This window comes from Amycolatopsis sp. PS_44_ISF1 (assembly GCF_032335455.1).
In the GTDB taxonomy this organism is placed as follows: domain Bacteria; phylum Actinomycetota; class Actinomycetes; order Mycobacteriales; family Pseudonocardiaceae; genus Amycolatopsis.
Map to the genome: position 1 here is coordinate 572,100 of NZ_JANUXO010000001.1, position 57,671 is coordinate 629,770.

The window sequence follows — 57,671 nt, forward strand, 5'->3', positions numbered from 1 at the left end:
CCTCCTCGCCCAGCGCGACCGACGCCATCCCGCCGCGGCCGGACAGGTCCGCCGCGATCGCCTGGCTGCGCAGGGCGACCACCTTCGCCGCGTCGTCGAGGGACAGCGCCCCGCAGATGCAGGCCGCGGCGATCTCGCCCTGGGAGTGCCCGAGCACGGCGTCCGGCCGGACACCCACCGAAGCCCAGACCGCGGCGAGGCCGAGCATCACGGCGAAGCTCGCCGGCTGCACGACGTCGACCCGGTCCAGGAGGTCGACGTCCCCGCGCAGCACGTCGATCAGCGACCAGTCCACCCACCGGTCCAGCGCGGCGGCGCACTCGGCGATCCGCGCCGCGAACACCGGCGAGGAGTCGAGCAGCTCCCGGCCCATCCCGGCCCACTGCGTCCCCTGCCCGGGGAACACCCACACGACCTTGCCCGGGGTCACCGTCTCGGCGCCACCGGAGTGCAGCCCGGGCGCGTGCTCACTGCGGGCCAGGGCTCGCAACGCGGTCCGCGCCTCGGTGGCCGACCCGGCCACCACGACCGCGCGCTCACCCAGCACCGCGCGCCCGGTCACCAGGGTTCCGGCCACGTCGGCCAGCGCGGTTGCCGGGTTGTCGTCGAGGAAGTCCGCCAGCCGCCCGGCCTGGGCCGCCAGCGAAGCGGCGCTCGCCGACGAAACCACCAGCGGCACGGCCTGCGCCACGTCCGATGTGGACTCGACCGTGGACTCGACCGCGGACTCGGCACCTGAGTCCACAGTGGATGGTGTTTCCTCCAGGATCAGGTGCGCGTTGGTGCCGCTGGCCCCGAAGGAGGAGATCCCGGCTCGACGCGGACGGCCGTTCGCGGGCCACTCGCGGGCCCGGGTCAGCAGCTCGACCTGGCCCGCCGTCCAGTCCACCTGGGGCGTGGGCGAGTCGACGTGCCGGGTCGCCGGCAGCACGCCGTGCCGCAGCGCCTGCACCATCTTGATCACCCCGGCCACGCCGGACGCCGCCTGCGTGTGCCCGACGACGGACTTGACCGAGCCGAGCCACAGCGGCTCGTCGCGGTCCTGGCCGTAGGTGGCCAGCAGGGCCTGCACCTCGATCGGGTCGCCCAGCACCGTTCCGGTGCCGTGGCCCTCGACGGCGTCCACGTCGGACGGCGTCAGCCCGGCGCCGGCCAGCGCCTTGCGGATGACCCGCTGCTGGGCCGGGCCGTTGGGCGCGGTGAGGCCGTTCGACGCGCCGTCCTGGTTCAGCGCGCTGCCGCGGATCACCGCGAGCACCTGGTGCCCCTTCTCCTGCGCCACCGAGAGCCGCTCCAGCAGCAGCACGCCGACGCCCTCGGCCCAGCTCGAGCCGTCGGCCGCGGTGGCGTAGGACTTGCAGCGCCCGTCGAAAGCCAGGGCCCGCTGCCGCGCGAAGCCGACGAACCCGCCCGGCGTGGACATGACCGTCGAGCCGCCCGCGAGCGCCGCCGAGCACTCGCCCCGGCGCAGGGCCTGCGCGGCGAGGTGGATGGCCACCAGCGACGAGGAGCACATCGTGTCGACGGTGACTGCGGGACCTTCGAGCCCGAGCGTGTAGGCGACCCGGCCGGACGCCACGCCGCCCGCGGTGCCCAGGGCGCGCTCCAGGCTCATGAACCCTTCGAAGCCGCTGAGGTCCGGCGCGTAGTCCTGGTGCACGACCCCGGCGAACACGCCGGTGTCGGTGCCCCGCATCGAGTGCGGGTCGAGGCCCGCCCGCTCCAGGGCTTCCCACGAGACCTCCAGCAACTGCCGCTGCTGCGGGTCCATGGCCAGGGCCTCCCGCGGCGAGATGCCGAAGAACCCGGCGTCGAACTGCGCCGCGTCGTGCAGGAAGGCGCCCTCCCGCACGTAGGTCGTGCCGGGGTTGTCGGGGTCCGGGTGGTACAGACCTTCGAGGTCCCAGCCGCGGTCGGTCGGGAATCCGGTGTAGACGTCGGTGCCGTCGGTCACCACGCGCCAGAAGTCCTCCGGGTTGCGGATCCCGCCGGCGTAGCGGCACGCCATCGAAACGATGGCGATCGGCTCCGCGGCGACCGCCGCGAGCGCGCTGTTCTCCTGCTCGAGCCGGACGTTCTCCTTCAGTGAAGCGCGCAGTGCCTCAACGATCTGCTCGTTCGGCGCCGACATATCCGTCCTCCACGATTCGTTGACCATCGGCGGTCAGCTCGTCTTGCCCAGAGCCCGTTGCACGAGGCCCGAGATGTCCAGTGCGTCGATCAGTTCGGCGTCGGCTCGCACCGGCGCCGGCCCGGCGACCTCTTCGCCGCCGGTGCCGCCGGTGCCGCCGGATGCGGCTTCGGCCAACGCCACCAGCGCGTCCAGCACGCCCGCTTCCTTGAACCGCGCGAACGGCACGGACGCGAGGACCCGCCGGAGGTCGTCCTCCCGGCTGTCCGCGCCGTCGGCGGGGTCCCGGAGGAGTTCGACGCGCAGGTAGCCGACGAGCGCTTCCGGGGTGGGGTAGTCGAAGATCAGCGTCGCCGGCAGCTTCAAACCGGTCACGGTGTGCAGGCTGTTGCGGAGGTTGACCGCGGCCAGGGAGTCGAAGCCGACCTCCTGGAACGCCTGCCGGGGCCCGATGCCCTCCGCGCCGCCGTGCCCGAGGACCGTCGAAGCGTGCCCGCGGACCAGCTTCAGCAGCACGCGGTTCTGCTCGGCGTCCGGCACCGCCCGCAGCGAGTCCGCCAGCGACGCGGCCGTGTCGCCGTCCGCGCTGTCGTCCCCCGCCGCCTGCAGGATCGCCTTCGCCTCGGGCAGGTCGGCGAACAGCGGGCTGGGCCGGACCGACGTGAACGCCGGGACGAAGGCCGCCCAGTCCAGGTCGGCCACGGCCACGAACTTCTCGGCGCCCTCGACCGCCTGCACCATCGCCGTCACCGCGAGCGGCGGGGCCATCGGCAGCACCCCGCGGCGGCGGAGCTGGTTGAGCGCGGCCTCGTCCATGCCGACGCCGATCTCGTCCAGCGCGCCCCAGGCGATCGACGTCGCCTTCAGGCCCCGGGCCCGGCGCCACTCGACCAGGGCGTCGAGCACGGCGTTCGCCGCCGCGGACGGCCCCTGGCCGCCACCGCCCCAGACGCCCGCGATCGAGGAGAAGACCACGAACGCGTCGAGCGGGGTGTCCTCGAACAGCTGGTCCAGCCACACCGCGGTGGACACCTTGGTCCCGAACACCGCCGCGAGGTCCGCTTCGCCGGTGTCGTCCACCAGACTGGTCTGCGTGATGTCGGCGGCGTGCACCACGACCGTGAGCGGCTGCTCCGGGGCCGAAGCGGCCACCAGCGCCGTGATCGCGTCCCGGTCGGCGTCCACACAGGACTCCACGGTGGTGGCCAGCCCGAGCTCGGTCAGCTCGGCCCGAAGGTCGGCGACGCAGTCTTCGGGCGCGTGCCCGGTGGTGGTGACGACGAGCCGTTCGGCGCCGGCCAGGGCGAGCCAGACCGACGCGTACCGGCCGAGCCCTTCGGCACCGCCGGTCACCAGGACCGAGCCGCGCGGCTCCCAGCGGTTCCCGCCGGACTCCGGCACCGGCTTGCGCAGCAGCCGCCGTCCGTAGACGCCGGACCGCCGGATCGCGAGCTGGTCCTCGCCCGCGGTGCCGTTCAGCACGCCGAGCAGGTACTGGGTCGCGCGCGGGTCGGCCACGGCGGGCAGGTCGACCAGACCGCCCCACCGGTCGAGACGCTCCAGCGCGACGGCCCGGCCGAGGCCCCACACCGCCGCCTGGGCCGGTGCGGTGACGGTGTCCTGGATGCCGATGTTCACCGCGCCGGCGGTCAGGCACCACAGCGGCCGGGTGACCCCGCGGTCGCCCAGGGCCTGGACCAGCGCGAGCGTCGACGCCGTGAGCGTGGCCGCGTCCGCGGTCCCCCGGTCCAGGGCCAGCAGGGACAGCACGCCGGCCGGGTCGGTCCCGGCGAGGACGTCGGTCAGCCGTCCGGCGAGCCGCTCCCGGGTGTCGTCGCCGTCCCCGACCTCCAGCCGGACGACGTCGAGCCCCTGCGCGGCCAGCTCGGCCAGGAGCACGTCGGTGACGCTGTCCTGCGGCCGTGCGCCCGGCACGACGACCAGCCAGCTGCCGCTCGGCACCCCGGTGACCTCGCGTTCGAGCGGCAACCAGGAGACCTGGTACCGCAGCCGCTCGGCGCTCGACCGTTCGAGGCGTCGCTCCCGCCACCGCGCCATCGCGGGCACGACGGCGCTCAGGGCCCCGCGCTGATCGGCCGACGCCAGCTCCAGCCACGCCCCGAGCGAGTCCACATCGGACTGCTCGACCGCGGTCCAGAACTCGGCGTCGAGGCCCTCGGCCGCGACGGCCTCCGGTTCCGCGTCCTGCAGCCAGAAGTGGCGGCGGTCGAAGGCGTAGGTCGGCAGATCCACCCAGCCGGCCGCGGGCAGTACCGCGGACCAGTCCACAGCGACCCCGCGGACGAACAGCTCGGCCGCCGAGGCCAGCAGGCGCCGCAGCCCACCGTCGTCGCGGCGCAGCGAACCGGCCACCACCACTTCGGCGGTCGCCTGATCGGCCGTCTCGGTGATCGGCTGGACCAGCACCGGGTGGGCGCTGACCTCGACGAACACCGGGTGGCCGCGCTGGATCAGCGTGGCGATGGCCGGGCCGAACCCGACCCGGTTGCGCAGGTTGCGGTACCAGTAGCCGCCGTCGACCACCCCGGCCTCGGTGATCCAGTCGCCGGTGAGGGTGGAGAAGAACGGCACCGCCGGGGTCCGCGCGGTCACGTCCGCCAGCACCTCGGCGAGGACGTCTTCGATGGCCTCGACGTGCCGGGTGTGCGAGGCGTAGTCCACCGCCACCCGCCGCACCCGCACGCCGTCGGCGGTGAGGGTGGCCAGCGCGTCGTCGAGGGCTCCGGCGTCCCCGGCGACCACCACCGACGACGGGCTGTTGACGGCCGCGACCTCGACTCGGTCCGCCCACGGCCCCAGGCGTTCGACCGCGTCTTCTTCGCTCAGCGCGACCGACGCCATCCCGCCGCGCCCGGCGAGCCGCGTGGCGATCGCCTGGCTGCGCAGCGTCACGACCTTTGCCGCGTCTTCGAGCGAAAGCGCGCCCGATACGCACGCGGCGGCGATTTCGCCCTGTGAGTGCCCCACCACCGCGGCCGGGACGACCCCGAGGGACGTCCACACCGCGGCGAGGCCGAGCATCACGGCGAAACTGGCCGGTTGCAGCACGTCGACCCGGTCCATCAACGCGGGATCGGCATCGCCGCGCAGCACATCGAGCAGCGACCAGCCGACCCACGGCGCCAGCGCGGCAGCGCACTCGGCGATCCGCTCGGCGAACACCGGCGACGCGTCAAGCAACTCCCGGCCCATCCCGGCCCACTGCGAACCCTGGCCGGGGAACACCCAGACGAGCTGGCCCGGCTTGCCCGCGGTCCCGGTGACGACGCCGGGCGCGGTCTCCTCGCGCGCCAGCGCCCGCAGCCCGGCCAGCGCCTCACCGGGCGAGCCCGCCACCACGACCGCGCGCTCGGTGAGCACCGCCCGTCCGGTGACCAGGGCCCGCGCCACCTCGGCCGGTTCGCCGCCGCCCTCCAGGAACGCGGCCAGCCGCGCCGCCTGCCCGGACCGCGATCCGGTGCTGCGCGCGGAAACCACGAGCGGCACCACCGGCACCGCGGCCTCGGCGGGGAGCACGTCGAGCGCCGCCGTGGCGGGCGCTTCCTCGAGGATCAGGTGCGCGTTGGTCCCGCTGGCCCCGAACGACGAGACCCCCGCCCGGCGCGGGCGGCCGGTGCGCACCCACTCGTGCGGTTCGGTCAGCACCTCGACCGCCCCGGCGGACCAGTCCACCTGGCTCGTGGTCCGGTCGACGTGCAGGGTGGCCGGCAGCACCTCGTGCCGCAGCGCCATGACCATCTTGATCACGCCCGCGACCCCGGCCGCCGCCTGGGTGTGCCCGATGTTCGACTTCAACGACCCCAGCCACAACGGCCGGCCCGGCTCCCGGCCCTGCCCATACGTGGCCAGCAACGCCTGTACCTCGATCGGATCACCCAGCGCCGTCCCGGTGCCATGACCCTCCACAACGTCCACATCGGACGGATCCAGACCGGCACTACCCAAAGCACTCCTGATCACCCGCTGCTGCGAAGGACCATTCGGCGCCGTCAACCCATTCGACGCACCATCCTGATTCACCGCAGAACCCTTCAACAGAGCCAAAACCCGATGACCCCGCTCCCGCGCCACCGACAACCGCTCCAACACCACCACACCCACACCCTCAGCCCACCCCGTACCATCCGCGCCATCCGCATACGCCTTGCACCGCCCGTCCCCGGCCAGGCCCCGCTGCCGCGAAAACTCGACGAAGGTGCCGGGTGTTCCCATCACGGTCACGCCGCCGGCCAGCGCCATCGAGCACTCGCCCTGCCGCAGCGACTGGGCGGCCAGGTGCATCGCCACCAGCGAAGACGAACACGCCGTATCGATCGTCACCGCCGGACCCTCGAACCCGAACACGTACGACACCCGGCCCGACGCCACGCTCGACGCCGTTCCGGTCATCGTGTAGCCCTGGACGTCTTCCGGCACCTCGCGCAGCCGGGTCACGTAGTCGTGGTGGACGATCCCGGTGAAGACACCGACATCGTGGCCGCGGGCCGACAACGGGTCGACCCCCGCCCGCTCCAGGGCCTCCCAGGACGCCTCCAGCAACAGCCGCTGCTGCGGGTCCATCGCCAGCGCCTCCCGCGGCGAGATCCCGAACAGCCCGGCGTCGAACTGCGCCGCGTCGTGCAGGAAGCCGCCGGTGCGCGTGTAGCTCGTGCCCGGGTGGGCCGGGTCCGGGTGGTACAGCCCGTCCAGGTCCCAGCCGCGGTCGACCGGGAAGCCGGACACCGCGTCCCGCTGCTCCAGCACCAGCTTCCACAGCTCGTCGGGGCTGTCCACGCCGCCCGGCAGCCGGACGCTCATGCCGACGATCGCGATCGGCTCGTCGGAGGCCGCCACGGTCACCGCCGCCGGCGCCGCCGGGCGCTCCCCGCGGAACTCGGCCCGCAGGTGGGCCGCGAGCACGTCGGGAGTCGGGTAGTCGAAGACCAGGGTGCTGGGCAGCTCCACGCCGGTGAAGTCCCGCAGGCGGTTGCGGAGCTTGACCGCGCTGAGGGAGTCGAAACCCAGGTCCTTGAACGACTGCCCGCCGTCGAACCCGGCCCGGTCGCGGTGTCCGAGCACCACCGCGGTGCTCTCCTCGACCAGGTCCAGCACCGCCCGGAGCTGTTCGGCTTCGGCCAGCCCGGTGAGCCGGTCCGCGAGCGTCCCGGTCTCCGGCGCCGCCGCCGGTACCCCCGCCGCCACCGCACCGGTCACCGGCGTCTCGTCGGTGCCGACCCAGAAGCGCGTGTGCTGGAACCCGTAGGTGGGCAGCTCGGTCCCGACGGCCACCGCGGGCCGGTCGAGCACGCTCGCCCAGTCCACCGCCACCCCGCGCACGTGCAGTTCGGCCAGCGCGGTCAGGACGTCCGTGGTCTCCACGCCGTTCTTGCGCAGCGTGGCGACGCAGCTCGGTTCGGGGCCGCCGAGCGTGCCGAGCGCCATCGCGGCGAGCGCGCCCCCCGGGCCCAGTTCGAGGAACGTCGTGGCCCCGCCCTCGTGCAGCGCGGTGACCGCGTCGCCGAACCGCACGGCGTGGCGCACCTGGTCGACCCAGTAGCCGGGGTCGTCGAGCCGCGCGGGCCCGCCGGTCCGCGTCGAGACGACCGGCACGGTGCCCGGGCGGTACGTCAGCCGGTCCGCGACCGCGCGGAACTCCTCGAGCATCGGATCCATCAGCGGCGAGTGGAAGGCGTGGCTGACCGCCAGCCGCCGCGTCTTGCGGCCCCGGCCCGCGATCTCGCCCGCGACGGCGAGCACCGCGGCTTCGGCACCGGAGAGCACCACCGAATCGGGCCCGTTGACCGCGGCCACGCAGACGACGTCGCCCGCGGCGGCCAGCAGGGGCGTCACCTCGGCCTCGGTGGCCTGCACGGCCACCATCGCGCCACCCGCGGGCAGGGCCTGCATCAGCCGGCCCCGCGCGGCGACCAGCTCGCCGGCCTGGGCCAGGTCCAGCACCCCGGACACGTGCGCGGCGGTGAGCTCGCCGATCGAGTGGCCGGCGAGCAGGTCCGGCCGCACGCCCCAGGACTCGAAGAGCCGGTACAGCGCCGTTTCCAGAGCGAACAGGCCACCCTGCGTGTACACCGTCCGGTCCAGCAGCGTGCTGTCGGCCGCCCAGACGACTTCGGCCAGCGGCCGCTCACCCAGGTGGGTGTCGACGGCGTCGCACGCGGCCGCGAAGGCGTCGCGGAACACCGGGTAGGTCTCGGCGAGTGCGCGGCCCATGCCGGCCCACTGACTGCCCTGGCCGGTGAACAGCACCGCCAGCTGGCCGGCGACCGGGGTGCCGGCCACGACACCGGGGCTCGCTTCCCCGCGGGTGAAAGCCTCCAGGTCGGCGACGAGCAACCGCCGGTCGGCCGCCGGGACGACGGCCCGGTGGTCGAGCCGGGCGCGGGTGGTGGCCAGGGCGTGGGCGGCGTCGGCCACCCGCACGTCCGGCCGCTGCGCGAGGAACGCGGCGAGCCGTCCGGCCTGGGCCCGCAACCCGGCCGCGGTCCGCGCCGACACGAGCACCGGCACCGCACGGCCTTCGGGTTCCGGCCGCGACGGCGCCGCGGCCGGCGGTTCGGGTCCTTCTTCCAGGACCACGTGCGCGTTGGTGCCGCCGATGCCGAACGACGAGACGCCGGCCCGGCGCGGGTGGTCGCCGCGCACCCACTCACGGGCTTCGGTCAGCAACTCGACCGCGCCGGCCGACCAGTCCACGTGGGACGAGGGGCGGTCCACGTGCAGCGTGCCCGGCAGCACGCCGTGGCGCATGGCCATGACCATCTTGATCACGCCGGCCACGCCCGCCGCCGCCTGCGTGTGCCCGATGTTGGACTTGACCGAACCGAGCCACAGCGGCCGGCCGCGGTCCCGGTCCCGGCCGTAGGTCGCCAGCAGCGCCTCGGCCTCGATCGGGTCGCCCAGCGTCGTGCCGGTGCCGTGCGCCTCCACCGCATCGACGTCCGATGTGGACAGTCCGGCGGCGGCCAGCGCCTTGCGGATCACCCGCTGCTGCGAAGGACCGTTCGGCGCGGTCAGTCCGTTCGACGCGCCGTCGGAGTTGACCGCCGACCCGCGGACGACGGCCACGACCTGGTGGCCGTGACGCTGCGCGTCCGACAGCCGTTCGACCAGGAGCAGCCCGGCGCCTTCGGACCAGCCGGTGCCGTCCGCGCCGTCCGCGAACGCCTTGCACCGGCCGTCGGGCGCGAGCCCGCGCTGGCGCGAGAACTCGACGAAGGTCTCGACCGTGCCCATCACCATCACGCCGCCCGCGAGCGCCATGGTGCATTCGCCGCGGTGCAGCGCCTGCACCGCCATGTGCAGCGCCACCAGGGACGAGGAGCAGGCCGTGTCGACGGTGATGGCCGGGCCCTCGAGGCCGTAGTGGTAGGCGATCCGGCCGGACAGGACACTGCCCGAACCCCCGGTCAGGCGGAAGCCCTCGACCCCGGCGGCCCGGTGCATCCGCATCGCGTAGTCGTGGCTGTTGACCCCGGTGAAGACGCCGACTTCCTGCCCGGCCAGGGTGGCCGGGTCGATCGCGGCCCGTTCGAACAGCTCCCAGGACGTCTCCAGCAGCAGCCGCTGCTGAGGGTCCATGGCGAGGGCTTCGTTCGGTGAGATGCCGAAGAACGCGGCGTCGAACCCGGCGGCGTCGTCGAGGAACGCGCCGTGCCGCACGTAGGTGGTGCCTTCGTGGTCGGGATCGGCGTGGTAGACCCGGTCGGTGTCCCAGCCGCGGTCGGTGGGGAACTCGGTGACCACGTCCACGCCGTCGGCGACGACCCGCCACAGGTCCTCCGGCCCGGCCACCCCGCCGGGGAAGCGGCAGGCCATCGACACGATCGCGATCGGCTCCTCGCTCGCGATCGTGTCGATGGCCGGGGCCGGCCGCCGGCCGGTGTCGTCCCCGAAGAGCCGGGTGCGCAGGTGCCCGGCGAGCGCCGGGGGCTTCGGGTAGTCGAAGATCAGCGCCGGGGAAAGGGTCAGCCCGGTCGCGGTGGAGAGCCGGTTGCGCAGTTCCACCGCGGTCAGCGAATCGAAACCGGCGTCCTTGAACGTCCGTCCGGAGTGGACGGCGTCCGCGTCGCCGTGCCCGAGCACCTCGGCGGCGTGCCGCCGCACCAGCTCGAGCAGGGCTTCGGCCTGCTCGGCTTCGCCCAGCCGGGCCAGTCGCTCGACCGGTGACGCCGTCCCGGCCGCAGCCGCCACCCGGCGTGAAGGCGGGACCAGTTCGCGCAGCAGCGGCGGCGGCACCACGCCTTCGGCCACCGCCGCCCGCAGCACGGCCGGCTCGAACTTGGCCGCCACCAGAGCGCCCTGGGCGCCGAAGGCGGCGTCCAGCAGGGCCATGCCCTCGGCCGCGGACAGCCCGGTCATCCCGTTGCGCCGGTTGCGCCGCAGGTCCGCGGCCCCCAGGTGCTCGGTCAGTCCGCTGACCGTCGACCAGTAGCCCCAGGCCAGCGACACGGCCGGGCGGCCGGCGGCCACCCGCCGGTGCGCCAGCGCGTCCAGGCAGGCGTTGGCCGCGGCGTACCCGGACTGACCGGGGTTGCCCAGCACACCGGCGGCCGAGGAGAACAGCACGAACGCGGCGAGGTCGGCGTCCCGGGTCAGCTCGTCGAGGTGCTCGGCCGCGTCCAGCTTCGGCCGCAGCACGGTGTCGATCCGCTCCGGGGTCTGCTCGGTGAGCACCCCGTCGGCCAGCACGCCGGCGGTGTGCACCACGGCGGTGAGCGGGTGCTCGGCCGGGATCGCCCGCAGGACCGCGGCGAGCTCGTCCCGGTCCGCCGCGTCGCAGGCGACGATGGTGACGGACGCACCCAGCGCGGTCAGCTCGTCGTGCAGCGCGGAGGCTTCCCCGCGGCGGCTGAGCAGCAGCAGGTGCCGGACGCCGTGGGCGGTGACGAGGTGGCGGGCGGTCAGCCCGCCGAGCGTCCCGGTGCCGCCGGTGATCAGCACGGTGCCTTCGGGATCGAGCGGCCGCGCGGCGCCGGGCACCGGCGCCCGGGTCAGCCGGGGCACCTGCGCGACGCCGCGGCGCAGCCGCAGTTGCGGTTCCCCGCTCAGGACCGCGGCGGGCAGCGCGGGCCGGGAGTCCTCGTCGAGGTCCACCAGCACGATCCGGTCCGGGTGCTCGGACTGCGCCGAGCGCACCAGGCCCCACACCGCGGCCGCGTCGAGCCCGGTGCAGTCCCCGGTGACCACGGCCAGCCGGGTGTCGGCCTGGGCCGGGTCGGCCAGCCAGGACCGGAGCACGGCCAGCGTCGCCGCGACGGCCGCCCGCGGGCCGGCCTCGGCGGGTTCGAAGACCAGCACGTCCGCGACCTCGCCGACGGGCGCGAAGGTCACCTTTGAATCCGCTTCGGACAGTGTGATGTCTTGCCAGCGCAGGTGGAACAGGAAGTCGGTCGCCCCCGACGGGGTCGCGGTGATCGGCGTGCCGCGCACCGCTTCCACCGTCAGCACCGGCTGCCCGGCCGGGTCGGCCAGGACCAGCGCGTCACCGGCCGAGGTCACGGTGACCGCCGTCGCCCCGGTGGCCGACAGCGTCACGCCGGTCCAGGTCGACGCGTGCATCCCCTCGGGGAGGACCGTGCGGACGGCGGCGTCGAGCAGCGCCGGGTGCATCCCGTACCGGCTCGCGTCCCGCAGGGCCGCACCCGCCAAGGCGACCTCGGTCCCGGTGCCGTCCGGAACGGTCACCTCGGCCGCGACCGGGGTCAGCGCGCCCACGGCGTGGCGCGTCCACGGGGCGTCCAGTCCGGCGTCGGCCGCACGGGAGTGGATCTCGACCGCGCGCCGGCCCGTCGGGTCGGGGGCGGCGGCGACGAACTGGACGTCCCGGCCACCACTGCGGGGCAGCACGACCGGCGTCTCGACGGTCAGGACGGCGAGGACCGGGGCGGCGACCAGGTCGCCGAGCCGGATGGCCGCTTCGACCAGCGCCGCGTTCGGCATCACGATGGAGTCGGCCACCACGCTGTCGTCGGCCACCACGCGTTCGGCGAGCCAGGGGTGCGCCCGCGGCGACCACCGGGCCACGGCCACGAGCCCGGCCGAACCGGGAGTGCTGACGAGCGTGCCCATCAGCGGGTGGCCGCTCGCGCCCGGGCCCGTCCCCGGTTCGCTGCGTTCGAGCCAGTAGTGCCGGTGGTCGAAGGCGTACGTCGGCAGGTCCACCCGCGCGGGCGGGACCACCGAGGTCCAGTCCACGGACACCCCGCGGACGAACAGTTCCGCCATGGACGCCAGCAGCCGCTGCACACCGCCGTCCCCGCGGCGCAGCGAACCCACCACGACCGCCCCGTCACCCTCGCTCAGCGGCTGCACCAGGACCGGGTGCGCGCTCACCTCGACGAAAACCCCGTACCCCGACTCCCGCAAGCGCTCGACCGCGAAACCGAACCGCACCTGGCTCCGCAGGTTCCGATACCAGTAATCCCCGTCCACCGCCCCGGGCCCCGAGACCCACTCACCCGTCACCGTCGAGAGGAACGGCACCTCCGGCGCCCGCGAAACCACCCCGCCCAGCGCCGCACCCAGCTCGTCCTCGACCCCTTCGACCTGCCGGGTGTGCGACGCGTAATCCACATCCACCCACCGCACCCGAACCCCTTGCCCGGACCACAGCTCCACCACCTCGGCCAGGGCCTCCACCTCCCCCGCGACCACCACCGAACCCGGCCCGTTGACCGCCGCCACCTCGATCCGGCCTTCCCACGGACCCAGCCCAGCCGCCACCTCCGCCTCGCCCAGCCCCACCGAAACCATCCCGCCACGACCCGACAACCCACCGGCGATGACCCGGCTCCGCCGGGCCACCACCATCGCCGCATCCTCCAGCGACAACGCGCCCGACACACAAGCCGCGGCGATCTCCCCCTGGGAATGGCCCACCACCGCGTCCGGCCGCACCCCCGCCGAAGCCCACACCGCGGCCAGACCCACCATCACCGCGAAGCACACCGGCTGCACCACATCCACCCGGTTCAGCGCCGCGCCGTCCCCCCGCAGCACCTCGACCAGCGACCAGTCCACCCACCGCCCCAGCGCCGCCTCGCACTCGGCGATCCGCGCCGCGAACACCGGCGACGAATCCAGCAGCTCCCGCCCCATCCCCACCCACTGCGTCCCCTGCCCCGGGAACACCCACACCACCTTCCCGGCCACCTCCGCCCGGCCCACGACCACACCGGCGGCCCCCGCACCACCAGCCAACGCCGTCAAACCCGCGACGACCTCGTCACCACCACCCACGACCACCGCGCGCTCGGCCAGCACCGCACGTCGGGTCAGGGCCCCGGCCACCTCGGCCAGGTCCGCCGTCCCCACGAAGTCCGCCAGCCGGGCCGCCTGCCCGGCGAGGGAAGCCTTGCTGTGCGCGGAAAGCACCAGCGGCAGCACTGCGGGCACAACGGGCACAGCGGGTGTCACTGTCTCTTCGGCCGCCGGCTCTTCGGGCGCTTCTTCGAGGATCAGGTGGGCGTTGGTCCCGCTGACCCCGAACGAAGACACCCCGGCCCGGCGCGGCCGGCCGTCGCGCGCCCACTCGCGGGCCTCGGTCAGCAGCTCGACCGCGCCCGCCGACCAGTCCACCTCGTGCGTCGGCTCCGTCACGTGCAAGGTCGCGGGCAGCACGCCGTGCCGCAGGGCCTGCACCATCTTGATCACCCCGGCGACCCCGGCCGCGGCCTGCGCGTGGCCGATGTTCGACTTCAGGGAACCCAGCCACAGCGGCGTTTCCCGATCCTGGCCGTAGGCGGCCAGCACCGCCTGCGCCTCGATCGGGTCCCCCAGTACCGTCCCGGTTCCGTGCGCCTCGACGACGTCCACATCGGACGGTCGCAGCCCGGCGCTCGCCAGCGCCCGGCGGATCACCCGCTGCTGAGAGCGGCCGTTGGGCGCGGTCAGCCCGTTCGACGCACCGTCCTGGTTCACCGCAGAACCCCGCAGCACCGCCAGCACCCGATGACCACGCTCCCGCGCCACCGACAACCGCTCCAGCACCACCACCCCGGCACCCTCGGCCCAGCCGGTGCCGTCGGCCGAAGCGGAGAAGGGCTTACAACGCCCGTCTCGGGCCAGCGCGCGCTGGCGCGAGAACTCCACGAAAGAACCCGGCGTCGCCATCACGGTCGCGCCGCCGGCCAGCGCCACCGTGCATTCCCCGGCCCGCAGCGCCTGCGCGGCCAGGTGCATCGCCACCAGCGACGACGAGCACGCCGTGTCCACCGTCACCGCCGGTCCTTCCAGACCCAGCACGTAGGACACCCGGCCCGAGGCGACGCTCGACGCCAGGCCCGTGGTGACGAAGCCTTCGAGCTCCGGCGCCACCGAGCCGCCGGAGCCGTACCCCTGGCCCATCACGCCGGAGAACACGCCGGTGTCGGTACCCTTCAGCGCGGCCGGGTCGACCCCGGCGTTCTCCAGCGCCTCCCAGGACGTCTCCAGCAGCAGCCGCTGCTGCGGGTCCATCGCCACGGCTTCACGCGGCGAGATGCCGAAGAAGTCCGCGTCGAACAGGGCCGCCTCGTGCAGGAACCCGCCCCGGTCGACGTAGGAGGTCCCGGTGTGCTCGGGGTCCGCGTCGAACAGCGCCGCCAGGTCCCAGCCCCGGTCGTCGGGGAAGGCGGACACGGCGTCGGTGCGGTCGGCCACCAGCCGCCACAGGTCCTCGGGCGAGGCCACCCCGCCGGGCAGCCGGCAGGCCATCCCGACGATGGCGATCGGCTCGCCGGGATCGGCGGCCACGGTCTCTTCGGCGACCGGGTCCGCGATCCCGAAGACCCGGTCCCGCAGGAACCCCGAGAGCGCGAGCGGGGTGGGGTGGTCGAAGACGGCGCTGACCGGCAGCCACGACCCGGTGCGGGTGGCCAGCCGGTTGCGCAGCTCGACGATGGCCCGCGAGGTGAAACCCAGGTCACGGAACGCCCGCTCGGCCGGGACCGGCCGGCCCAGGACCTCGGCGGCCTCGGTCCGGACCAGCTCGGTGAGCACCTCGTGCTGCGCGCGATCATCCACTTCGGACAATCGAGCCCGCAGGGCGGTGGCAGCGGCCTCGTCCGGCTCGGCGCGGCTCGCGGGTTCCTCGTACTCGGCCGCGGCGTAGCGCAGCTCACCGGGTTCGTCGGCCAGCAGCCGGCGCTGGACCTTGCCCGACGCGGTCCGCGGGATCCGGGTCACCGCCCGGATCTGTTCGGGCACCTTGTAGGCCGACAGCTGCTCCCGGCACCGCTCGATCAGGGCCGCGGGATCGAACCCGTCCGGGCCGGGGATCACGTACGCGACCGGCACCTCGCCGAGCGACTCGTGCCGCACCCCGCCGACGGCCACGTCGGCGACGCCGTCGACGGTGCGCAGCACCGCCTCGACCTCACCGGGGTGGATGTTCGCCCCGCCGCGGATCACCAGTTCCTTGATCCGGCCGCGGATGGTGAAGTAGCCCGCATCGTCGCGCCGGGCCAGGTCGCCGGTGCGGAACCAGCCGTCCCGCAGCACTTCGGCGGTCGCCTCGGGGCTGTTGTGGTAGCCGAGCATGACGTTGGGCCCGCTGACCCACACCTCGCCGTCCTGCCCGGCCGGGAGGTCGAGCCCGGTGTCGGGATCCACCACCCGCACGTCGACCCCGGGCACCGGCCGCCCGCACGAGCCCTCGACGCGGGCCCCGTCCGGCGGATTCATGGTGATGGCCCCGCAGGTTTCGGTGCTGCCGTAGGCGTCGATCAGCGGAACGCCGAAGGTCTCCTCGAACTCCTGGCGCAGCCCGGCGCCGAGCACCGCGCCGCCGGCGAGACCGATCCGCAGCGACGGCGCGGAGAAGCCGCTCTGCCGGGCGGCCCGCACCAGGTGGTGGTAGGTCGTGGGCACCCCGGCGAGGAAGGTCGAGTCCTCCTCGCGGATCAGCCGCATCACGTCCTCGGCCGAGTTCCCGTCCGTGATCCGCACGGTGGCCCCGACCACCATGGCCGACAGCACGCAGGCGATGTGCGAAAGGCTGTGGAACAGCGGAAGCGGCCAGAGCACCCGGTCGCGGTCGGACAACCCGGGGAACGGCACGTAGCAGGACGCCACCGACCAGAGGCAGTTGCGCTGGGTCGAGAGCACGCCCTTGGGCCGGCCGGTCGTGCCCGAGGTGTAGAACATCCAGGCGGGCTCGTCGAGGCCGAGGGCGTCCGGGGCGGGCGTGGCCGGCTCGGTGGCCGCCAGTTCGTCGTAGGACAGCGCGCCGTCCGGCCCGTCCCCGGTCACCAGCAGGATGACCCCGGGCGCGAGCTCGAGCCGCCGCGCCTGCGCGGCATCGGTGATGACGACGGTGGCCCCGCTGTCGGCCAGCGGGTGGGCCAGCTCGGCGAGCGCCGCCCCGGGGTTGAGCGGCACCCCGACACCACCCGCGCGCAGGACCGCGTAGTAACTCTCCACAGTGGACACGCGGTTGCCCAGGCAGATCGCCACCCGGTCCCCGGGCCGGACGCCCAGTCCGGCCAGGTGCCCGGCCAGCCGGCGCGTCCGCGCCTCCAGCTCACCGTAGCCGACCGCGCGGTGGTCGTCGGCGAAGGCGATCTTGCCGGGGAACCTGGCCGCGTTCTCCAGGAGTGCGACGTGGAGCGGCTTGACGAGATCGGTGCGCACTGTGCCGCGAGTCCTTTCGGCGATTCGGAGGGGGTCACTCACCAGGAGACGGGCAGGCGGTGCACTCCGAAGACGGAACCTTTGAGCCGCAACGGGACTTCGTCGGCCGGGACGGCCAGCCGAAGGTCCGGGAACGCCCGCAGCAGCGCGGAGAAGCCGGTGCGCAGCTCGATGCGGGCCAGGTTCTGGCCCAGGCACTGGTGGATGCCGAAGCCGAACGCCACGTGACCGGCGGTGTCGCGCCCGATGTCCAGCTCGGCCGGTCGGGCGAACTTGCCCGGGTCGCGGTTGGCCGCGGGGAGCGACACCGTCACCGTGTCGCCCTCCTTGATCACTTCGCCCTCCAGCTTGAGGTCCTCGAGCGCGGTCCGGTACGTGTGGTACTGGTTCACGGTGAGGTAGCGGAGGAGCTCTTCGATCGTGGGGTCGAGCTTCGCCGGGTCCGCGCGCAGCGCCGCGAGCTGCTCCGGGTGTTGCAGCAACGCGAAAACGCCGACGGCCAGCGCGCTCTCGGTGGTCTCGTACCCGGCGAACAACATCAGCGTGACGATGTTGCACAGCTCTTCCCCGGTCAGGTCCTCGCGGACGAGGGCGCTGATCAGGTCGTCTTCCGGCTTCTCCCGCCGCCGGTCGATGATCTCGGTGAAGAACGCCTGGGCCTGCCCGTAAGCGGCGCCGGCCTCGGCCGGGTCGGCCTCGGCGTCGTGCAGCAGGGTCACCGCGTACAGGTACCGGTCCCGCTCCTCGTAGGGCAGTCCGACCAGCTCGCCGAGCAGCCGCAGCACGAGCGGCTTGGCGTAGTCGGCCACGACGTCGGCGGGCGCGCCCTTCGACCGCATGGCTTCGATCTGTTCCGTGGCAATGGTTTCGGCGCGCGGGATCAGCCTGCTGGTGCGGCGCACGGTGAACTCACCCGTCAGCAGCCGGCGGTACCGGGTGTGCCCGGGCGGGTCCATGTGGATGAACATCCCGGGGATCAGCGGGCTGGTCGGGATGACCTGTCCCTGGTGCGTCACCGGGAAGTGGCCGACCTCGCAGCTGTGGCTGAACCGCGGGTCGCTGAGGACCTGGCGCACCAGTTCGTAGCTGGACACGATCCAGCCGACGTGCCCGTCCGGGTACACCATCTTCGCCAGGGGACGCGATTCGCGCAGGGCGTCGAACACCGCGGGCGGGTCGAACTTGTCGGTCCGCGCCCACGGCACCTCGAAGGACATTGCGTCGGTCATGGAACCCTTTCCGTCCAGGATCTCTTCCGGGTGCGCGAAGATCCGCTATTCGGCGATCTTCGTGCGGTGCGACCACCGGAACACCACGGTGTCGCACCCGTCGCCGGGCGGCCGCTCGTCGTCGGCCACGAAGTGCTCGTACCCGGCGCCGTGCCGGATCTTGAGGGTCCGGTCCAGCTCGGCCGCCTGGACGCTGCGATCCATCGCGGCCAGCTCGGCCGGCCCGCCGCTCAGCGTGATCTTCACCGGTGCCACACCCATCGCGATCTCCGCTCTCGAAGAGGTCAGCCAGTTCGTCCGGACTCCCGCCGCAGCACGGATCACGCCGAGAATCCTCGCTCCAGCGTAGGTCGGCCACCACCGCACGACATCCCTCAGTCCGGTAGCGGCACTCACGCGGTTCGCGCCGCCGGACAGCACAAAGGACCCTCCCCGCGAACGCGGAGGAAGTGGTTCCTTAAGGGGTGGAGTGCTTGTGCGCCTTCAGTTCCCGGGTGAATCGGGCAGCCGGACCGGCTGCCCGGTCCGCGCCGACTCGTAGGCCGCCCGGACGATCCGCAGCGTCCGCAGGCCCGCACCGCCGTCCGGGCCGGACCCCGTCCCGCTCTCGGCCGCACTCAGGAAATCGTTGAGCAGCAACGCGTGGAGATCACCGCCACCCGGTTCCACCCGGTCGCCGCCGAGCGCCACGTCGAACCCGCCGAGCAGCCGCGGGGCGGGGTCGTAGTCCACGCTCGCCCGGTCGCCGATGAAGGTGGCGAACGGCACGCCGGTGGCCGCCGGTTGCTGGCTGCAGTCGAACGAGGCGACCAGCCCGCCGCGGTACCGCACGGTGAGCACGGCCCCGCTCTCGGCCTCCGTTCGTCCACTGAGGACGGTGTTGGTCTGCGCGTACACCTCTTGCGCGGGTTCCCCGCCGAGCGCCACGTCCACCAGGTCGAGCAGGTGAGGCGCGTTGACGGCCAGCGCGGCCCCGGAGCCGGGCCGGCTGTGGCACGAACCCAGCACGGTCGTCAGCGTGCCGACGATCCCGTCGGCGATCCCCCGTCGCACGGCGGCGAACGCCCCGCTGTGACAGGCCGGGGACGCCAGCGTGAGCCGGACGCCGCCGCTGTCGCAGGCGTCCACCATGGCCTTCAGGTCCGCTTCCCCGACCGCCGGCGGGTACTCGCACAGCACCTGCGCTCGCACCCCGGCCGCCCATTCCACCAGCTCCCGGCGGCGGCCGATCGGACCGGTGACCACCACGGCCCCGGGCCGAAGCCCGGCCAGCGCGGCCCAGTCGTCCACATAAGACACACCGAGCCGGTCGGCGGCCCCCCGGTCCCGCTCCCGGTCGGCCGGCGAACCACCGGGGTCGGCGGCGACCAGTTCGACGTCCGGGCGCGCGCTCAGCAGCCGCGCGTAGGTCTCGGCGCGTTCGTGCGCGAACGACAGGATGGCGACCCTCACGCTGCTCCCCCCACCGGCAGTTCGACGGCCCGCCCGGTCCACGCGGACTCGGCGGCGGCCTGGGTGATCCGGACGGCGGCGAGCGCGTCCTTCGCCCCCAGCCGTGGCTCGGGGCCCCCGGCGAAGGCCGCCGCGAACTCACGCATCTCGACGTCGAACACGGACTCCCCGGCGTAGCCGAAGGGGCCGGGGTCGCCGTCGGCCACCCGCACCTCCTGCGGCCACTCGGAGTCGTGGGACACGGTCCCGCCGGTGCCCGTGACGTGGAACGTCACCCGCACCGGCGGCCGCGGCGTGGCCGTCCACCGGCTGACCACCTGGCTGATCGCGCCGTTGGCGTGGGTGAGCACGGCGGTGCCGATCGCGACGGCGCCCTCCGGGGCCGGGGTGGCGATCTCACCCTGGTAGTGGGCGTGCACCCGCACGACGTCGCCGAAGACCCAGTGGGCCAGGTCGGCGCCGTGCAGTAGCTGGTCGCTCAGGATGCCGCCCGAGCGGGCGGTGGCTTGCCCGGTCCAGGGCCGCGGGTGGTAGGCGGAGAAGGTGAACCGGCCGACCGAGCCGGCCCCGAGCCCGCCGCTCGCCACCAGCTCGTGGAGCCGGGCGTAGGGCGGGGCGAACCGCACGTCGTGGGCCGGGTAGAGCCGCACGCCGGCCCGTGCCGCTGCGGCGACGATCTCCTCGGCCTCGCGCGTGTCGTTCGACAGCGGCTTTTCGCACACCACGCCGACGCCCGCCGCGATCGCGGCCAGGGCGATCTCGTGATGGGTGCCGGTCGGGGTGCAGATGTCGACGGCATCCGCGCCGGCCAGGGCCTCGGCCAGCGAGCCGGCCGCCGTCGCCCCGGACTCACGGGCCAGTTCGGCGGACCGGCCGTCCTCGGCGTAGATCCGGACCGCGGCCCCCGCGCCGAGCCAGGCGTTCAGGTGGAACCGCGCGATCAGCCCCGCGCCGATCAGTGCCACTTCGAGCTGCCGCATGGATTTCAGCGTCGCCTACCGCGGCGGCCGGAGCCATAACCAACGCGAGTAGTCCGTTCCCTACTTCGACGGCGGAGCCGAAGAAGCCGGAGCCGGTCCCGAAGGCGCGGAGCTCGAAGGGGCCGAAGGAGCGGGCGGGGCCTTGTAGGTGTCCAGGTCCGTGATCTTCCACGTGGTGCCCTGCAACTGCGCGTCGACGTGCAGTTGCGCGCTGCCGGCCGTGGTCTGCTTGGTGTCGGAGCGGGTGGAGGACTGGTCGACGAAGACCATCACGCGGGCGCGGTCGCCGTCGAGCATGATCACCGCGCTGCGGGTGACCTTGCAGGTCACCACCATCTTCTGCTGGGGGGCCAGGCGCTTCACCTCGCCCATCAGCGAGTTGTACTTGGCCTTGACGTCGTCGTTGGCCAGCAGGTTGCCCGCGGCGTCCTCGGTCTTCTTGATGTTGTTGAAATCGTAGGAGAACAGCGCTTCGGTGGCCTGGGAGACCTGGTCCTTCACCTGCGCGGTCTTGGCCACGTCCAGCAGCGCGGTGTTGCTCGTGGCGTCCGAAGCGGTGTCGTACTGCAGCTTGAAGAACACCGCCAAGCCGGCCAGCACCAGGCCCACGATCACCAGGCCGATGGTCAGCGTCTGGCCCTTGCCGATCCGGCGGCCCCCAGAAAGCCTGGAGGCCCCGGATGCCTCGGAAGACCCGGACGCTTCGGCCTCGTCCAGGTCGACCGGCTTGGCCGCGCCCTCATCCCGGCGCTTGCGGCGGGGCCGGGCCGGGACGTCAGCGATATCGGAGTCGGGATCGGTGTCGGCCGCGGTGTCGGCCGCGACCTGCTCGCCGGTGAGCGCGTCGACCTCGGCCGCGGTGGCCGCGGTGCCCTCAGTGGGCTCGGTGTCCTCAGTGGGCGCGGTGGGCTCGGTGTCCTTAGTCGGCTTCGCCCGGCTGATGCCGCCACCCGGGGACCTGATCTCCGGCGCGGTCTCGGCCGGCGACGGCGCCGCGCTGGTCAGCGGTCCGGGCCGGGGCACCGGACGCGGCCGCGGCTTCGACGGCGAGGAGGAAGGACTCACCGAAGACGAGTCGGTCGAAGCCGAACCACCGGGCCGAGGCGCGACAGCCGGAGGCTCGGCCGGTTCGACGGGTGCTGGTGCCGAGTCCGCGCCCGGCGGCTTGCGCAGCCCGGCCACCTTCGGCCGGCGGGCCGGCGGGGTGCTGCTGCGGGGCGGCTGGCGGCGAGAGGGGGGCACTACGGAACTCCGTTCTGGGTGAAGCTACTGGCCGGCGGCGACGAGGGGGACGTTGTCGATGCCGGACAGCTTCCAGGCGTCTCCGACGCGGACCATCGAGACCTCGAGGCGGATGGCCTTCGAAGCGGTCTGGCCACCCGCGCTGTTCATCGTGGTGATCGCGGCCAGGAAGCTCGCCTTGCCCTCGTGGTTGTCGAGCTCCTCGACGGCGATGTCCTGGACGGTGGTGCTGACCTTCACCTTCTGGTCGGTCAGGGCCTTCGAGTAGTTCGGCCGCGCCGCGTCGATCTGCTTGGCCATGTCGTCGTTCGACACGTCCTTCTGGCGGGCGAAGTAGTTGTTGAGGTCGGTGTAGTCGACCTCGGTGTAGGCCTTGACCGCGGCGGTGCCCTGCTTGACCACGTCGTCGCGGGCCTGGGCCAGGTCGGCGTTGTCGCCCGTGTCCGCCGACCACCACATGATGCCGAACACGACCGCCACCACCAGCGCGGCGAGGGCGAAGGCCCCGGCGCCGAGCAGCCAGATGCGCGGCGAAGCCCCGGAAGGCCGGGCCGCCGGGGGAGTCACCGCTTCCTCGGTGCCGGCTGGGTTGGTGCTCATAACGCTCCAGAGTAGGTAACGGTCATCAAATCCACGTCAGGCGAGCCCGAGCAGCGCGCCCAGGCTGTTGAGCGAGACCCCCGGGCTCCCGGCCACGCCCGGCACCTGCGCGTCGCGCTCGTCCTGCAGCTCCTGCGCGGACCGCCCGGCGTTGGCGTTCACGTCCTGCTGCGTCGGCGCCACCGGCACCCCGTTGTACGGCGCGTTCTGCGAGCCGCGGACGTTGATCGGGCTGCCCTTCGGCTCGGCGCAGTAGGCGTTCTCGTCGGCCGGGCGCACCTTGGTGTCCGCCCCGGTGCGGTACTGGCTGAACGGCAGGTACCCCTTGGTGCAGACGGGCGGGTTGAACAGGTTCAGCACCAGCCCGAGGTGCGCCGTGCCGTCGCCCGGCGCGACGCTCGGCGCCGCGGCCGCCAGCGCCGGGTAGGTCACCAGGCCCTGCTCGATGCCGTCCAGCCGGGTCACGGTCAGGTTGGCCGTGGTCAGCAGGTTCGCCACCAGCGCGCCCAGCCCGGGCCCGGTCTCGGTGACCACCTGGGTGATCTGGTCCGCCACCTGCGGGGTGATCCCGATCAGCTTGCGCAGCTGCGGGTCGGAGGCCTTCAGCGTGCCGGTCAGCTCGTTGAGGCTCTTCGAGAAGCTCGCGAAGTTGGCCGCCTCGTCGTTCTGGGTGTCCAGCACCTGGCCGCCGGCGTCGAGCAGGGTCACCGTCTGCGGCAGGTACTGCTGCGCCGTGGTGGTGAAGCTGCGCGCGGTGTCCAGCAGGGTTTGCAGGTCGCCGCCGGTGCCGCGGAACGCGTCGTAGGACTCGTCGACGACGGTGCGCAGCGAGTCGGTCGGCACGGAGGCGGCCAGCGAGTCGAGGTCCGAGAGCAGCCGGTCGGTGCTCACCGGGGTGGTCGCCTTCGCGGCCGGGATGACCGAGCCGCCCGCCAGGAACGGGCCGCTGTCCACCTTCGGCTGCAGGTCCACGTACTGCTCGCCGACCGCGGACCGGTTGGCCACCACGACGGCGAGGTTCGCGGGCACCGGCGGGGCCGAGGGGTCGATCTTCAGCTCCGCCTCGAGCCCGGTCCGGGTCAGCCGAAGCTGGCCCACCCGCCCGATGTTGTAGCCGCGGTAGGTCACCTCGGCGTTGGTGAAGATGCCGCCCGAATCGTTGAGCTCGAGCTTCACCGTGTACCCGCTGCCGCCGAACACGGTGCCGAGCCCGGCGAACCGGATCAGCGCGTACACCAGCGCCACGACCGAGATGATCGCGAACGCCACCAACTGGAACTTCGTCCTGCGCAGCAGCATCAGCCCGCACCTCCCGAAAGCAGGCCGAAGAGGCCGGAAAGACCGCTGCGCGAAGGCGGCTCGCCGCCCTGGCCGCCCGGTGAGCTGGGCGGCTGCGCGGCCGAACCCGAGCCGGTCTGACCCGGGATCGGCAGCGGCGGCGCCTGGTTCGCGGGCGTGCCGCTGACCCCGCCGGTCAGCCCGGGCACGGGCAGCAGACCGGACAGCAGGTTCTGCCGGCTGCTGCCCAGGTTGTCGATGATGTCCTTGAGGTTCAGGTCGACCTTCGCGAAGAGGTTGAAGTAGTCGCCCTTCACGTCGTCGTAGGCCTGGTCGCTGAACGGGAAGGTCAGCAGGATCTGCAACGCCTTCGGCAGGTCGTTGCCGGCCTCGCCGAGCTTCTGCAGCGTCGGGGTGAGGGCCTTCAGGTCGGCCACGAGGTCCGCCTTGCTCTTGGTGACCGTGTCGGTCGCGACGCCGGAGAGGTTGTTCAACGCGTTGAGCATCGTCACCAGCTGGCCCCGCTGCTGCTCCAGCACGCCGAGCCCGGGGCCGAGGTTGTCGACCGCGCCGACCAGCTTGTCCTTCTGGTCCTTGAGCGTCATGGACAGCCGGTTGAGCCCGTCGAGCGCGCGGGTGATGTTCGAGGACTGCCGGTCGAGGTTGGTCACCAGCTCGTTGGCGTTGTCCAGCAGCGCCTTGATGTCCGGCTCCTTGCCGGCCGTCGCGTTGTTCAGCTCCTTGGTGATGGTGTTGAGCTGGGCCACCCCGCCACCGTTGAGCAGCAGCGAAAGCGCGCCGAGCACCTCTTCCACCTCGACGTCACGGCCGGTGCGGGCGAGCGGGATGGTGGCGTTGTCCGCCAGCCGCCCCTGCGCCTGCCCCCCGCCGGGCGAGGACAGCTCCACGTACTTCTCCCCGAGCAGGCTCGACTGCTTCACGTTGGCCAGCGCGTTGGCCGGGAGCTGCACGTCCCCGTTGACCTCGACGGTCACCTCGGCGTGCCAGTGGTCCGGGGTCAGCCCGATCGACTCGACCCGGCCCACCGGCACCTCGTTCACCTTCACCCCGGCCTGCGGCACGAGGTCGAGCACGTCCTGGAACTGCACCTTCACCTTGTACGGGTGGCTGCCGAGGTCGGCGCCGCCGGGCAGCGGCAGGTCGTAGACGCCGGTGAACCCGCAGCCGCTGAGCACCAGTGCGGACACCGCGGTGACCACCCCGGCGCCGAGGAACTTCGTCCTTCGCCCCACGATCAGCTCCCCGTCCCGTAGACCTGGCCCGCGAGCGGCAACGGCAGCGGCGGCAGCTTGCCGTTCTGCAGCGACTGGAGCACCTGGGCCGTCGAGGGCAGCGGCACCAGCCCGTCGACCAGTCCGGCGATCCCGTCGCACGCGCTGCCGAGCAGGGCCTTGGTCGCGTCGGTCTGCTTGAGCAGGTTGCAGACCAGGACCAGCGGCGGCGCGGTCAGCTCGTTGAGGTTGGGCCGGGCGTCGAGCGTGCCGGAGGACCCGTTGTAGACGTTGACCAGGTTGGACAGGCCGACCGGGGCCACGTCGAGGATCTCGGCGAGCGCGCCGCGCTGGTCGACCAGCACCTTGGTCACGCTGGCGAGCTTGTCCACATTGGACTTCAACCGGCCGCGGTTCTGCTCGATGAAGCCCTGCACCGAGGTCAGCGTGGTGCCCAGCTGCTGCACGGTGGCGGCCAGGTTGTCCTTCTCCCCGGCCAGGTACCCGCTGACGTCGGCGAGCTGGCTTTCGAACTGACGCACCTGGCCGTCGCTGGTGACCAGCGTCTGGGAGAACCGGCCGAGGTTCTGCACGGTCTGGAACAGGTCACCGGAGTTGCCGGCCAGCGTGCCCGAGGCCTGCCCGAGCTTGGTGATGGTGTCGTGCAGGGCCTGGCCGTTGCCGTCCAGGTTCTTGGCCGCGGTGTTCAGCAGGTCCGAGAGCGAGCCGTTCTTGTTGGCGCCGTTCGGGCCGAGCGTCTCGCTCACCTTGGCCAGGCTGGCGGCGAGCTGGTCGACCTCCAGCGGCACCTCGGTGCGGTCGAGCGGGATCACCGCGCCGTCGGAGATCCGCGGGCCGCCGGTGTAGGCCGGGGCCAGCTGCACGTACCGGTCGCTGACCAGCGAGGGCGCCACGATCAGCGCCTTCGCGTCGGCGGGCACCGGGATCGAGCGGTCGTACTCGAAGTCGACGCGGACCTGGTTGCCCATCGGCTGGACCTTGGTCACGGTGCCCATGTCCACGCCGAGCATCCGGACGCTGTTGCCCTCGTACAGTCCGACGGCGCCGGAGAAGTACGCGGTCAGGTGCGTGCGCCCGGCGTCCTTGAGCGTCCACCAGAGCCCGCCGGCGACGGCCAGCGCGAGCACGATCGCGATGGTGAAGCCGCGGGTCAGGGACTGGCCGAAACGGGTGTCGGTCATTTCGAGTAACACCCCTCTTTGTTGAGCGGGCCGACCGAGGGGAGCACCAGGCCGCAGATGTAGTTGTCGAACCAGTGCCCGGTGCCGATGGTGTTGGTGAACACCCGGATGAACGGGGCGAACTTGGCGATGCCCTGGGCCAGCGAGTTCTGGTTGCGCTGCAGCATCGAGGTGAGCTGGTCGAGGTTGGCCAGCACCGGGTCCAGTTGCTTGTCGTTGTCGTCGACCAGGCCCTGCAACTGCGTGGCGAGCTGGCGCGAGCCGTCGAGCAGGGCGCTGATCGCCTGCTCGCGCCGGGACACCTCGTCCAGCAGCTGGTTGCCGTCGGTGATCAGCTTGGTCACCTCGGCGTCGCGGTCGACCAGGGTCTGCGACACCTCACGGGTGTTGGACAGCAGGTTGGACAGTTGCGAGTCGCGCTTGGCGATGGTGTCCGAAAGCCGCGACAGCCCCGAGAGCGCGCCCTTCACGTCCGCCGGGGTGTCGGCGAAGGTCTGGGTAATCGCGTCGAAGCTCTGCGCGAGCTGGTCGGTGTTGATGTCGTCGACCGTCTGGGAGAGGCCGCGGAAGGCGTCGAGCACGTCGAACGGGGACATCGTGCGGTCCCGCGGGATCACCTGGTCCGGGTTCAGCGTGCCGGTGCCCTGCGGGTCCAGCGACAGGTACTTCTGGCCGAGCAGCGTCTTGATCTTGATCGCCGCCGTGGTCCGGTCGCCGAGCCAGGCGTCCTTGACCTTGAACGACACCTTGACGCTGGCGCCGTCGATCTTGATCGCGGACACCTTGCCGACCTTGACCCCGGCCACCCGCACGTCGTTGTCCGCGGCCAGCCCGGCCGCTTCGGAGAACTCGGCGCTGTAGGTGGTGCCGCCGCCGATCACCGGCAGGTCGTCGGAGTTGAGCGCGGCGATGAAGCCGAGCACGAGCACCGCGAGGCCGACCAGCGCGATCGGCACCGGATTGCGTTTCTGGAACGACTTCATCCGCTGCACCTCTCCCGGTTCGAGGGCAGGAGCGGAACGTCGATCGGCTGGTTGATCAGCGGAGGCAGGGCGATGCTCCCCTTCAACTCGCACGCGTAGAAGTTGAACCACGAGCCGTAGTCCGCGGTGCGCGTCAGCGCGCTGACCTTCTGCGGCAGGAACTGGATGAAGTGCTCGAGGTCCGGCTCGTTCTGGTCGAGCCGGCTGGTGAGCGTGCCGAGCGCGCCGATGTCGTCCTTCAACGGCGCGCGGGCGTCGCCGAGCAGGCCGGCGGTGGTCTGGGCCAGGCGGCCGAGGCCGTCGATCGCGTCGCCGATCGGCTTGCGGTCGGCGGCCAGCCCGGACACCAGCTGCTGCAGCTTGACGATCAGGTCCGACAGCTGCGGGGTGTGCGCGTTGACCGTGTCGAGCACCGAGTTGAGGTTGTCGATCACCTCGCCGATGACCTGGTCCTTGTCGGCGATCGCGGTGGTCAGCGAGGCGGTGTGCGAGAGCAGGCTCTCCACGGTGCCGCCCTCGCCCTGCAGGACCTGGATGACCTCGTAGGAGAGCTTGTTGACGTCGTCCGGGTTCAGCGCGGTGAACAGCGGCTTGAACCCGTTGAACAGCTCGGTCAGGTCCAGCGCCGGCGTGGTCCGGTCCAGCGGGATGGTGCCGCCGGCCGGGAGCGTGGCGCCGGTGGTGTTGCCGCCCTCGCCGAGCGAGACGTAGCGCTGGCCGACCAGGTTGCGGAACTTGATCTGCGCGGTGACCCCGGCCGGGAGCTGGAGCCCGGTGTCCACCTCGAAGTCCACCTGCGCCTGGCGCTTGTCCACGATCTTGACGTCCTTGACCTGCCCGACCCGGACACCGGCGATGCGGACGTCGTCGTTGGGCAGCAGCAGCGTCGCGTCGGTGAACCGCGCCGAGTACTCGTTGGTGCTGGTGGTGTTGATGTTGGCGATGCTGACGCCGAGCACCGTGGTGAACAGCACCGTGACCACCACGAAGATCGACAGCTTGATCAGCGGCGCGAGCAGGCCCCTCACTTGACCGTCACCTCCGTGCCCCGGTAGAGCGGGCCGACCAGCAGCGAGCCCCAGCCCGGGAAGTCGCTCGAGGGCATCCCGACCTGCGGCCCCACGAGCTGCGAGAGGAACTGGTCCTCACCGGTCGAGTAGGCCGGGTCGCCACCGGAGGCCCCGCTGCCGTTCAGCCCGGCCGCGTCGGCCTTGAAGTTGGCCGGGTTCAGGCCCTCGCCGACGGTCTTGGGCGCGGTGGTGTGGTTGGTGCCGTCCTTGAACGCGCCGTCCGGCGGCTCCTGCGGGAACGGGTCCGGCGCCGGGTTCAGGTCGTAGCACCGGGGCCCGCGCTTGTCTTCGAAGCGCGGCTCCTCCTCGCCCGCCTGGTACGGCCCGCGGTTGACCACCACCTCGATGGTCGCGTGCAGCCCCGGCTGACCGGTGCCCTGGCCCAGCGCCTTGTCGATCACCGGCACCATCTTCTTCATCTGCCCGATCACGCACGGGTACTCGGGTGCGTACTTGGCCAGCAGCTCGGCGGTCGGCCGCGCGGTGCTCGCCAGGCTGATGATGTTCTGCTCGTTGTTCTGCAGGAAGGTCTGCAGGTCCTGCGACGCCGTGGTCAGGCTGCCGTAGAGGCCGGCCAGGTTCTGCTGCTCGTCCACCACGGTGCGGGTGGTGGTGCTCAGGTTGTCCAGGCTCTGCACCAGGTCCGGCGCGGAGTTGCTGAGGTGGCCGGAGAACTGGGTGAGCGCCTGCAGGTCGTGCTGGAGCTGCGGCTCGTGCGGGTTCAGCTGGCCGAGGTAGTCCCCGAGCTGGGAAAGCGTGTCGCCGAGGGGCTTCCCGCGGCCCTGCAGCGCGGTCGAGATCGCGGTGAGCGTGCTGGAGAGCTTCTGCGGCTGCACGGCCTGCAGCACCGGCAGCAGGTGCTCGAACGCCTGCTCCAGGTCGATCGCGCTGGAGGTGCGGTCCTGCGGGATCACGTCACCGGTGGCCAGCGTCCGGGTGGAGGGGTCCTTCGGGATCTCCAGCGAGACGTACCGCTCGCCGAACAGCGTCTTCGGCAGGAACCGGGCCGAGACGTTCTGCGGGATCAGCCCGGCCGAGGCCGGGTCGAGCCGCAGGGTCAGCTCGGCGCCCTGGCCGGTCACCTCGATGTCGTCGACCGAGCCGACGATCAGCCCCCGCACCTTGACGTCCGACTGCTCGAGCAGCTGGTTGCCGATCGCGTCGGCCTCCAGCTTCACCGTGACGAAGCTGCTGAACGACTTGTCGTAGAGGGCGATGCTCAGCGCGATGCCCCCGACCAGCAGCGCCACGAACAGCAGGCCCAGCAGCCTGCGCCGCAGTGTGGCCGCCGGCCCGCCCGCCCCACCTGCGCTCATCCCGCAATCCTCACCGTGACGTCGGTTCCCCAGATGGCGAAACCGATGAAGAAGTTCACGATCGAAACCGTGACGATGCTCAGCCGCACCGCCTTGCCGACCGCCACGCCGACCCCGGCCGGCCCACCGGAGGCCCGGTAGCCGAAGTAGCAGTGCGAAAGGATGATCAAGACGCTGAAGATCAGCACCTTGATGAACGAGTACAACACGTCCTGTGGCGGTAGGAAGAGGTCGAAGTAGTGGTCGTAGGTCCCGGCTGACTGGTTGTAGATGTAGATAACGACCAGCCGGGACGCGAGGTACGAGCTGAGCAGGCCGATGATGTACAACGGGATGACGGCGACGAAACCGGCGATGATCCGCGTGGTCACCAGGTACGGCAGGCTCGGCACGCCCATCACTTCGAGCGCGTCGATCTCCTCGGAGATCCGCATCGCCCCGAGCTGCGCGGTGAACCCGGCGCCGACCGTCGCGCTCAGGGCGAGCCCGGCCACCAGCGGGGCGATCTCGCGGGTGTTGAAGAACGCGGTCAGGAAGCCGGTGAACGCCGAGGTGCCGATCGAGTTCAGGGCCGAGTAGCCCTGCAGGCCGACCAGCACCCCGGTGAACAGCGTCAGCCCGACCATCACGCCGACCGTGCCGCCGATCACCGCGAGCGAGCCGGAGCCGAAGCTGACCTCGGCCAGCAGCCGCAGCACTTCCTTCAGGTACCGCCGCAGCGTCCGCGGCGTCCAGAGCAGGGCCCGGCCGTAGAACGACATCTGGTCGCCGAGCGTGTCCAGGGTCTGCAGCGGGCGGTTCGCGATCCGCTTGGCCCCCGAGAGGAACGTCATGGCTAGTCCAGCTTTCCGGGCACGACCTGCAGGTAGATCAGCGTGATCACGAAGTTCACGACGAACAGCAGCAGGAAGGTGATGACGACGGACTGGTTCACGGCGTCGCCGACGCCCTTCGGCCCGCCGCTCGGGTGCAGGCCCCGGTAGGCGGCCACGACCGCGGCGATGAAGCCGAAGATCAGCGCCTTGAGCTCGCCGACCCAGAGGTCGGGCAGCTGGGCCAGCGCGGAGAAGCTCGCCAGGTAGGCGCCCGGTGTGCCGCCCTGCAGGACCACGTTGAAGAAGTAGCCGCCGAGCACCCCGATGACGCTGACCATGCCGTTGAGCAGCAGCGCGATCAGCATCATGGCCAGCGCGCGGGGCACGATCAGGCGCTGGACCGCGGAGACGCCCAGCACCTCCATCGCGTCGATCTCCTCGCGGATGGTGCGGGCGCCGATGTCGGCGCAGACCGCGCTTCCGCCCGCACCGGCCACCAGCAGCGCCGTGACCAGCGGGCTGGCCTGCTGCACGGTGGCGAGCACCGAGCCGGCGCCGGTGTAGGACTGCGCGCCGAGCTGGCGCGCGAGCGAGCCGAACTGCAGCGAGATGACCGCGCCGAACGGGATCGCGACCAGCGCCGTCGGCAGGATCGTCACGCTCGCGATGAACCACGACTGCTGGATGAACTCCCGAAGCTGGAACGGGCGCTGGAACAGGCCGCGGACGATGTCCAGGCCGAGGGCGAACAGGTTCCCGGTTTCCCGGAGCATGCCGTAGCCGGGGACCTTCTTCGCCGGTGTCGCGTTGGAGCTCACGCGCCACCTGGCCCGTTCCGGGGTGGGTCGAAGTAGCCGGCGCCGGGTCTCGGGGCGTCACCCGCCGATCCGCTCCAGCCGCCCGGGATCCGGGCCACCTGCTCAGCCGGCAGCTCGCCCTGGTGCTGGCTGGGCACGGGCCCGGTGTGCCGCGGGAGCTGCTGGGTGTCCGCGAGGCCGTGCCGGCCGGGAGCCGCCGCGGGCGCGCGGTGCCCGGAGCGGGCGTTCTTCGGCTGGATGTCGTAGTGCCGCTGCTCCTCCGGGGAGAGGGAGTTGACGATCCCGTCCTGGGCGGCGGCCGGCAGGGTGTGCAGGATCCGCATCACGCGGTCCATCCGGTGGCGGGCGCCCGCGCGCTCCGGCAGTCCGGGGCTGGGCTGCATCTGCGGGACCACGCCGCGGACGTCCTCGTCCGGCGAGCCGTCGGAGTGCCCGGCCGCGGCCTCGGCCTCCTCGCGCTCGATCGTGGCGGAGTCCTTCTCCTCGGACATGCCGATGGGACCGCGCTTGCGGCCGTTGAGGAACTGCTCGACCACGGGCTCGTCGCTGGTCAGCAGCACCTCGCGCGGGCCGAACATCACCAGTTCCTTGCGGAACAGCATGCCCAGGTTGTCCGGCACGGTGCGGGCCAGGTTGATGTTGTGGGTGACGATCAGGATCGTCGCGTCGATCTGGGTGTTCAGGTCGATCAGCAGTTGCGAGATGTAGGCGGTGCGCACCGGGTCGAGCCCGGAGTCCGGCTCGTCGACGAGGATGATCTGCGGGTCGAGCACCAGCGCCCGGGCGAGGCCGGCGCGCTTGCGCATACCGCCGGAGATCTCGCCGGGCAGCTTCTTGTCCGCGCCGGCCAGACCGGTCATCTCCAGCTTCTCGGAGACGATGCGGCGGATCTCGGTCTCGGACTTCTTGGTGTGCTCGCGCAGCGGGAAGGCGACGTTGTCGTAGAGGTTCATGGAGCCGAACAGCGCACCGTCCTGGAACAGCACGCCGAACAGCTTCCGGATCTCGTACAGCTTGTGCTCGGAGCACGTGACGATGTCGACCCCGTTGATCACGCACCGCCCGCGATCGGGCTTGAGCAGGCCGATCATCGACTTGAGGAACACGGACTTGCCGGTTCCGGACGGGCCCAGCATCGCGGACACCTCGCCGGGCGGCAGGGTCAGCGTCACATCCCGCCAGATGGCCTGCCTGCCGAAGGACTTCGTGAGACCTTCGATGACCACCTCGGCACCCATCGCACCTCCAGGAGCTGTTCCGCGTCGTCGCGCACCGCCGTCCCGCGCCACCGGCGGGCCACGGAGCCCGCGCCGCGATCTCCACGTCAACCAGGTGCAACGAGCTGAATGCGCATAGGTTACTCACCAGTTCGTTTCGCTGGCCAGACCTGGGCGCACCGCACCCGGCCGAGTCAGGCCCGGGGGCGACCTGGCAGCACGGTAGTGCAAGTCACCCCCACCCGCAGAGCCGACCGGGGCAACGATCAGGACTCATTCGGAGCAACCGGAGCGGATCGGCTCACCACCGGAGGCGAGAGGGCCCGCGGAGGCCCGGCCCGGTGCCGTCACGCGTCGCGGGGAAGACGGAAGGGGCGGGCATCCGCAGTGGATGCCCGCCCCTTCACGAGGTGGTGCGATAGGCGCTGACGCGCCCGAGATCACTTGATGGAGATCTTGGCGCCCGCGGCCTCGAGCTTCTCCTTGGCAGCCTCGGCGGCCTCCTTGTCGACCTTCTCCAGCAGCGCCTTCGGGGCGGCCTCGACCAGCTCCTTGGCCTCCTTCAGGCCCAGGCCCGAGACGACCTCGCGGACGACCTTGATGACCTGGATCTTCTTGTCGCCGGCGCCCTCGAGGACGACGTCGAACTCGTCCTGCTCCTCGGCGGCGGCCGGGGCAGCGGCACCCGGGGCGGCGGCCACGACGGCGGCCGGGGCGGCGGCGGTGACGTCGAAGGTGTCCTCGAACTCCTTCACGAAGTCGGACAGCTCAAGAAGGGTGAGCTCCTTGAAGGCGTCGATCAGCTCGGCGGTGCTCAGCTTCGCCATGATGGCTTCCTCTCAGAAAAACGAACGGGAACGTTCGGGGTGGGGGTGTTCAGCTCTCGGCGGGTGCTTCGGCTGCTTCGGTACCGGTGGCGTTGCGCTGCTTCTCCTCCAGCGCGGCAGCCAGGCGGGCGACCTGGGACGCCGGCGCCTGGAACAGCGCAGCGGCCTGGGAGAGCTTCGCCTTGAACGCGCCCGCTGCCTTGGAGAGCAGGACCTCACGGCTGTCGAGATCGGCGATCTTGGTGATCTCGTCCACGGACAGCGGCTTGCCGTCCATGTAGCCGCCCTTGATGACGAGCGCGTTGTTTTCCTTCGCGAAGTCGCGAAGGGCCTTCGCGGCGTTGACCGGCTCACCCTCGATGAAGGCGATTGCGGTCGCGCCCACGAACAGGTCTTCGAGCCCCTCGACGCCGGCGTCCTTGGCGGCCCGTTCGACGAGGGTGTTCTTCGCGACCCGGTACTTGGCACTGGTGCCGAGAGCGCGGCGCAGCTGGGACAGCTGGGACACGGAGAGGCCGGTGTACTGGGTAACGACGGTGGCCGAGCTGCTGCGGAAGCTCTCCGCGATCTCGGCGACGGCCGCCACCTTGTCGGGCTTCGCCATGGTCGCCTCCTCTCTTGGCTAGTGTTTCCACTGGCACGAGAGCCCCGTCAAACGACGGAACGCCCCGGCGCAGACAGGCGCGGGGCGTTGGAAATGGCACACGACCTACGGTCGCGGGCGAGCCTCGTTCCTCCTGCGCGGGCCGCCCACTCGCAATGGTGTGGGACCTTCGTTCTTCACGCCATGGGGCGCTCGGAAAACCAGCGGTCTTCGGTAGAACCTCTGCAAGCATACGACACGCTTTCCGGCCGTCTCCCGCAGCCCCCTCCTGACCAGCGACAAGCCGCCCGCACTCGGGAATCCGCCCCGGAGCGGGCATCATGGTGACGTGGCGGAGCAGCGTGATCACAACGAGCGGGCCGACGGCCCCACCCCGGCCGAGGGTCCGCAGGCGGCGACCGGCGCGTCCTTCGACGCGGTCACCCCGCCGCAGGGCCTGTCGCGACCTCCGGCGCGGTCCCAGCCCCCCGCCCTGCCGCAACCACCGGCCGAGTCGCCGACCCCCGCGCTGCCGCAGTCCCCATCCGCCGCGCTGCCGCAACCACCGGCCGAGCCGCCGGCCCTGGATGCCGAGCAGCTACGCCAGTTCCAGCAATTCCAGCAGTTCCAGGACTACCTGCGCTTCACCCAGTCCCAGCCGGGCCACCAGCCCGCCCCGCCGTCCGACACCGGGCTGGTGCCCGCCGCGGCCCACCACCCGGCGACGCACCCGGCCGGCCTCCCGCCCGCACCCCCCGCCCCCCCGGGAACCCTGGCCCCGTACGAAGAACCCCGCCCTCCCCGCCGCGGCGCCCCCCGGTGGCTCAAGCGCCTCGCCGGCAAGATCCTGGGCTGGCTCATCGCGATCCTGCTCCTCGCCCTCGCCGCCACCTGGGCCTACCACCACTTCTTCCCCAGCGACGAGGGCAAGTCCTCGGCCCAGATCGCCGCCGAAGGAGGCGGGACCTACCACACCAACCAGATCCTCACAACGGCCTCACCGTATGAGTCGGTGCGGCGGGTCTACGACGGGATCGCCCAGCACGGGCCCGGTCCGCGGAGCATGGTCGAGCACGTCTGCGGGCTCTTCGACCAGAACGGCCAGCAGCAGTTCGCCGCCGACCTCGGCTACCCCGATTGCGCCGAGGCCGTCTCCGGCATCCACGACAAGATGGACAAGAGCCCCGGTTCCGTCGACGCCTACGCCGAATCGATCGACAAGCACTCGGGCTGGCCGCCGGGCGAGACCGTGCGGATCGACTCCTGCGACTTCACCATCACCGGCGGCCCGGCGCTGGGCGACTTCACCGTGAAGCAGGTCGAGAAGGGCCAGTGGCTGATCGTCGGCCATTCGAGCGGCCCCCAGACCTGCCCAGCCACGCCCACGACCACCACCGGCTGATCAATCGCGGTTCCTGAGCAACCCCACCAGCTCCGAAAGCCGCCCCTGCACCACTTCCGACGGGGCCGCCAGCGCCAGCGCCGCCACCACCCGGCCCGCTTCCACGACGGGCACCGCGACCGCGGCCATCGTCTCCATCACGTGGCCCGAATCCAGGAGGGCGTAACCCTGCGCGCGCACCGTGGACAGCGCGGTCAGCAGTTGCACGCCCGCGCGCGTGTCCGGCCCGCACTCGTGGGCCACCGCTGCGCGCCGCGCGGGTTCCGGGAGGGAAGCGAGCAAGATCCGTCCGGCCGCGGTCCGGGGCAGCGCCGATCGCAGCGACCGCGAAAGCGCGTAGTCGAAGGGCTCGTCCGTGCCGGCCCAATCGACGTACACCGCGCTGTCGCCCACCTGCACCGCGAGCAGAGCGGCGCAGTCCGATGCCTGAGCCAGCCCGGTCAGTGACGCGGGCGAGACCGACCGCGCCGGCACCCGGCCCGAGCGTACGGTCAGCACGTGCGGCGCCGGGCCCAGCACGAAGTGACGGTCCTCCTCGTCGAGGTAGCCCACCGCGGCCAGGCCGTTCACCAGCTTCTGCACGGACGAGACCGGCGCGTCCAGCCTGGCCGCGAGCTGCGTCAGCGTCAGGCCGGAAGCACTGCTCGCCACCGATTCCAGGATCGCCGCCACGCGATCGACCGTGCGGTGGTGCTGCCGCGAACTACCCATATAGATAACACCGTATCACATTGCGTAATTTACTTAGGTTGCCTAAATTAAGGGTCAGGACAACCAAGGAGGAACAGTGGACCGAGGCGCCCTGCACGGCATCCGGGTGATCGACCTTTCGTCCGTGGTCATGGGCCCCTACGCCACCCAGATCCTGGGCGACCTCGGGGCCGACGTGGTCAAGGTCGAGTCGCCGGCCGGGGACAGCACCCGGCGGACGCACCCCCAGCGGCACGAGGGCATGGGCGCCCTCGCGCTCAACGTCAACCGCAACAAGCGCAGCGTCCAGCTCGACCTCAAGTCCCCCGAAGGGCACGAGGCGTTCCTGCGGCTGGTGAAGTCCGCGGACGTGCTCGTCACCAATATGCGGCCCGGCGCGCTGCAGCGGCTCGGCCTCGACTACGAGCGGCTGGCCGCCGAGAACCCGCGGCTGGTCTACTGCAACGCCCAGGGCTTCCGCACCGACTCCGACCGCGCCGGGCTGGCCGCCTACGACGAGATCGTGCAGGCCTCCTCCGGGATGGCCGACCTGATGCGCCGCGCCACCGGCAAACCCACCTATGCGCCGACCATCCTGGCCGACAAGCTGTGCGCGCTCACCATCGTCTACTCCGTGCTCGCCGCGGTGGTGCACCAGCGCACCACCGGCCGCGGCCAGCGGGTCGAGGTGCCGATGGCCGACACGATGCTGGCGTTCAACCTGGTCGAGCACCTCGCGGGCCACACCTTCGAGCCCGCCGTGGGCCCGATGGGCTTCAACCGCTCGATGACCGAGGGCCACCAGGCGGTCAAGACGGCCGATGGCTGGGCGTGCATCCTGCCCTACACCGAGAAGAACATCCGTGACTTCTTCCTCGCCGCCGGCCGCGAGGACCTGGCCGAGGACCCGCGCTTCGGCGACCCCGCCAGCCGCGCGAAGCACTACGGCGAGCTGTACGAGGAGATCGGCGGCGTCTCGGTCGGGAAGACCACCGCGCAGTGGCAGGAGATCTGCGCCGGGTTGTCCATCCCGTTCGCACCGGTGCTGGAGCTCGAGGACGTCGAGACCGATCCGTACTACACCGGCAGCGGGCTCGTTTCGCTGGTCGAGCACCCCACCGAGGGCACCTACCGCCAGGTCGGGCCGCCGATGATCCTGTCGGCCACCCCCGCCTCGGTCCGGCGCCACACGCCCGCTCAGGGTGAGCACACCGCCGAGGTGCTGGCCGAGCTCGGTTACCAGGGCGAGGAGATCGTCAGCCTGGTCTCGCCGGTGTCGGAGTAGGCGAAGAAGCCGGCCAGCGCGGCCACGAAGGCCGGGTCGGCCACCGCCGTCATGTGGTCGCCCGGCACCCGCACCAGCCGGGCGCCCGCGATGGCCGCCGCGAGCCGCTCGGGCTCGGTCGCGAGCCGGTCGGACTCCCCCGCCAGCACCAGGGTGGGCACGGTGACCGCGCTCAGGTCGATCCGCGGGCTCCGCATCGAGCGCAGCACCGCGGCCAGTGCTTCGACGTCACCACCGGTCCGCCGGACCAGGCGCCGGAACGGCAGGACGGCGGCGGGCACGTCCGCGCGGTCTTCGACCAGCAGGCCGTCCGCGACCTGCTCGGGGGACACCACCCGGACGTCGACCCCGCCGAAGTCCACCACCCCGGAGCCGACCCCGCCGGTGGCCAGGCAGCGGACGCGCGGGTCGTTCGCCGCCACGGACAACGCCACGATCGCGCCCAGCGAATAGCCGGCCAGGGACACCTCGTCGTAGCCCAGTTCGTCCAGCAGCGCGGAGACGTCACGCGCCATGGTTTCCTCGCCGTAGCGGGACTCCTCGTGCGGCTTCTCGGAACCGCCGTGACCCCGCGCATCGAGGGCGACCACGGTGAAACCCGAGTCCAGCAGGGCTTCGACCACGCCGGGCCCGACCCAGTTGGCCTGGGAATCGGCGGCGAACCCGTGCTGGAGCAGAACCGGGCGGCGATGCCGGCCGTCGCCTTCCCACACCGTGTAGCTCAGCTGGAGCCCGTCGAACGACGTGAAGGTCGGCATGGCTCCATCAGACACGAAAAGAGGGCGGCCACGCACGATGCGTGGCCGCCCTCATTCGTGATGTCCGACTCAGACCGCCGCTTCCTCGGAGAGGAGGTTGCGGGTGCGCGCCGGGTCGACCGGGATGCCCGGGCCCATCGTGGTGGTGAAGGTGATCTTCTTGACGTAGCGGCCCTTGGCCGAGGACGGCTTGGCGCGCAGGATCTCGTCCAGCGCGGCCGCGTAGTTCTCCACCAGCTTCTCGGTGTCGAACGAAGCCTTGCCGATCACCAGGTGCAGGTTGGCCTGCTTGTCGACGCGGAAGTTGATCTTACCGCCCTTGATGTCCGAGACGGCCTTCGCGACCGCGGGGGTCACGGTGCCGGTCTTCGGGTTCGGCATCAGGCCGCGCGGGCCGAGGATGCGGGCGATGCGGCCCACCTTGGCCATCTGGTCCGGCGTCGCGATCGCGGCGTCGAAGTCGAGCCAGCCACCCTGGATGCGCTCGATCAGTTCGTCGGTGCCGACCGCGTCCGCGCCGGCGGCTTCGGCCTCGGCGGCCTTGTCGCCCACGGCGAAGACGATGACACGAGCGGTCTTACCGGTGCCGTGCGGCAGGTTCACGGTGCCGCGGACCATCTGGTCAGCCTTGCGGGGGTCAACACCGAGACGCATCGCGACCTCGACGGTCGCGTCCATCTTGGACTTGGAGGTCTCCTTCGCCAGCTTCGCGGCCTCGATCGGCGCGTACAGGCGCGCCTTGTCGATCTGCTCGGCCGCCTGGCGGTAGGCCTTGCTGTGCTTGGTCATGCTTCTGTCCCTTACTTCGCAAATCGGATCAGTCGTGGTTGGAGCCAGCACTTGGCTCTCCCACAGGAAAGCTGCGAGATCGCGCCGGTTTCTGGACCGAGCGATTTCGACCGGCCCCTGGCCGGGCGAAATCGGGAGGGAAGAAATCGGCTTGAGGCGATCTCGCCGCCTCGACGGAGTCGAGGCAGATCAATCAGTGATCGTGATGCCCATGGAGCGGGCGGTGCCGGCGATGATCTTCGCCGCCTGGTCGATGTCCTGGGCGTTGAGGTCGGTCTCCTTGGTCTTGGCGATCTGGCGAACCTGATCCCAGGTGACCTTGGCGACCTTCGTCTTGTGGGGCTCGGCCGAGCCCTTGTCGACGCCCGCGGCCTTCAGCAGCAGCTTGGCGGCCGGCGGCGTCTTCAGCTTGAAGTCGAACGACCGGTCCTCGTACACGGAGATCTCGACCGGGACGACGTCCCCGCGCTGCGACTCGGTCGCCGCGTTGTACTGCTTGCAGAACTCCATGATGTTGACGCCGTGCTGACCCAGCGCGGGGCCGACCGGCGGCGCGGGGTTGGCCGCACCGGCCTTGATCTGCAGCTTGATGATCGCCGCAAGCTTCTTCTTCTTGGGTGGCATTACCTTGTGTCCTTCTAACTGACTTGAGTCCCCCGCACACCTGCCAGTACGCGGGGACTGCCGGCCGTATTCCCGGCCGTCAGATCTTGGAGACCTGGGTGAACGAGAGCTCGACCGGGGTCTCCCGGCCGAAGATCGACACCAGGACCTTCAGCTTCTGCCCGTCGACGTTGACCTCGGAGATCGTCGCGGGCAGCGTCGCGAACGGGCCGTCCATGACGGTGACCGATTCGCCGACCTCGAAGTCGACCTCCACGGTGCCGCCGCCGAGCGGGGCGGCCGCCGCCGAGGAGTCGCCCTTGCCGGACTTGGCCGGGGCTTCCTTCTCGACCTGCGGGGCGAGGAACTTCAGGACCTCGTCCACGGTGAGCGGGGACGGGCGCGAGGTGGCACCGACGAACCCGGTCACCCCCGGCGTGTTGCGCACCGCGCTCCACGAGGCGTCGTTCAGGTCCATCCGGACCAGGATGTAGCCGGGCAGCACCTTGCGCTGCACCTGCTTGCGCTGGCCGTTCTTGATCTCGGTGACCTCTTCGGTCGGCACCTCGATCTGGAAGATGAAGTCCTCGACGTCCAGCGTCGTGGTCCGGGTTTCGAGGTTGGTCTTCACCTTGTTCTCGTACCCGGCGTAGGAGTGCACCACGTACCACTCGCCCGGCGCGGCCATCAGCTCGGCGCGCAGCGCGGCGACGGGGTCGTCGGCCTCGGCGGCCGGCTCGGCCACCTCGGCGTCGGCCGCATCGCCACTGTCGGCAGTGGCGTCGGCTTCGGTCCCCGCGGCGTCGGTCTCGGTGGCCTCGTCCGTCGAGTCGTCGGCAGCCGGGTCTTCGTCGGCGGTTCCGCCGACCTCGGGCACCTCGACGGGCTCGAGGTGGGCGGACTCCTCGTCGCCGAGGGCCGCGTGCACCTGCTCGTCGGAAAGCTCGGTCAGGTCGCGACCGGCTCCTGTGCCGTTGTCGGAGGTCACGTTCCGTCCTCTCAGTTGATCACTTGCCGGGTCCGGGCAGGCCGGCCCGCGCGGCGCACGGTGGCGCGCACTTTCGGCGTCAGCCGAAGACCAGCCCGATGACCTGCTTGAAGCCCAGGTCGAGGCCGCTCACCAGGGCCACCATGAACACCACGAACACCAGCACCACCGCGGTGTAGGTGACCATCTGCTTGCGGTTGGGCCAGATGACCTTGCGCAGCTCCGCCCAGACCTCGCGGATGAAGCGCACGATCCGGGCGAAGACCGAAGGCTTCTTGGCCTTCTGGTCCCGCTTCGGGGTCGGCGTGCCCTTGGTGTCGGCGGACTTCGCGACCTTGTCGCCCGCCTTGCCGGCCGGCCGGTTCTTGCCCTCCGGCCGCGCCTCGGACTTGCCGGACGGGCGGGCGGACGCGCGGCGCTCGCGCCGAGCCGCGGCGCTCACCGGGCGGGATTCGACCCCGGGCCCCTGGCCCGACTCGTCCTGCTCGTGCTCGCCGCTGGCGTCGCTGTCGCTCACGACCACTCCTCCGCTCCACCAGTACCCGTACGCAGGGGTGACAGGACTTGAACCTGCAACCTGCGGTTTTGGAGACCGCTGCTCTGCCAATTGAGCTACACCCCTGTGGAGCCCGGTCGCCCGGGCTCCGGAGGACGCATTCCATCATCCCCACCATCCAGCGGGGATGACCGTAGTGCGTTCCGAGTTCAGAAGTCTACGGCAAGCCGTAGGGAGTCTCGCAACCGCGCCCCTCCAGAGCCCCGCGCACCGCTCCCGGCCGGGCCCGGCAGCTCCGGCGCGGCCGTGTCAGGATGACTCCCGACACCGCTTCGCGATTAATCGCCGAGGCGGGATCTCCCTTCCCCCGCAAGAAAAGCCACCTGCAAGGAGGCCCCGGTGACCGCGTTACGGCTCGGACTCGCCCTGCCGCAGTACGGCAAGCTCGCCGACCCCGCCGCCATCGCCGGGTTCGCGGCCGCGGCCGAGCGGATCGGCTACCGTTCGCTCTGGGTCGGCGACCGCGTGCTCACCCCGGTCGACCCGTCGGACCGCTACCCGGGCGGTACGGCCGAGCGGCCCTACCCGCCCGAGTTCGTCCGCTTCGTGGACCCGGTGGTCGCGCTGACGGCCGCCGCGAGCGCCACGCGCGCGGCCCGGCTCGGCACGAGCACGCTGGTGGCGCCGGTCTACTCCCCCGTGCTGCTGGCCCGCTCGCTCACCTCGCTCGACGCCCTGTCCGGTGGCCGCCTCGACGTCGGCCTGGGCCTCGGCTGGCTGCGCGACGAGTACACCGCGACCAGCACCCCGTGGTCCGGCCGCGGGGCGCGCCTGGACGAGCTGGTCGACGTCCTGCGCACGCTCTGGACCGCCGATCCGGCCGGCCACGACAGCGCGCGCTGGTCGATCCCGGACGCGCGCATCGGCCTGCGCCCCGTCCAACGGCCCCACCCGCCGCTCCTGCTGGGCGGGATGTCGGAGCGCGCGCTGCGCCGGATCGGCCGGACGGCCGACGGCTGGCTCCCGACCCTGATGCCTCCGAAACTGCTCCACGCGAAGTGGTCGACGATCTCGGCGGGCGCCACCGAAGCCGGCCGCGACCCGGGCTCGCTGCGCCGCGTCCTGCGCACCAACCCCACCGCCGGCACGCCGATGGCCGAGGTGGCGCGCCGGCTGGGGGAGGTCGCGGACGAGGGGTACGTCGAGTCGTTCGTGGACCTGCATTACGTCGCCGAGAGCGTCTCGCACGCGCAGGAGCTGGCCGAGGAGTTGTACGCCGCCGTCGAGCGTTGAGCGGCCCCGATCCGCGCCCCGCGTTCGGCGCGCCGGTGCCGGAGACGTCACCCGGATACCCGTCGTAACCGGGGCGCGGATCCAGTACAAACGAACAGGTGGCGGGGAAGAAGAACGGCGGGTGCGGGTTGCTGGTGCTGGTGGTCGTCGCCGGACTGCTCGGCTACGGCTACTACAAGTCCAAACAGGACGCTTCGACCGCGCCGCCTTCTGGCTCCGACACCGGCGGCGGCACCGGCCGGTACGTGGCGCTCGGTGACTCCTACACCTCGGCGCCGAAGACCGGGGAGCTGGCGGGCCGCCCGGCCGGCTGCGCGCGCTCGGACAACAACTACCCGCACGTCGTGGCCGCGAAGATCAAGCCGGCCGAGTTCGTGGACGTCAGCTGCGGCGGCGCGACGACCGCGAACCTGGCGGCCTCGCAGAGCACCAGGAACGGCACGAACCCGCCGCAGCTCGACGCCGTCACCTCGGCCACCACGCTGGTCACCCTCGGCATCGGCGGCAACGACGTCGGGTTCATCGCCCTCGCGCCGGACTGCGTCACCGCGCACGAGAACGCCCAGCCCTGCCGCGACAAGCTCACCGCCGGCGGCGACGACCAGCTCGCCGACCGGATCGCCGACACCGCGGACAAGGTCGGCGCGGTGCTCGACCGGATCCACGAGAAGGCCCCGAAGGCGCGGGTCGTGGTGGTCGGCTACCCCACCGTGCTCCCGGACGGCAACGGCTGCTGGCCCGCGGTCCCGCTGGGCTCCGGCGACGTCGTGTACCTGCGCGGCGAGCTGGGCCGGCTGAACGACATGCTCAAGGACCAGGCCAAGGCGCACAAGGCCGGTTACGCCGACACCGCCGCCCCCAGCAAGGGCCACGACGTCTGCACCAGCTCGGGCACCCGCTGGGTCGAAGGCCTCATCCCGGCCTCGCCGGCCGCCCCGCTCCACCCCAACGCGCGGGGCGAAGCGGGCATGGCCGGCGTCGTCGAATCGCTGGTCGGCTCCTGAGGCCGGCACCGGCTTCGGCCGGTCAGGCGCGCACGAGCACCTGGGGCTTGCCCAGCACGGTCTTCCCGTCGAACTTGACCACGAGGTCGAGGCGCGCGATGCCGTCCTCGGAGATCGCGCCGACCTTGCCGCTCAGCTCGACCAGCGCACCCTCGGCGTCATCCGGGACGATCACGGGGCGGGTGAAGCGGGCGCTGAAGTCCACCAGCCGGCCCGGGTCGCCGAGCCAGTCCGTGGCCACGCGCCCGGCCAGGGCCATGGTGAGCATGCCGTGGGCGATCACGTCCGGGAGGCCGACCTCGGTGGCGAAGCGCTGGTTCCAGTGGATCGGGTTGAAGTCCAGGGAAGCGCCCGCGTAGCGGACGAGCTGGTCCCGGGTGACCCGGACCTCGAGCGGGGGCAGTTCGTCGCCGACGTTCACCCCTCCGCCCCCCGCACCACGAGCTGGGCCTGCGTGGTGCAGACCAGCTCGCCTCCGGCGTCGGTGATCTCCGAGCGCAGGTTGATGAAGTCGTTGCCGGCGCGGGTCATGATCGTGTCGATGTGCGCCGTGATCTCCAGCACGTCACCCGCGTGCACCGGGCGCTCGTAGCTGAAGCGCTGGTCGCCGTGGACCATCCGCGAGTAGTCGAGGCCGAGCTCGGGGTCGGCGACGATCCCGTTGATCTTCGGCAGGTTGAGGATGGTGATGAAGGTCGGGGGCGCGATCACGTCCGGGTGGCCGGCCGCGCGGGCCGTCTCGGGGTCGCGGTAGAACGGGCTGTCGTCACCGATCGCGTCGGCGAACTCCCGGATCTTCTCCCGGCTCACTTCGTACTTGCTGGCGGGCGGGTAGCTCCGCCCGGCGAACGACTGGTCCAAAGGCACCCGGTGAGGCTAGCCGACGGGGTTGCGGGCCGGTGCGTGGTGCGTGGTGCGCGGCGGCGGCCCGGCCCCGGACCGCAAGAAGCCGCCCCAGGACACCCTGGGACGGCTTCTTCGAGCTGGGAGAACCGCGCTCGCGTCAGCGGGTCTCTTTGTGAGTCCGGTGCGTACCGCAGTTCGGGCAGAACTTCTTCATCTCCAGGCGATCCGGGTCGTTGCGCCGGTTCTTCTTGGTGATGTAGTTGCGGTGCTTGCACTCCTCGCACGCCAGCGTGATCTTGGGTCGCACGTCGGTGGCAGCCACAGCATTTCCTTCTCTCTGAGTTCCGGGGACAGCAGCCCCCAGGGTTACCGCGTAGCGGTGGCCGGACTTGAACCGGCGACACAGCGATTATGAGCCGCTTGCTCTGCCAACTGAGCTACACCGCCAAGGTGACGACCACCACCCACCGGGGTCCAGGGGGCGGGCCCCCTGGCGGGGGTCTGGGGGTTCGACCCCCAGCGGACGCCGCGAAGCGAGCTAGGCTTGCGCTTCACGCAAGCATAGCCCGCCTACTTGCGAGCCCCTTTACGGAATCGAACCGTAGACCTTCTCCTTACCATGGAGACGCTCTGCCGACTGAGCTAAAGGGGCCTGCCTCGTTGAGGCCTAGAGAAGATTACAAGGCACCGCACCCGGCCGTGCAACCGGGGTCGGTTAGCGGGAAAACCTCAGGTCAGCAGGGTCAGCACGGTCTCGGAGTGCCGGCCCGGCGAACGCGCCGTGCGGGCCTGCAGCCAGGCCTCCAGGCGGTCCTCGGGCAGCGGGCGGGAGATCAGGTAGCCCTGGGCCACGTCACAGCCCATCGCCTCCAGCTGATCGCGGGCGACGTCCTCTTCGACGCCCTCGGCGACCACCGTCAGCCCGAGGGAGTGACCCAGCTCGACGATCGAGCGCACCACGGCCAGGTCGCCGAGGTCGGTGCCCATGCCGAGCACGAAGCTCTTGTCGATCTTCACCTGGTCCACCGGTAGCTGACGCAGGTAGGCCAGCGAGGAGTACCCCGTGCCGAAGTCGTCCACGGCCAGCTCGATGCCCAGCGAGTGCAGCTCGCGCAGGATCGGCAGCGCCTTCTGCGGGTCGGACATCACGCCGGACTCGGTCAGCTCGAAGGTGAGCAGCTCCGGCGGGATGGCGAAGCGCTCCAGCTCGCGCTGGACCTTCGCCGGGAACTCCTCGTCGGCCAGGTTCCGCACGGACAGGTTCACCGCCGCGGAGATGCGCAGGCCCTCGTCGAGCCACTTGCGCACGCGCTTGAGCGACTCCTCCAGCACGAACGAGGTCAGCACCCCGATCAGCCCGGCCGCCTCGATGGCGGGCACGAACTCGTCCGGGCCGAGCCGGCCGAACTCCGGGTGCACCCAGCGCACCAGTGCCTCGACGCCCTGCACCTGGCGGTTGGGCAGCGAGATCTTCGGCTGGTAGTGCACGGACACGTGCCCGTCCTCCAGCGACTGCCGGAACTGCGTGACGAGCTGGAAGCGGCGCAGGAAGATCTGGCCCATGCTCGGGGCGTAGCCGCGGACCTCCTCACCGCCCCGGGCGGCGCGGACGGCGACGTCGGCGCGCTGCAGCAGCCCGTCCACGTCGACCTGCTCGCCGGTCTCCCCCGAGGTCGTGGCGGCGTAGCCGATCATCGCGTTCGCCTCGACCGAGAGGCGGTCGACCGGGTACGGCGCGGACAGCTGCGAGCGCAGCCGCTCGGCCGCGGCGTGCGCGTGCTCCGGCTTGCAGCCGACCAGCAGGGCGGCGAACGAAGCGCCCTCCAGCCGGGCGAGCGGGACGTCCGGGCCCAGCGCGTCGCGGATCCGGCGGCCGGCCGCGTTCACCATCCGGTCCGCCCAGGAGTAGCCGAGGGCGTCGCTGACCGTGGAGAAGACGTCGAGGTCGATGCGCAGCACCACGGCGTCGGCGGAGTCGCGCAAGGGCTCCTTCGCGATCTGCTGGAAGCCAGGCCGATTCAGGTGGCCGGTGAGCGGGTCGTGGTACGCGTCGTGGCGCAGCGTGGCGAGCAGCCGCCGGTTGTCCAGCGAGGTCGCGAGGTGGCTGGCCATGGTGCCGAGCAGTTGCACGTCGTACTTGCCGAAGCCCCGCCAGCGCGACAGCCGGTCGTGCGCCTCGACGACGCCGAGCAGCTGGTTGCCGGTGCGCAGCGGCACCACCAGTGCCTCCTGCGCGCCGCGGTCGAGCAGCGCGGACCGCACGTCGGGGTTGGCCTCGGTGATGCGGAAGTGGCGGACGTGGGCGCCGGGCAGCCGCAGCAGCGGGTCGTCGGCGACCGGGTCCGGGACCGGCAGCTCGTCGCCGGCCACGACCACGCGCATGGCGTCCGTCGATTCCAGCCGCAGCCGCAGCACCACCCGCCCGGCGGCGAGCTGGTCCTTGATCCGCTCGGCGATGGTGGCCCACTCGCGCAAGTCGGTCCCGCCGACCAGCTCGTCGGCCCGGCCGGCCGGGCGCGCGGCGGCCTGCTGGCCCGAGCGCGCGACCATCAGGCTCACGTCGGACAGCGCTTCCATGTCCCGCTGCTCGCGCAACAGGTCGGAGTAGGCCCAGTACAGCGCGGTCAGGCCGAGGAACACGGCCAGCACCAGCGGCCAGGCCTTCGGGGTGCTCGAGATGACCAGGTAGCCGGACAGCCCGACCGACGCGTTCACGAAGCCGACCACCAGGATGCGGCCGGTCAGCCGGATCGCCGTGCTCACCCGCATCCGGCGGCGCAGCACGCGCACGGCGGCGAGCGCCAGCAGCGTGCTGACCAGCGGCGCGGTCAGCGTGCCGGCCAGCGCGGCGACCCACGGCATGGTCTCGCTGCCGAGGGCCTGCTTGACCAGCCCGGCCACGGCGAAGGCGCCGGTGATCTCGAGCAGGAACGCGCCCGCGTTGTAGAGCACGCGCCCGGCCACCTTGCGGGCCAGCAGCGTGCCGATGCCCGCGACCAGGTGCGCGGCCAGCACGACCTCGAACGGAGCCACGAAGAAACCGATTACCAGCGGGATTTCGGTGAACGAGATGGTCCACGAGATGCCGCTGCGCACGTCGACGTTGATGCCGAGCTGCTCGGCCAGCAGGAAGGCGAGCGCGAGCACCGGGCCGATCCACCAGAGCTTGGCCGAGCCGTGGAACGGCAGCCAGGTGCCGACCGCGAACGCGGCCACGAGCCCGAGGGTCAGCACGGCGAAGGTGTAGACGCGGAACCGGCGCTCGTCCGTGCGGGCCTCGGTCACGGGTGCGGTGCCGGCGCCGCCCCGGCCCGGCTTCGCCCCGGCGGCGGTAGCGGGGGCGTTCGTGTCCGGCATCCGACCTTCTTCCCCGGCTGCCCAACCGGTCGCGCTCGAAATCAGTGACGTCAGGTGTGGACGAGGGCAACACCGTACCCCGTAGGGCGTACCCGCGTCCCTTTCGAGACAGTAGGAGATCACCCCAGGGTTAACAATGGGGTTGTGCCGCTGACCTGCGTGGACCAAGGGGTGAAACGCTCCGCTCGGCTCGGCTCCGGCCCCGCCGGGCGCTGCGGCACCGGTTCAGGGGGTCCCGCCGGACCGGGCAGGACGACAATGGGGTCATGCACAACGACGTGACTGCCACCGGGCACGCGGCGCGGATCGCCACGGTGGACGCCCTGCTCCCCGCCCCACTCCCGTTCGAGGTCAGCGGGGACACCACCCTGCTGTCGGCCCGGGCCGGCGCGACCGGCGCGGCCGGACTGGCCACCCACACCGAGCTGGGCGCGGACAGCCCCCAGTCCGTTTGGCGGGCGTTGTCCGAGCACCGGCTCGAAGTCCAGCTCTCCGGACCCGAGCCCGGGGCCGCCCTGGACGCCCTGCTCACTCGATGGGATGAACACCTGCGCACCCTCGCCCGCCCGGGGGACCCCGAATGCGCAGCGGTGCTCTCCCGGCCCAGCCGCGACACCGCCGGCACCGCCGAACTCCTGCACCACGGCTTCGCCCCGACCGGCGTCATCGCGGTCCGCCCGGCCCAGCGCCTGGCCGCTCCCGGCCCGGTCGCGACGCCCGGCGTCTGCATCCGCCACGCCACCCCGGACGACCTGGACACCGCCGTCGGCCTGATGCTGGAGCTGCAGCGCTACGACGCGCAGTTCGGCCGGGTCACGGTGCGCCCCGGCGCCGGGGAAGTGGTGTCGAAGGAGCTGCTGCGCCAGCTGGAGCGGCCGGAGCCGCAGGTCTGGATCGCCGAGCTGTACGGACGGCCGCTGGGCATGGCCGTGCTTCAGATGCCGGACGAGACCTCGTGGATCAAGCACCGCGTGGCCGCCCAGCGCATCGGGTACCTCTCCTCACTGGCCGTGGCCGAGGCCGCGCGTTCGGCCGGTGTCGGCACCGCGCTGGCCGCGCACGCGCACCAGGTCTTCGACGAGGCCGGCGCCGACGTCGTCCTCCTGCACCACGCGCTGGCCAACCCGCGCTCGACGCCGTTCTGGTACGCCCAGGGTTACCGTCCACTGTGGACGGGCTGGCAGCGGCGGCCCGCGGTCCGCTGACCGCGGCCCGGTCGTTTCCGAAAGCGATGGCCGGCTGACCGCGGCGGCTCCCCTGGCTAGGCTGGCCGCACTGGCCGGAAGAGGGGAGCCGTCGACGTGACCGAGCAGCCGGATGCCGCTCCACGAGCGCCGGAGGGCGTGGACACCGAGAAGCCGTCCGCGGCACGGATCTACGACTGGTACCTCGGGGGCAAGCAGAACTGGGCCGTCGACCGCGAGTTCGGCCGGAAGGCCGAGCAGCAGTGGTCGCTGGTCAAGCCGGGGGCGAGGCAGAACCGCGAGTTCATGAACCGGGTGGTGCGGGCGGCGCTGGAAGCCGGGATCCGGCAGTTCGTCGACCTCGGCTCCGGGGTGCCGACCGCGGGCAACGTGCACGAGGTGATCGAGGAGGAGCTGGGCGAGGAGGACCACGCGACCGTGGTCTACGTCGACTACGAGCCGGTCGCCGTCGCGCACGCCACGCTGATCCTCGAAGAGGCCGCGGCCACCGACTGGGCCGGCATCGTGCAGGCCGACATGCGCCGGCCCCGGACGGTGCTGCGCGACGCCCGCACCCGCGAGCTGATCGACTTCGACCGGCCGGTCTGCCTGATGATGATGGCGGTGCTGCACTTCGTCGGCCCGGACGACGACCCCGAGGGCATGGTCGGGGCCTACCGCGACGCGCTCGTGCCCGGTAGCTGGCTCGCCATCTCGCAGATGAGCGAGGGGGACGGCCGCGGACCGGCGCTGGAGGGGCTGCGCTGGCTGGTCGAGCAGTACCGCAAGACCAGCAACCCGATGTGGGTGCGCGACCGCGAGGAGATCGAGCCGCTGTTCGGCGGCTGGCCGTTGCTCGAACCGGGCATCACCCATCTGCCGGACTGGCGCCCCGAGCGGGAGCTGAACGCGGTCGAGGCGCAGGCCCGGCCGTTCGCCTGGTGCGGGGTGGCGGAGAAGCCCCCGGCATGACCGCGGACGAGGTCCCGCCCGGGGTCGACGTCGAGAAGCCCTCCGCCGCGCGGGTCTACGACTGGTACCTGGGCGGCTCGCAGAACTGGGCCGTCGACCGCGAGTTCGGCCGGCGGGCGGAGCGGGTGTGGCCGCTGATCCGGCCGATCTCGCGGCAGAACCGGGCGTTCATGAACCGGGTGGTGCGCGCGGCGCTCGAAGCCGGGATCCGGCAGTTCGTCGACCTCGGCTCCGGGGTGCCGACCGCGGGCAACGTGCACGAGATCGTCCGCGACCGGTGGACCGCCCCGGACCGGCGGCCCGCCGTGGTCTACGTGGACTACGAGGCCGTGGCCGCCGCGCACTCCACCCTCATCCTGGAGCGCGAGGGGGCCACGGACTGGGCCGGGCTGGTCCGGCGCGACATCCGCGAGCCGGAGGCGGTGTTCGCCGACGAGACCACCCGGCGGCTGATCGACTGGTCGCAGCCGGTCTGCCTGCTGATGATCACCGTGCTGCACTTCATCGGCCCGGCCGACGAACCCGACGCGCTGATGGCCGCCTACCGGGAAAAGCTCGCGCCGGGGTCCTGGCTGGCCGTGACCCACGGCACCTGCACCGAGGACGCGCCACCCGAGCGCGCCGCGGGAGTCCGCCGTTTCGTCGACGCCTACCGCGACACCTCGAACCCGGCGTACCTCCGCTCGGCCGAAGAGATCCGGCCGTGGTTCGGCGGCTGGCCCCTGCTGGAGCCGGGGATGACGGCGCTGCCGGACTGGCGGCCGTCGAGCCCGGTCTCGCCGCTGGAAGCCGAGACCCGGCCGTTCGCCTGGTGCGCGGTGGCCCGGCGGCCCTGAGCCACCTGCGGGCCCTCGGTCCGTGAGGCAGGCACCTGAACCGGGCTTTCCCGATCGCTCCCAGCGAACACTCTTCTGGAAACAAACCAGCCCGGCGGAGAGTTGAGCACAGCAGACTCAACTACCCGAGGAGTGCTCATGTCCGACCCCCGCCTCCTGCCCGTGCTCCCGCTCGATGACGACGTCGTGCTGCCGGGAATGGTGGTCCCGCTCGACCTGACCGACGCCGAGACGCGGGCCGCGGTGGAGTCCGCCCAGGCCAAGACGCCGGCGCCGGCGTCCTTCCCCGGCATCCGTTCCGGCGCCGCCGGTAAGGCCGAGGTCCTGATCGTGCCGCGCGTGCACGGCGAATACGCCGAGCTCGGCACGGTCGCGACCGTCGAGCGCGTGGGCCGGGTCCCCGGCGGCAAGGCCGCCGTGCTGCTGCGCGGCACCGGCCGCGCGGTCGTCGGCCGCATCGCCGACGGTCCCGGCGCGGCCCGCTGGGTCCACGCCGACGACGTGGCCGAGACCACCGACGACCGTTCCGCCCCGCTCGCCGCCGAATACAAGGCCGTGGTCATCTCCGTGCTCCAGCAGCGCGGCGGCTGGCAGATGATCGACGCGGTCCAGCAGATCGAGGAGCCGTCCGCGGTCGCCGACCTGTCCGGCAACGCGCCGTACCTGAACACCGACCAGAAGATCGAGCTGCTGAACGCGCTCGACGTCAGCGCCCGCCTGGAGAAGGCCCTGGAATGGTCTCGGGCCCACCTGGCCGAGCTGGAGGTCTCCGACACCATCCGCAAGGACGTCGCCGACGGCATGGAGAAGCAGCAGAAGGAGTTCCTGCTGCGTCGCCAGCTCGAAGCGATCCGCAAGGAGCTGGGCGAACTCGACGGCACCGCCGAGGACGACGACTACCGCGCCCGCGTCGAGGCGGCCGAGCTGCCCGGCAACGTGAAGAAGGCCGCGCTGGCCGAGGTCGACAAGCTGGAGCGCACCTCCGACCAGTCGCCCGAGGGCGGCTGGATCCGCACCTGGCTCGACACGGTGCTCGACCTGCCGTGGAATTCCCGGACGACCGACAATTTCGACATCGCCGCCGCGCGCGCCGTGCTGGACGCGGACCACGCGGGGCTGGACGACGTCAAGGAACGCATCATCGAGTACCTGGCCGTGCGCAAACGCCGCGCGGAGTCCGGTCGCGGGCCGGTCGGCGGACGGGAGGGGACTGCGACGGCGCAGCACGCCGCCGAGGGCGGCGGGCGCGGGGCCGGCACGGTGCTCGCGCTCGCCGGTCCGCCCGGGGTCGGCAAGACCTCGCTGGGCGAGTCCATCGCCCGGGCCATGGGCCGCAAGTTCGTCCGGGTCGCGCTCGGCGGGGTCCGGGACGAGGCGGAGATCCGCGGTCACCGGCGCACCTACGTCGGCGCGCTGCCGGGCCGGCTCGTGCGGGCGATCAAGGAGGCCGGCTCGATGAACCCGGTCGTGCTGCTCGACGAGATCGACAAGGTCGGCGCCGACTACCGCGGCGACCCGACGGCCGCCCTGCTGGAGGTGCTGGACCCGGAGCAGAACCGCACGTTCCGCGACCACTACCTCGAGGTCGAGCTGGACCTGTCCGACGTGGTGTTCCTGGCCACGGCCAACGCGCTGGAGACCATCCCCGGACCGCTGCTGGACCGGATGGAGCTGGTCACCCTCGACGGCTACACCGAGGTCGAGAAGGTCACCATCGCGCGGGACCACCTGCTGCCGCGTGAGCTGGAGCGCGCCGGCATCGAACCGGGCGACGTGGTGCTGACCGACGAGGCGTACAGCCGGATCGCCACCGAGTACACCCGCGAAGCGGGCGTGCGCGACGTGAACCGGACCATCGCGAAGGTGCTGCGCAAGATCGCGACGAAGGTGGCGCTCGACGAGCTGGCCCTGCCGGTCACCCTGGACGCCGCCGATCTGGAGACCCACCTGGGCCGCCCGCGGCACGTGCCGGAGTCCTCGCTGCCGGCGTCGACGCAGCGCACGGCGTTGCCGGGGGTCGCGACGGGGCTCGCGGTGACCGGCGCGGGCGGTGACGTGCTCTACATCGAGGCTTCGCTGTCCGACCCGGAGACCGGGGCGACCGGCCTGCAGCTGACCGGCCAGCTGGGCGAGGTGATGAAGGAGTCGGTGCAGATCGCGCTGTCCTACCTGCGTTCGCACGGTGCCGAGCTGGAACTGCCGGTGGGTGATCTGAAGGACCGCGGCATCCACGTCCACGTCCCCGCGGGCGCGGTGCCGAAGGACGGCCCTTCGGCCGGCGTGACGATGACCACGGCGCTGGCGTCCCTGCTGTCGGGCCGCGTGGTCCGCGCCGACGTGGCCATGACCGGCGAGGTCTCCCTGACCGGCCGCGTCCTGCCGATCGGCGGCGTCAAGCAAAAGCTGCTGGCGGCCCACCGCGCGGGCCTGAAGACGGTGATCATCCCGCAGCGCAACGAACCCGACCTGGACGACGTCCCGGCCGAGGTGCTGTCCCAGCTGACCGTGCACACCGTGGCGAACGTCGGTGAGGTGCTGGAACTGGCACTGACCCCGGCCTCCACCGAGGTGCCCCAGGCAGCGTGAACGCGACGGGCGAGGCCCTCGTTCTGCGGAACGGGGGCCTCGGCCGTTTCCGGGAGGCTAACGTTCGAGGATGCACCACGTGCCATCCGCTGCGGGTGAGCGCGTCGGGGGTGCGGTGGGTCGAATGCATCGTCGGGTACACAACTGGTCCACAGTGGACCGCGTGCCCGGCGGCCGGAAACCGGATCGGCCCGGTGACCTGGTGGTCACCGGGCCGATCTGGCTGGTGTGGCGAGTGAGGGATTCGAACCCCCGAAGGCTGAGCCGTCTGATTTACAGTCAGATCCCTTTGGCCGCTCGGGCAACTCGCCATGGCCGGGTGAACCAGCCGTGGAGAAGGATACCCAACCGGTGCGGGGCGGGGTCAACCGGGATACCCGCGCTGCGGGCAGGGGCTAGGCTGGTGGCCCCTGACGAGCGAGTACGAGGTGTGAGAACACGTGGCGGATCCCTCTTTCGACGTGGTGAGCAAGGTCGATCGCCAGGAGGTGGACAACGCCCTGAACCAGGCGAGCAAGGAGCTCGGCACCCGGTTCGACTTCCGGGGCACGGGCACCACCATCGGCTGGGCCGGTGAGGAGGCCGTCACCTTCGAGTCGGAGACCGAGGAGCGGGCGCTCGCGGCGATCGAGGTGTTCCGGGAGAAGCTGATCAAGCGCGGCATCTCGCTGAAGGCCTTCGAGGCCGACGAGCCCGCCCTCTCCGGCAAGATGTACAAGGTCGGCGGCAAGATCCTCCAGGGCATCGCCTCCGACAAGGCCAAGCAGATCGCGAAGTTCATCCGCGACGAGGGCCCGAAGGGCGTCCAGGCCCAGATCCAGGGCGACCAGCTCCGGGTGTCCGGCAAGAAGAAGGACCAGCTGCAGGAAGTGATCGCCCTGCTCAAGGGCGAGGACTTCGAGATCGCGCTGCAGTTCACGAACTACCGCTGACCCGGCCGCGGGCATCCGGTGACGGGTGCCCGCGCAGCAGCCCGGTGCGGAATTCCGGGGCACCGTCACCGCGGCTGGGGCAGCTCGCGGGTGTCGCGCCGATCGGTGTCGACCGCGACGTCGGCCGGGCGGCGGCGCGACGGCGGCCGTCACCTCGGAAGAGTGGAATCTCGGTGGCGACCTGCGCGAACGTGACGCAGCGATCGAGTCCGCCGCCGGGTGCGTGGTGTAATCGCGCGGCCATCGTGAGAAAGGTTCAGGATGCGCCGTGCCTCGCCCTTGATCGCGTTCCTCACCTCGCTGGTGGTGGTCGCCGCGGGTCTCGCGCCGGCCTCCGCCGTGGTGGCCAAGCAGCCGCTGATCGAGGGCTACGGCTCGTACCCGCGGCTGGTGCGGGTGCAGTACTCGGCGTCCGGCCGCGGCCGCATCCTCGCGGCGCTGACCAGCCAGGACGACGGGGGCGAGTTCACCCCCGTCGTGGAGAGCACCGACGAGGGCGCGAGCTTCCACCGGATCGGCGCGATCCACGACCCCGACGGCGTCTTCGGCGAATGCTGCGGAACGCTCTACGAGCTGCCCCAGCGCGTCGGCGCGCTGGCCCCCGGGACGCTGCTCTGGGCGGCCAGCTACGGCCAGGACTCGGGCGCGCGGCGGCGCGTCGGCATCAAGGTCTGGGCCAGCCGCGACGGCGGGCACACCTGGGCCTACCTCGCCGAGGCCGCCCTCTCGCACAACCACGACGGCGTCTGGGAGCCGGAGTTCACCGTGGACGCGGGCGGCACGCTCTGGCTGCACTACGCCGACGAGACCCAGGCCCCGGAGTACGCGCAAGTGCTCAACCGGGTCGCGAGCACCGACGGCGTCACCTGGGGCACCAAGCAGCTCACCCTGGCCATCCCGCCGGACCGGGTGCGCCCCGGCATGCCGATCATCCGGCGGCTGCCCGACGGCCGGTACTGGCTCAGCTACGAGATCTGCAACTACGGCGACCGCTACTGCGACCCGTACTTCAAGATCTCCCCCGACGGCGCGAACTGGGGCAGCCCGACCGATCCCGGAACCCGCGTCACCACCGCGAACGGCGACTACTTCCAGCACGCCCAGACCGTCACGCTCTTCCCCGGCGGCCCCCGCGGGGTGCGGCTGGTGATGGTCGGCCAGATCTACACCGACGCCGGGGGCACGCCGGTGTCCGCGAAGAACGGCCAGGTCCTGCTCGTGAACGACGAACTCGGCGCGGGCGACTGGTACGAGGTGCCCGCCCCCATCCTGATCACCGGCATCCGCAACGAGTTCTGCCCCAACTACTCGTCCACGCTGCTGCCGGTGGACGACGGGAAGGGCGTGCTGGAGGTCGCGACCGAGGACGACGACGGCTGCAAGGCGTACTTCGGCCGGGGGCCGATGCCCTGAGCCCCGCTGTACCCGCGTTCCAGCGCGTCACGGCACACTCTCTCGGTAAGGTGACGGACGAGGTGAGGAGCGGGCATGAAGGGGATCGTCCTGGCGGGGGGCAGCGGGACGCGTCTGCACCCGATCACCCAAGCCGTGTCGAAGCAGTTGCTCCCGGTCTACGACAAGCCGATGATCTACTACCCGATCTCGGTGCTGATGCTGGCCGGCATCCGGGAGATCCTGATCATCTCCACGCCGTCGGACCTGCCGAGCTTCCGGCGCCTGCTCGGCGACGGCAGCCAGTACGGGCTGTCCTTCTCCTTCGCCGAGCAGCCCAGCCCCAACGGGCTGGCCGAGGCGTTCGTGATCGGCGCGGACTTCGTCGGCGACGAACCGGTGGCCCTGGTCCTCGGCGACAACATCTTCTACGGCCAGGGCTTCTCCACCACGCTGAGCTGCGCGGCCACCAACCTCGACGGCTGCGTGCTGTTCGGCTACCAGGTGAAGGACCCCAAGCGCTACGGCGTCGGCGAGGTCGACGGGAACGGGCGCCTGCTGTCCATCGAGGAGAAGCCCGAGAACCCGCGCTCGAACAACGCGATCACCGGGCTGTACTTCTACGACAACGAAGTCCTCGACATCGCGCGCAACCTGAAACCGTCCAAGCGCGGCGAGCTCGAGATCACCGACGTCAACCTCACCTACCTGCGCCGCAACCGCGCGAACCTGATCGAGCTGAGCCGCGGCTTCGCCTGGCTCGACACCGGCACCCACGACTCCCTGCTGGAGGCCGGGCAGTTCGTGCAGGTCCTGGAGCACCGGACCGGCGTGCGGATCGCCTGCCTGGAGGAGATCGCGCTCCGCAAGGGGTTCATCACCCCGGACGAGTGCCACGCGCTGGGGGCGAAGCTGGCCAAGTCGGGTTACGGCGAGTACGTGATGGCGGTGGCGCGGTCGGCCGGGGCCACCGGCTGACCGGGGAACCGCCGGACCCCGCCGAGGCTCAGGAGCGGTTCCGGGCCATCTCCTCCAGCCGGCGGATCCGGTCCTCGATCGGCGGGTGGGTGGAGAACAGCTTCGACAGGCCCTCCCCCGGGCGGAAGGGGTTCGCGATCATCAGGTGCGACTGCGACACCACCGCAGGCTCCGGCATCAGCGGCGCGGCCCGGGTGCCGCGTTCCAGCTTCCGCAGGGCCGAGGCCAGCCCCAGTGGATCGCCGGTCAGCTCGGCGCCCGAGGCGTCCGCCTGGTACTCGCGGGAACGGCTGACTGCCAGCTTGACCACCGCCGCCGCGATCGGGCCGACCAGGACCAGCAGGAGGGAGGCCAAGGGGTTGCCCTCGCGGCTGTTGCCACCGCCGAAGCCGCCGAAGAACATCGCCACGTTGGCCAGGACCGTGATCACGCCGGCCAGCGCGCCGGCTACGCAGGAGATCAGGATGTCGCGGTTGTAGACGTGGGACAGCTCGTGGCCCAGTACCGCGCGCAGCTCGCGCTCGTCCAGCAGGTCGAGGATGCCCGTGGTGCAGCAGACGGCCGCGTGCTGGGGGCTGCGGCCGGTGGCGAAGGCGTTCGGCGCGATCGTCGGGCTGAGGTACAGCGCCGGCATCGGCCGGCGCGCCTGCGTCGCCAGCTCGCGCACGATCCGGTACATCGCGGGCTGCTCGACCTCCGAGACCGGCCGGGCGTGCATCGCGCGCAGGGCCATCTTGTCGGAGTTGAAGTAGGCGAAGCCGTTCACGCCCAGCGCCAGCAGCAGGCCGATGACCAGCGCGCCCCGGCCGAAGAACCCGCTGATCACGATGATGATCGCCGACAGCAGGCCGAGCAGCAGTGCCGTCTTCAACCCGTTCTGGTGCTTGTGCACGCGCCTGTCGCCTCCATCCGCTCTCCGGGCTGGTTTCCCACCGGAATCAACGCCATCGGGGGATCCGAAGTTCCTTCGCCCGATCGCCGTGCGGGTTAGGGTCGAGCTGATCATCCTCCGGCGGAGGTGGGCGATGCGAGGTCCGAAAGCAGCCGGCCGGCTGACCCGGCGCGGGCTGTTCGCGCTGGTCACGGCGGGTGCGGCCACGGCCGTGCTGGACCGGCCCGCGCGGGCGGTGCCGGACCGGCCCGCCCCGGCCGGGCAGGTGCGCGCGGTCGACGTCGGGGGCCGGCCCGCGGCCGTGGCGGTGAACCCGGTCACGGGGCTGGTCTACGTCGCCCTCCCGGCGTCCGGCTCGGTCGCCGTGCTCGACCCGGTCGGCGCGCGGGTGATCGCCGTGGTCCCGGTGGGCGGCGCGCCCGGCGACCTCGCCGTGGACCCGGTCACCGACCGGGTGTACGCGGCCAACCCGCCGGCCGGCACCGTGCTGGTGATCGACGCGCAGACCCACACCACGGTGAGCGTGATCGGCGCGGGCGCCGGGGCGTCCAGCGTGGCGGTGGACGCCTCGGCCAACCAGGTCTACGCGGTCAGCGGCAGCACCGGCACCCTGGCCGTGCTCGACGGGGTCAGCCTCTCCACGCAGGCCATCGTGCCCGCGCCGAAACCGGGGCTGGCCGGGATCGCGCTCGACCCCGGGCGGCGGATCGCCTACTGCACCAGCCCGGACACGAACTCGGTCGAGCTGTTCGACCTCGGCTCCGGGAAGTTCACCGCCAGCACCG

General features: G+C 71.9%; 42 protein-coding genes and 4 tRNA genes (2 of these 46 cut by a window edge). 12 read left to right on the forward strand and 34 right to left on the reverse strand.

The window, feature by feature from the left end:
- From NYF13_RS02470 to rplJ, 19 genes are all read right to left on the reverse strand, one after another.
- Positions 1-2,131, reverse strand: partial view of a type I polyketide synthase gene (locus NYF13_RS02470; protein ID WP_315653846.1) — the 5' portion only. Its footprint begins 13,340 nt before the window's first position; 2,131 of the gene's 15,471 nt are visible here — the first part of the coding sequence; the start codon lies at positions 2,129-2,131; its stop codon lies beyond the left edge, outside the window.
- A gap of 33 nt (positions 2,132-2,164) precedes the next feature.
- Positions 2,165-16,759: a type I polyketide synthase gene (locus tag NYF13_RS02475; protein WP_315653847.1), complete on the reverse strand. Its 14,595-nt coding sequence runs from the start codon at positions 16,757-16,759 to the stop codon at positions 2,165-2,167.
- 38 nt (positions 16,760-16,797) lie between these two features.
- Positions 16,798-17,988 (reverse strand): cytochrome P450, encoded by a 1,191-nt coding sequence (locus NYF13_RS02480; RefSeq protein ID WP_315653848.1) that lies wholly within the window; start codon positions 17,986-17,988, stop codon positions 16,798-16,800.
- A gap of 45 nt (positions 17,989-18,033) precedes the next feature.
- Positions 18,034-18,249 (reverse strand): DUF5988 family protein, encoded by a 216-nt coding sequence (locus NYF13_RS02485; protein WP_315653849.1) that lies wholly within the window; start codon positions 18,247-18,249, stop codon positions 18,034-18,036.
- Positions 18,250-18,471: 222 nt separating this feature from the next.
- Positions 18,472-19,440, reverse strand: a complete 969-nt coding sequence (locus NYF13_RS02490; protein WP_315653850.1) for a Gfo/Idh/MocA family oxidoreductase — start codon at positions 19,438-19,440, stop codon at positions 18,472-18,474.
- Positions 19,437-20,420: a Gfo/Idh/MocA family oxidoreductase gene (locus tag NYF13_RS02495; RefSeq protein ID WP_315653851.1), complete on the reverse strand. Its 984-nt coding sequence runs from the start codon at positions 20,418-20,420 to the stop codon at positions 19,437-19,439. The genes NYF13_RS02490 and NYF13_RS02495 overlap by 4 nt, the downstream gene beginning before the upstream one ends.
- 60 nt (positions 20,421-20,480) lie before the next feature.
- Positions 20,481-21,662: a hypothetical protein gene (locus NYF13_RS02500; protein ID WP_315653852.1), complete on the reverse strand. Its 1,182-nt coding sequence runs from the start codon at positions 21,660-21,662 to the stop codon at positions 20,481-20,483.
- A gap of 24 nt (positions 21,663-21,686) precedes the next feature.
- The gene (locus NYF13_RS02505) at positions 21,687-22,262 is read right to left on the reverse strand and encodes a hypothetical protein (protein WP_315653853.1); all 576 of its coding nucleotides are present in this window, start codon (positions 22,260-22,262) and stop codon (positions 21,687-21,689) included.
- Positions 22,263-22,298: 36 nt separating this feature from the next.
- A complete protein-coding gene (locus tag NYF13_RS02510; RefSeq protein WP_315653854.1) occupies positions 22,299-23,561 on the reverse strand; it encodes an MlaD family protein in 1,263 nt (420 codons plus the stop codon).
- A complete protein-coding gene (locus NYF13_RS02515) occupies positions 23,561-24,793 on the reverse strand; it encodes an MCE family protein (RefSeq protein WP_315653855.1) in 1,233 nt (410 codons plus the stop codon). Before NYF13_RS02515 ends, NYF13_RS02510 begins: the two co-directional genes overlap by 1 nt.
- A gap of 2 nt (positions 24,794-24,795) precedes the next feature.
- Complete coding sequence (locus NYF13_RS02520) at positions 24,796-25,974, reverse strand: MCE family protein (RefSeq protein ID WP_315653856.1); 1,179 nt, start codon at positions 25,972-25,974, stop codon at positions 24,796-24,798.
- Positions 25,971-26,957, reverse strand: a complete 987-nt coding sequence (locus NYF13_RS02525; RefSeq protein WP_315653857.1) for an MCE family protein — start codon at positions 26,955-26,957, stop codon at positions 25,971-25,973. Before NYF13_RS02525 ends, NYF13_RS02520 begins: the two co-directional genes overlap by 4 nt.
- Positions 26,954-27,985, reverse strand: coding sequence for an MlaD family protein (locus NYF13_RS02530; RefSeq protein WP_315653858.1), 1,032 nt, complete (start codon positions 27,983-27,985; stop codon positions 26,954-26,956). The genes NYF13_RS02525 and NYF13_RS02530 overlap by 4 nt, the downstream gene beginning before the upstream one ends.
- On the reverse strand, positions 27,982-29,343 hold the full coding sequence (locus tag NYF13_RS02535) for an MCE family protein (RefSeq protein ID WP_315653859.1): 1,362 nt from the start codon (positions 29,341-29,343) through the stop codon (positions 27,982-27,984). The genes NYF13_RS02530 and NYF13_RS02535 overlap by 4 nt, the downstream gene beginning before the upstream one ends.
- Positions 29,340-30,176, reverse strand: coding sequence for an ABC transporter permease (locus tag NYF13_RS02540; RefSeq protein WP_315653860.1), 837 nt, complete (start codon positions 30,174-30,176; stop codon positions 29,340-29,342). The genes NYF13_RS02535 and NYF13_RS02540 overlap by 4 nt, the downstream gene beginning before the upstream one ends.
- A gap of 2 nt (positions 30,177-30,178) precedes the next feature.
- Positions 30,179-30,931, reverse strand: coding sequence for an ABC transporter permease (locus tag NYF13_RS02545; RefSeq protein WP_315657157.1), 753 nt, complete (start codon positions 30,929-30,931; stop codon positions 30,179-30,181).
- 41 nt (positions 30,932-30,972) lie between these two features.
- A complete protein-coding gene (locus NYF13_RS02550; RefSeq protein ID WP_315653861.1) occupies positions 30,973-32,214 on the reverse strand; it encodes an ABC transporter ATP-binding protein in 1,242 nt (413 codons plus the stop codon).
- 419 nt (positions 32,215-32,633) lie between these two features.
- On the reverse strand, positions 32,634-33,020 hold the full coding sequence (gene rplL / locus NYF13_RS02555; RefSeq protein WP_315653862.1) for a 50S ribosomal protein L7/L12: 387 nt from the start codon (positions 33,018-33,020) through the stop codon (positions 32,634-32,636).
- A 49-nt stretch (positions 33,021-33,069) separates the two neighbouring features.
- Positions 33,070-33,624: a 50S ribosomal protein L10 gene (gene rplJ, locus NYF13_RS02560; RefSeq protein ID WP_315653863.1), complete on the reverse strand. Its 555-nt coding sequence runs from the start codon at positions 33,622-33,624 to the stop codon at positions 33,070-33,072.
- 328 nt (positions 33,625-33,952) lie between these two features.
- Between rplJ and NYF13_RS02565 the strand changes: the two genes are divergently transcribed.
- A complete protein-coding gene (locus NYF13_RS02565) occupies positions 33,953-35,005 on the forward strand; it encodes a hypothetical protein (RefSeq protein ID WP_315653864.1) in 1,053 nt (350 codons plus the stop codon).
- Here NYF13_RS02565 and NYF13_RS02570 read toward each other — a convergent pair whose 3' ends face one another.
- Positions 35,006-35,716: an IclR family transcriptional regulator C-terminal domain-containing protein gene (locus NYF13_RS02570; RefSeq protein ID WP_315653865.1), complete on the reverse strand. Its 711-nt coding sequence runs from the start codon at positions 35,714-35,716 to the stop codon at positions 35,006-35,008.
- A gap of 76 nt (positions 35,717-35,792) precedes the next feature.
- On the opposite strand from NYF13_RS02570, the gene NYF13_RS02575 reads away from it, so the two are divergent.
- Positions 35,793-36,980: a CoA transferase gene (locus NYF13_RS02575; protein WP_315653866.1), complete on the forward strand. Its 1,188-nt coding sequence runs from the start codon at positions 35,793-35,795 to the stop codon at positions 36,978-36,980.
- Here the strand turns inward: NYF13_RS02575 and NYF13_RS02580 are convergent.
- From NYF13_RS02580 to NYF13_RS02605, 6 genes are all read right to left on the reverse strand, one after another.
- Positions 36,932-37,738: an alpha/beta hydrolase gene (locus tag NYF13_RS02580; protein WP_315653867.1), complete on the reverse strand. Its 807-nt coding sequence runs from the start codon at positions 37,736-37,738 to the stop codon at positions 36,932-36,934. The two genes, NYF13_RS02575 and NYF13_RS02580, sit on opposite strands and share 49 nt — an antisense overlap.
- Before the next feature lie 69 nt (positions 37,739-37,807).
- On the reverse strand, positions 37,808-38,527 hold the full coding sequence (gene rplA, locus NYF13_RS02585) for a 50S ribosomal protein L1 (protein ID WP_315653869.1): 720 nt from the start codon (positions 38,525-38,527) through the stop codon (positions 37,808-37,810).
- A gap of 189 nt (positions 38,528-38,716) precedes the next feature.
- A complete protein-coding gene (gene rplK / locus NYF13_RS02590) occupies positions 38,717-39,151 on the reverse strand; it encodes a 50S ribosomal protein L11 (RefSeq protein WP_315653871.1) in 435 nt (144 codons plus the stop codon).
- 79 nt (positions 39,152-39,230) lie between these two features.
- Positions 39,231-40,118, reverse strand: a complete 888-nt coding sequence (gene nusG / locus NYF13_RS02595) for a transcription termination/antitermination protein NusG (RefSeq protein WP_315653872.1) — start codon at positions 40,116-40,118, stop codon at positions 39,231-39,233.
- Positions 40,119-40,197: 79 nt separating this feature from the next.
- Positions 40,198-40,635: a preprotein translocase subunit SecE gene (secE, locus tag NYF13_RS02600; protein ID WP_315653873.1), complete on the reverse strand. Its 438-nt coding sequence runs from the start codon at positions 40,633-40,635 to the stop codon at positions 40,198-40,200.
- A gap of 32 nt (positions 40,636-40,667) precedes the next feature.
- Positions 40,668-40,740 (reverse strand) — tRNA-Trp (locus tag NYF13_RS02605).
- A gap of 273 nt (positions 40,741-41,013) precedes the next feature.
- On the opposite strand from NYF13_RS02605, the gene NYF13_RS02610 reads away from it, so the two are divergent.
- Together NYF13_RS02610 and NYF13_RS02615 are read left to right on the forward strand one after the other, a co-directional pair.
- The gene (locus tag NYF13_RS02610) at positions 41,014-41,907 is read left to right on the forward strand and encodes a TIGR03619 family F420-dependent LLM class oxidoreductase (protein ID WP_315653874.1); all 894 of its coding nucleotides are present in this window, start codon (positions 41,014-41,016) and stop codon (positions 41,905-41,907) included.
- A gap of 98 nt (positions 41,908-42,005) precedes the next feature.
- Positions 42,006-42,911: an SGNH/GDSL hydrolase family protein gene (locus NYF13_RS02615; protein ID WP_315653876.1), complete on the forward strand. Its 906-nt coding sequence runs from the start codon at positions 42,006-42,008 to the stop codon at positions 42,909-42,911.
- 22 nt (positions 42,912-42,933) lie between these two features.
- Here NYF13_RS02615 and NYF13_RS02620 read toward each other — a convergent pair whose 3' ends face one another.
- The 6 genes from NYF13_RS02620 to NYF13_RS02645 form a co-directional block, all read right to left on the reverse strand.
- Positions 42,934-43,332, reverse strand: coding sequence for a MaoC family dehydratase (locus NYF13_RS02620; RefSeq protein ID WP_315653877.1), 399 nt, complete (start codon positions 43,330-43,332; stop codon positions 42,934-42,936).
- Positions 43,329-43,778, reverse strand: a complete 450-nt coding sequence (locus NYF13_RS02625; protein ID WP_315653878.1) for a MaoC family dehydratase N-terminal domain-containing protein — start codon at positions 43,776-43,778, stop codon at positions 43,329-43,331. The genes NYF13_RS02620 and NYF13_RS02625 overlap by 4 nt, the downstream gene beginning before the upstream one ends.
- A gap of 136 nt (positions 43,779-43,914) precedes the next feature.
- Positions 43,915-44,079 carry a 50S ribosomal protein L33 gene (gene rpmG, locus NYF13_RS02630; protein ID WP_020668467.1) on the reverse strand — a complete coding sequence of 55 codons (165 nt, stop codon included), beginning with the start codon at positions 44,077-44,079 and terminating at the stop codon, positions 43,915-43,917.
- A 52-nt stretch (positions 44,080-44,131) separates the two neighbouring features.
- A tRNA-Met gene (locus tag NYF13_RS02635) sits at positions 44,132-44,204 on the reverse strand.
- Between the two features lie 132 nt (positions 44,205-44,336).
- Positions 44,337-44,409: transfer RNA gene (locus NYF13_RS02640), tRNA-Thr, on the reverse strand.
- A 77-nt stretch (positions 44,410-44,486) separates the two neighbouring features.
- Entirely contained in the window at positions 44,487-47,114 is a 2,628-nt protein-coding gene (locus NYF13_RS02645; protein ID WP_315653879.1) for an EAL domain-containing protein, read from the reverse strand.
- A gap of 266 nt (positions 47,115-47,380) precedes the next feature.
- Between NYF13_RS02645 and NYF13_RS02650 the strand changes: the two genes are divergently transcribed.
- The 4 genes from NYF13_RS02650 to lon all read left to right on the forward strand — a co-directional run bounded on the left by NYF13_RS02650 (position 47,381) and on the right by lon (position 52,692).
- Positions 47,381-48,319 (forward strand): GNAT family N-acetyltransferase, encoded by a 939-nt coding sequence (locus tag NYF13_RS02650; protein ID WP_315653880.1) that lies wholly within the window; start codon positions 47,381-47,383, stop codon positions 48,317-48,319.
- A gap of 96 nt (positions 48,320-48,415) precedes the next feature.
- A complete protein-coding gene (locus NYF13_RS02655; RefSeq protein ID WP_315653881.1) occupies positions 48,416-49,270 on the forward strand; it encodes an SAM-dependent methyltransferase in 855 nt (284 codons plus the stop codon).
- On the forward strand, positions 49,267-50,106 hold the full coding sequence (locus NYF13_RS02660) for an SAM-dependent methyltransferase (RefSeq protein ID WP_315653882.1): 840 nt from the start codon (positions 49,267-49,269) through the stop codon (positions 50,104-50,106). Before NYF13_RS02655 ends, NYF13_RS02660 begins: the two co-directional genes overlap by 4 nt.
- Before the next feature lie 138 nt (positions 50,107-50,244).
- Positions 50,245-52,692 (forward strand): endopeptidase La, encoded by a 2,448-nt coding sequence (gene lon / locus NYF13_RS02665; protein ID WP_315653883.1) that lies wholly within the window; start codon positions 50,245-50,247, stop codon positions 52,690-52,692.
- Positions 52,693-52,921: 229 nt separating this feature from the next.
- Here the strand turns inward: lon and NYF13_RS02670 are convergent.
- A tRNA-Tyr gene (locus NYF13_RS02670) sits at positions 52,922-53,003 on the reverse strand.
- 129 nt (positions 53,004-53,132) lie between these two features.
- Between NYF13_RS02670 and NYF13_RS02675 the strand changes: the two genes are divergently transcribed.
- The 3 genes from NYF13_RS02675 to rfbA all read left to right on the forward strand — a co-directional run bounded on the left by NYF13_RS02675 (position 53,133) and on the right by rfbA (position 55,994).
- Complete coding sequence (locus tag NYF13_RS02675; RefSeq protein WP_315653884.1) at positions 53,133-53,624, forward strand: YajQ family cyclic di-GMP-binding protein; 492 nt, start codon at positions 53,133-53,135, stop codon at positions 53,622-53,624.
- Between the two features lie 261 nt (positions 53,625-53,885).
- Positions 53,886-55,037, forward strand: coding sequence for a sialidase family protein (locus NYF13_RS02680; protein ID WP_315653885.1), 1,152 nt, complete (start codon positions 53,886-53,888; stop codon positions 55,035-55,037).
- A 75-nt stretch (positions 55,038-55,112) separates the two neighbouring features.
- A complete protein-coding gene (gene rfbA, locus NYF13_RS02685; RefSeq protein ID WP_315653886.1) occupies positions 55,113-55,994 on the forward strand; it encodes a glucose-1-phosphate thymidylyltransferase RfbA in 882 nt (293 codons plus the stop codon).
- 28 nt (positions 55,995-56,022) lie between these two features.
- Here the strand turns inward: rfbA and htpX are convergent, their stop codons facing one another.
- Positions 56,023-56,886, reverse strand: a complete 864-nt coding sequence (gene htpX / locus NYF13_RS02690) for a zinc metalloprotease HtpX (protein WP_315653887.1) — start codon at positions 56,884-56,886, stop codon at positions 56,023-56,025.
- 133 nt (positions 56,887-57,019) lie between these two features.
- On the opposite strand from htpX, the gene NYF13_RS02695 reads away from it, so the two are divergent.
- Positions 57,020-57,671, forward strand: the 5' portion of a protein-coding gene (locus tag NYF13_RS02695; RefSeq protein ID WP_315653888.1) for a YncE family protein. The gene runs 353 nt beyond the window's last position; only the first 652 of its 1,005 coding nucleotides appear in the window; it begins with the start codon at positions 57,020-57,022; the stop codon falls past the right edge of the window.

What these genes read in the sequence shown, in the direction of transcription:
- NYF13_RS02535 (WP_315653859.1), bottom strand. Translation starts at nt 29,343, where the DNA reads ATGAGCGCAGGTGGGGCGGGCGGGCCGGCGGCCACACTGCGGCGCAGG.
- NYF13_RS02495 (WP_315653851.1), bottom strand. Translation starts at nt 20,420, where the DNA reads ATGCGGCAGCTCGAAGTGGCACTGATCGGCGCGGGGCTGATCGCGCGG.
- lon (WP_315653883.1), top strand. Translation starts at nt 50,245, where the DNA reads ATGTCCGACCCCCGCCTCCTGCCCGTGCTCCCGCTCGATGACGACGTC.
- NYF13_RS02545 (WP_315657157.1), bottom strand. Translation starts at nt 30,931, where the DNA reads ATGCTCCGGGAAACCGGGAACCTGTTCGCCCTCGGCCTGGACATCGTC.
- NYF13_RS02680 (WP_315653885.1), top strand. Translation starts at nt 53,886, where the DNA reads ATGCGCCGTGCCTCGCCCTTGATCGCGTTCCTCACCTCGCTGGTGGTG.
- NYF13_RS02525 (WP_315653857.1), bottom strand. Translation starts at nt 26,957, where the DNA reads ATGAAGTCGTTCCAGAAACGCAATCCGGTGCCGATCGCGCTGGTCGGC.
- NYF13_RS02485 (WP_315653849.1), bottom strand. Translation starts at nt 18,249, where the DNA reads ATGGGTGTGGCACCGGTGAAGATCACGCTGAGCGGCGGGCCGGCCGAG.
- NYF13_RS02580 (WP_315653867.1), bottom strand. Translation starts at nt 37,738, where the DNA reads ATGCCGACCTTCACGTCGTTCGACGGGCTCCAGCTGAGCTACACGGTG.
- NYF13_RS02505 (WP_315653853.1), bottom strand. Translation starts at nt 22,262, where the DNA reads ATGAGCACCAACCCAGCCGGCACCGAGGAAGCGGTGACTCCCCCGGCG.
- NYF13_RS02550 (WP_315653861.1), bottom strand. Translation starts at nt 32,214, where the DNA reads ATGGGTGCCGAGGTGGTCATCGAAGGTCTCACGAAGTCCTTCGGCAGG.
- rplA (WP_315653869.1), bottom strand. Translation starts at nt 38,527, where the DNA reads ATGACCAAGCACAGCAAGGCCTACCGCCAGGCGGCCGAGCAGATCGAC.
- rfbA (WP_315653886.1), top strand. Translation starts at nt 55,113, where the DNA reads ATGAAGGGGATCGTCCTGGCGGGGGGCAGCGGGACGCGTCTGCACCCG.
- NYF13_RS02520 (WP_315653856.1), bottom strand. Translation starts at nt 25,974, where the DNA reads ATGACCGACACCCGTTTCGGCCAGTCCCTGACCCGCGGCTTCACCATC.
- NYF13_RS02570 (WP_315653865.1), bottom strand. Translation starts at nt 35,716, where the DNA reads ATGGGTAGTTCGCGGCAGCACCACCGCACGGTCGATCGCGTGGCGGCG.
- NYF13_RS02645 (WP_315653879.1), bottom strand. Translation starts at nt 47,114, where the DNA reads ATGCCGGACACGAACGCCCCCGCTACCGCCGCCGGGGCGAAGCCGGGC.
- NYF13_RS02540 (WP_315653860.1), bottom strand. Translation starts at nt 30,176, where the DNA reads ATGACGTTCCTCTCGGGGGCCAAGCGGATCGCGAACCGCCCGCTGCAG.
- rplK (WP_315653871.1), bottom strand. Translation starts at nt 39,151, where the DNA reads ATGCCACCCAAGAAGAAGAAGCTTGCGGCGATCATCAAGCTGCAGATC.
- NYF13_RS02660 (WP_315653882.1), top strand. Translation starts at nt 49,267, where the DNA reads ATGACCGCGGACGAGGTCCCGCCCGGGGTCGACGTCGAGAAGCCCTCC.
- NYF13_RS02650 (WP_315653880.1), top strand. Translation starts at nt 47,381, where the DNA reads ATGCACAACGACGTGACTGCCACCGGGCACGCGGCGCGGATCGCCACG.
- NYF13_RS02480 (WP_315653848.1), bottom strand. Translation starts at nt 17,988, where the DNA reads ATGACCGACGCAATGTCCTTCGAGGTGCCGTGGGCGCGGACCGACAAG.
- rplJ (WP_315653863.1), bottom strand. Translation starts at nt 33,624, where the DNA reads ATGGCGAAGCCCGACAAGGTGGCGGCCGTCGCCGAGATCGCGGAGAGC.
- NYF13_RS02510 (WP_315653854.1), bottom strand. Translation starts at nt 23,561, where the DNA reads ATGCTGCTGCGCAGGACGAAGTTCCAGTTGGTGGCGTTCGCGATCATC.
- rplL (WP_315653862.1), bottom strand. Translation starts at nt 33,020, where the DNA reads ATGGCGAAGCTGAGCACCGCCGAGCTGATCGACGCCTTCAAGGAGCTC.